This is a genomic window from Bradyrhizobium sp. AS23.2, from assembly GCF_001908185.1.
GTDB lineage: Bacteria > Pseudomonadota > Alphaproteobacteria > Rhizobiales > Xanthobacteraceae > Bradyrhizobium.
In genome coordinates this window covers 1-52,785 of record NZ_LGHM01000173.1, presented here as the reverse complement: position 1 = coordinate 52,785, position 52,785 = coordinate 1, and the positions used below count along the sequence as shown (strand labels likewise).

Sequence of the window (52,785 nt, the reverse complement as noted above, 5' to 3'; positions counted from 1 at the left end):
GCCGCCACCGCCGCCACCACAGGCGCCCGGCGTGCGCGGCTTCCGCGACATCACGGCCGATGCGAACGATCTCGGCGGCGCGGCCGCGCAGGCCAACCGCGCCGCGCGCCGAACCTATGCCAACGTGCCCTCGCCCTCGCCGGAATTCGACCGGCTGGAGCCGAGCCTGGAAAACCGCGCCGGCGAGCAGGACGCGCCCTATTCCTACGACGAGTCGATCGAGGAGGCCGAGCGCTACACGCCGCAGCCGCCATCGTCGCGTCCACGTATCGCGCCCGAGCGTGAGGCCAAGAAGCGCCGCCGCACCGGCTCGGCCTTCCCGTTCAAGAGCGCGATCGCCGTCGGCATCGTGCTGATCCTGGTCGGCGCCGGCATCCTCTGGGGCAAGTCGCTGGTCCAGACCGTGAGCGGCCTGCTCAAGTCCTCGCCCACCCAGGTGGTGGAGGCGCCGAAGGATACGGCCCAGCCGCAGAGCAAGCCCAAGATTCCGGATCGCGTCGGCCAGCCCTCGGCGAGCGACCAGCCGGTCGCGCCGGTGGCGCAGAAGGTCGTGCTCTATGACGAGGATCCGTCCGATCCGAAGGGCAGGCAATACGTCGGCTCGGTGGTGTGGCGGCTCGAGCCGATCAAGGCGTCGGGCAACCAGAAGGCCGACGTCGCCGTGCGCGCCGACATCGAGATCCCCGACCGCAAGTTCAAGATGACGATGTCGTTCCGCCGCAATACCGACTCGTCGCTGCCGGCGAGCCACACCGCGGAATTGACCTTCATCCTGCCGCCGGATTTTCCGGGCGGCAGCGTCTCCAACGTGCCGGGCATCCTGATGAAGTCGAACGAGCAGGCGCGCGGCACGCCGCTCGCAGGCCTCGCGGTCAAGGTCACCGACGGCTTCTTCCTGGTCGGCCTCTCCAATGTCGACGCCGACCGCGCCCGCAACGTCCAGCTCCTGAAGGAGCGTTCGTGGTTCGACGTGCCGCTGGTCTACGCCAACCAGCGCCGCGCCATCATCGCCATCGAGAAGGGCGCCCCCGGCGAGCGCGCCTTCAACGACGCCTTCGCGCAGTGGGGCGACTGAGCTAAGCGAGCACCATCTTCGTCATTCCGGGGCGCGCGAAGCGCGAACCCGGAATCCATTGTGCTGTACGTGACGTAGAAGAATGGATTCCGGGCTCGACGCTACGCGTCGCCCCGGTATGACATCCAGATGCGCCTTACTGCGCGGCGGCTTCCCGCTTGCGCGCTGCCGCAGCGGCGGCCGCCTCGCGGTCCATCACGGCGCGGCAGCCGGGGCTGACCTGCGCCTTGTTCCGCACCATGCAGGCCCTGATCCTGGGGATGTCGGGGATCTCACTGGAGCACAGCCGCATCGCATCGCCCGTGCACATCTGCTGCGCTTCGGACGAGAAGGCGAGGCCGGGTGATGTCTGGAGAGCGAAGGCGGTGGTGGCGAAGGCGAAGAGCGAAGCGAACGTCTGGTAGCGTGTCATGATGAATGCGTCCCCGAGTTCCGTAGGCTTGAGCCACTTGGTTTTGGGGCGCCGCACGCGGCTTGATCTGCCGCATGTCACAGCCTTCACGCCGGGAACTCAATCCCGCATGTGGTCGCTCGATTTCCTGATGTTCGAATCGAAAAGTGCTGCGCCGCCCGAACGAAGTATGCGCCATTGCCACGCGGCTGCAATGGTCAGCTCAAAGGAATTCGCAATTGTTGCGCGTACGTCACGTCGAAGCGGCGCGTTGCATCAGACGAGGCGATAGGATGGCGTGCTTGTGGCGTCGCTCTCGCCAGGGGTCTCGCTAAGTGCGGCGGCGTGCTCCTCGACGGCGCTGACGCCCTTCGCGGTAAGCTCGAACAGATCGCCGTCCTTCATCACGTAGCCGTCCGTGATCAGTTGTTCCATCTTGCCTTGCCGGTCGTCGGCGAAGGCAACGGATTGGCTGATGTCCCGCAGGATCGAGAGCTGTTCGTCGCGCAGCATGGCTTTACCCTCCGTTCGCCGGGGATGGTCCCGATCCTCACATGCCGTGGCTCTCGAACACCTTGCGGCAAGATCTCGACAGTCTGGTGCGGTTGGCTTGCAGGCATGCCTGCACTGCATTGTCGTTGCCGAGGTCCTTGCGGCAGAAGCGGGATGCATCCCGCGAGCAGGCGTTCTGCTCCTGCGGGGTGCCCATGTGGCCTTGCGCGAGAACCGGCGCGGTCGACACGCCGTTCAGGGCTGCCAAGACGAGCGTCGCGGCGAGAACGGATTTGCGGCACATCGAAACCACTCCAATCTGACCTGCGGTATGAATTTCGGTCCTGTCAGAACTCGTCGCCTTGCCACTTGTTCCCCGTCCGGGGCCGGGCGGTGGCCTGAACCCCGCTATCCAAGCTTCCCGCCACGCTGCTATAAATGTGGCGTAGTGTGAGGGTGTTTGATGAAACGCTATTTGGTGTTTGCGCTTGTCGGCCCGTTCGTCGGCGGGTTCCTGCTGCTGCTAACGACGACCTATCAGTCCGGCTATTGGGCCCACACCAACCTCGGCGAGGTCCGCAAGCTATTCGTGGTGTTCTTCAAGTCCCTGCAATACAGCTATTTGTTCGGCTTCCTGCCCTCGCTGATGATCGGCGCCGTCGACGACATCCTGCTCCACATCAGGCGGATCGGCCCGGTGTTGCGGATGCTCCTGGTCGGCCTGTTTGCCTTCGTGCTGGCCTCGCTGACCTACAGCTCGCGCGGGCAGGATTCGGGCGCGGTGCAGTTCATCCTGTACGGTCTGGTCGGGTTCGTGCCAGCGGTGCTTTCATCGTGGCTCGTGCATCGATATGTCGAGGAGCCGCAGCCCGCGGCGGCGCCAACCTGAGCGCGCGACCTTCGACCGCAGCGCAGCAACTCCGGCCGCGTTCGCGCGTTTCCTCTGGGCGATGACCATGTCCGACGATGACATTGTGACGAGACGCAGGCCCCGTTCCGGGCGAACCTCGCACGCGGCCTTTTCAGGCGCTGAAGCGCGCGGGCCGATCATCGACCAGGAAGGTCACGAGATCCGCCCCGAAACGCTGGAGCAGGGATTTCGCGAATTTCGCTTCGAGTTTGGTAAGGACAATCCGTTCGCCGGCAGTCCCTTCGGCAATCTGACGCGCGAGCAGCGGATCGCGCGGCTCGAGGCGATCGCAAAGCTGCTCGACGTCGCCTTCATCCTGCCCGGCACCAACATCCGCTACGGCATCGACGGGTTGATCGGCCTGATTCCGATCATCGGCGACATCATCACCACGGCGATCTCGCTGTGGCTGGTCCGCGAGGCGCGGGCGCTGGGCGCGCCCTGGTACATCACCGCGCGCATGCTCGGCAATGTCGCGATCGACGGCGTGGTCGGCATCGTCCCGTTCGCGGGCGACGCCTTCGACGTCATGTTCCGAGCCAACATGCGCAACGTGCGCCTCCTGCGCCGCTGGCTCGACAAGCAGCCGCGCCTGTAATGCACGGAGGCTTCTTTCTTCGCCTCTCCCCGCAAGCGGGGCGAGGGAGAAGAAAGTGCGGCCCAGAAACGCAAAAAGCGCGACAGCCTTTCGGCCATCGCGCTTTCAGCGCACATCGGAGGCTTGCGAAAACTTACGCCGCGTCGGCGTCGGTGTTGGTCTCCGCCGGCTTGGGGCGGCGGGGCAGCGGGAAGGCTTCGCTCTCATAGAGCGAGCGGATGCCATTCTGGTCGAAGCGCGCTTCCTCGACCTGGAGATAGGCGCCGTTCAGCGAATCCGTCGGCAACTGCTCCATCGCGAACTGCACGGCTTCGGCCGCGGTGCCGAACCGGCGATAGGTGAAGCCCGCACGCTTCTTCTTGCGGATCGCGGCGGGGAAGAGTTCGGCGGAAGTGTTGAAGTTGAACGGACGCAGTGGACGCATGGTCAAAGACCTCGTGATCTTCTCTGGGGCTTTAAGCGCGTTGGGGTTTGGGAGGGCAGGGGCCGCAATCGAGCGGGCCCGCCGCACATGTCATTTTCGTCCTCTAATATAGGCCGATTTGACAAAATTGCGACCCCTGCGAACGCAGATGATGAATCCGCGCATGGCAGCTCCGCAACTAGGGTTAACCTAGCGATTTCAATGGCTTGAATGGTTTACAACTTGCCAAGAAGCAGCAGGACGATCAGCACCACGAGCACGACGCCGCCGATCCCCATGCCGGAATGGCCCATGCCGTAGCCATAGCCGCCGATCCGGCCGGACATGCCGCCGAGCAGATAGATGATCACCAGGATGATCAGGATGGTCCCAAGCGACATGGCATCCTCCCTGACGGCCGCCGGACTGCGATCATCGGCCGCACCGCCAGAGAGAAAAGCACAACGCGCCGCCGGGTTCCATGACGGAACCGGCAGCGCGCAACTTTATTTCGGCTCGAGTTTCAGCGCCGCAGAGTTGATGCAGTAGCGCAGGCCGGTCGGTCCGGGGCCGTCGGGGAAGACGTGGCCGAGATGGCCGCTGCACTTGGAGCACAGCACCTCGGTGCGGATCATGCCGTGGCTCGCATCGTGCTCCTCGTCGATATGGCTCTCGACGGCCGGCTGGGTGAAGCTCGGCCAGCCGCAGCCGGAATCGAACTTGGCGTCGGACTCGAACAGCACGTTGCCGCAGCCGGCGCAGACATAGGTGCCGGCGCGGTGATCGTGCTCATACTCGCCGGAGAAGGGACGCTCGGTCGCCTTCTCGCGCAGCACGGCGTACTGCATCGGCGTCAATTCACGACGCCACTGCTCTTCGCTCTTGATGACCTTGTCGTCTGTGGTCTTCGCCTTGGTGTCGGGCATAGGTCTCCCGTTGTTTCCGTGAATCTCGCGATCAGTTGGTGGCCTTGCTGGCACTGACCAGCGTCGGCTTTTCAATGTAGTTATCCGCGAACAGCTTTTTCAGGTTCTCGACCTTCGGGATGTCGTTGTAGGCGATGTAAGGCTGGGTCGGGTGCAGCGTCAGATAGTCCTGGTGATAGGCTTCTGCCGGGTAGAACGCCTCGAGCGCGCCGACCTTGGTCACGATCGGCTTGCTGAACACCTTCGCGCCGTTGAGCTGGGCGATATAGGCCTCCGCCACCTTCTTCTGCTCGTCCGAGGTGGTGAAGATTGCCGAGCGATATTGCGTGCCGACGTCCGGGCCCTGGCGGTTGAGCTGGGTCGGGTCGTGCACCACCGAGAAGTAGATCTGGAGGATCTTGCCGTAGGAGATCTTCCTGGGGTCGTACTTGATCTCGACCGACTCGGCGTGGCCCGTCCGGCCGCTCGAGACGGTCTCGTAGTCCGCGGTCGCCTTGGTGCCGCCGGCATAGCCGGAGACCGCATTGACGACGCCCGCGGTGTGCTGGAATACGCCCTGGACGCCCCAGAAGCAGCCGCCGGCGACCACGGCGGTCTGGATCCCGCCTGCGGGCGCGGCATCCGTGGCGGGCGCGGGGATCACGACCGCATCCTCCGCGGCCCGGGTCGGCGCGGTAAGGGCCAGCGTCACGGCGGTGGTTGCGGCGAGCAGGGACAGCAGGACAGGTCGGCGCATGGCGGATCCTTTTTCGGAAGGCTGACAGTCTAGGGCGGCAGGGTCCGGGCGAACAGCCTGCCCGGCCGCGTTTCGCATCGTTTGAGATACGGGCGCGGGCGGCGATTGTTACGCCGGGGCGGACACGAGTCTGTGAAAAAAGCCGCCCACGATAGCTCGGCAGCAGCCCGTTGGCGCGGCCGCGAACTCCGCGCTAGATGAACCCGCGCGATCGATGATCGACTTAGAAATGTGGAGCTGATCTGACACATGCTGCGCGTCGTTCCCCTGACCCTCGTCGTCCTCCTCGCAGTCCTGGCCGCCTGCACCTCGATCGCCGCGGCCGATCCGCAAGCCGCCGACGACCTCGCGACCTGCCGCGACCGCCAGGCCGACGCGCAGGCTCGTGCGACGGCCTGCGACAACCTGCTCAGTGCCGACCGGCTCGCCGGCAAGGACAAGTCGGTCGCGCTCGGCGTACGCGGCAACACGCTGGTCAACAAGCGCGACTACGATCGCGCGATCGAGGTGCTGACATCCGCCATCGCCGCCGATCCGGACAATGTCGGGGTCCTCAACCTGCGCGGCGTCGCCTATGAGCGCAAGGGCCAGGACGATCTTGCGATGGCCGACTACAACCTCGCCATCCAGAAGCGGACCAATTACGGCGTCCCCTACAGCAATCGCGGCACCATTCAGCTGCGCCGGGGGGGCGCTGCAAAGCGCGCTCGACGATCTCAATCTGGCGGTCAAATACGCGCCGAAATTCCTGCTCGGCTGGACCAACCGCGCCCGAGTGCGCACGCTGATGAAGGATTTCAACGGCGCGATTGCCGACTTTGCGGAGGCCGAGAAGATCGACCCGGCCGCGCCGCAGATCGCCGGCAACCGCTGCATCACCTACGGCATGATGGGCAATTACGACCGGGCTTTCGCCGATTGCGACGGCCTGATCCAGAAGCAGCCGAAGAACACGTTCGCGATCAATAATCGCGGCGACGTCAACATGATGAAGGGCGATCTCGACGCCGCGCTGAAGGACTACAACACGGTCATCCAGATCAACCCGAACAACGTGCGCGCCCATTCCGGCCGCGGCCAGATCTACGAGCGCAGGCACGATCTCGCACAGGCGCGCGCCGATTACCGCTCGGCGGCCTATTCGTTGACGAGGTTCGACGAGCTCGACGTCGCGCGCGCCCGTGCCAAGGCGCAGGAGCGGCTCGCCGCGCTCACGCCGCAGATGCCGGCCGGGTCGAACGCGCGCCGCGTCGCGCTGGTGATCGGCAACGGCGCCTACAAGAACGTCCACGCATTGCCCAATCCTCCGCGCGATTCGAAGCTGATCGCGGGCGTGCTGCGGGATCTCGGATTCCAGACGGTGATGTCAGTCAGCGACCTCACCCGCGACAAGTTCTTCCAGACGCTGCAAGCCTTCGCCGATGAAGCGGAAAAGGCCGATTGGGCCGTGGTCTATTATGCCGGGCATGGTTTCGAGATCGGCGGCGTGAACTATCTCGTGCCGGTCGACGCAAAACTCACCGCCGACAAGGACGCCGAGACCGAGGCCGTCGCGCTGGAGCAGGTGATTGCCGCCGTCGGTGCCGCGCACAAGGTGCGTCTGGTGATGCTGGATGCGTGCCGCGACAATCCGTTCGCGCCGACCATGCAGCGCACGCTGTCGCTCAAGCTGGTCGACAAGGGCTTTTCCAACATCGAGCCCGGCGCCGGCTTCATGGTGGTCTACGCCGCCAAGCACGGCGAGACCGCAATGGACGGTGATGGCGGCGCCGACAGCCCCTTCGCCACCGCGCTCGCCCGCGAAATCAAGGTGCCGCGCGTCGAGATCCGAAAGCTTTTCGATATCGTCCGCGACGACGTCTGGTCCGCGACCAGGCACGAGCAGCAGCCGTTCACCTACGGCTCGCCGCCGGGACGCGAGGACTTTTATTTTGTCGCGGGGAAGTGACGGCTGCGCGCCGGCCGACCGGTGAGGTCAGATTCCGCACGGACGTGAACATTCACCGACCCAGAGAGCCACGATGTGCTATTTAAGGCTCAACAAAGGAGCTTGTCAGAACCCGCAGCGCACACTGAGATGGGTGTTCAGATGATCACAATTCCAGAACTGGTAGCGCAGACTTTAGCATCGTTTTTGACCTCGGATACACGAGATCGGTTTGGCTATTCGCATGCCCGCCTGGCTGAAATTCTTCCCTTTGCGGCCAGACTCACATTGGAATGCATTGGCAACAGCGACGCCCTATATCACAACATAGAGCACTCAATGCTCGTTACTCTCGCCGGGCACGATATCCTGATGGGGCGGATGCTGTTGCGGCCAACGACAGTCGCCGACTATGCGAATTTTACCCTGGCGTGCCTCACCCATGACATCGGGTACGTGCGCGGAGTCATTCAAGGGGATGGCGACGACTCCTATGTCGCAGATTTAACTGGTCGCATGGTTAGTCTCCCGCGGGGGGCCTCTGACGCCGCGCTCGCACCCTATCATGTGGACCGCTCAAAATTGTTCGTCCTGGAACGTCTCGACGACGTTGAAGAGATCGACGCAAGCCGCATTGCCCGAGCCATAGAATTTACGCGCTTTCCCTATTCGGAATCCTCAATCGACAATTTGATGGAAGAGGAGGGCATGTTGCTGCGCGCTGCCGACCTTATCGGTCAGCTTGGCGATCCCAACTACCTGAGAAAATCAAATGCTCTGTTTCACGAGTTCGAGGAAATCGGTTTGAACAAAAAGCTCGGCTATGAGACGCCTGCCGACGTCGTCTACAAGTACCCGCAGTTTTACTGGAACAACGTTGCTCCACAAATTCAGACCGCGATACGCTATCTCAATATCACCTCGAGCGGTCGGCAATGGATCGCAAATCTTTATAGTAATGTTTTCCGGGCCGAGCGCGAGCCGGGTCTATCGGGTCCGCAACCTTGAGGCGGCTGGAAGCTAGTCGATGTGGACGCATGCAAAAAATATCAAGGTGATTGACCGAGCCGACGGAAAGGCGAAGGTCTACATCTTTGCACGTCATGATGGGTTTTACGAATACAGAGGCGAGGCTGAGATTCAGGGGGACGAATACGAAGGCGTCCACTGGTCGCCAACCGAAAGGTCCGGCCTTTTCGCGTCCGCACATGAGGCCGAGCGGGCCGCGTTCGATGACGTGCCGTGGCTTCGTCAACAGATCAGGCCATTCCCGGCGCCGTAGGGTGGGCAAAGCGACTTGTCCGCCGTAGCTCGAAGAGCGAAGGCGGAAGCGTGCCCACCATCTTTAACTGCGTGTTTGGATAATGGTGGGCACGGCGCTTCGCACCTTTGCCCACCCTACGGCAGCCTCACACCACGATGCTCAGCCGCTTCGCCGCGCGCGTGATGCCCGTGTACAGCCACCGCGCCCTGGAGTCCTGGAACGCAAAGCTCTCGTCGAACAGCACGACGTCGTCCCATTGCGAACCCTGCGACTTGTGCACGGTCAGCACGTAGCCGTAATCGAACTCGTCATAGGGCTTGCGCTGCTCCCAGGCGATCTGCTCGATGCCGCCCTCGAAGCAATCGGCGCGCACCGAGACCTTCGTCACCTTGTGCCCAAAATCCTCGTCCGGCGACAGCCGCATGCTGAGGATGCGCGACTTCGAGCGCGAGGTGTTGCGCGACTTCACGCGCCAGAGGCCGCCGTTGAACAGGCCCTTCTTGCGGTTGTTGCGCAGGCACACCAGCTTGTCGCCGGCGACCGGAAACTGGTCCTCGATGTTCTGGCGCTGGCGCACGCGCATGTTGTAGGCGCGGCGGGTGTTGTTGCGGCCGACCAGGACCTGGTCGGCGCCCATGACGCGATCGGGGTCGAGCTCCCGACGGGAGACCACCTCGCTATCGCCGTAGCGGCCGATGTCGAGCTCGCGGCCCTCGCGGACGTCCATCGACATCCGCACGATGGGGTCGTCCTGCGCCTGGCGGTGCACCTCGGTCAGCATCGCGTCGGGCTCGGTATTGGTGAAGAAGCCGCCGCCCTGGATCGGCGGCAGCTGCGCGGGGTCGCCGAGCACGAGCAGGGGACAGTCGAACGACATCAGGTCGCGGCCCAATTCGGCGTCGACCATCGAGCATTCGTCGATCACGATCAGCTTGGCTTTCGAGGCTGGCGCGTCGTCCCACAGTTCGAAGCTCGGCTGCTCCTCGCCGGATTCGCGGGCGCGGTAGATCAGGGAGTGGATGGTGGAGGCGTCGTCGCAACCCTTGTTGCGCATGACCAGCGCCGCCTTGCCGGTAAAGGCGGCGAACTTCACCTCGCCGTCGACGCCGTCGGCGATATGCCGCGCCAGCGTGGTCTTGCCGGTGCCGGCAAAGCCGAACAGGCGGAAGATCGGCGGCGTTCCGTTACGGCCGGGTTTTGCCTTGAGCCAGTCGCCAACGGCCTTGAGCGCGGCGTCCTGATGCGGGGTGAATGTCGCCATGTCTGTCTTGAGGAAGGGCGAAATCGACCGATTCGCCATCCCCCAAAACTAACCATTCGCACCGCCGGTTCAAGCCGGGCCGACTACCCTATTGCCAGCCGGGAACGCCGCGCATGTCGGGCAGATGGTGGGCGATGCCCTTGTGGCAGTCGATACAGGTCTTTTCGCCCGTGAACAGGAAGCGCTGATGCGCCACCGAGGCCCGCGGCGACTGCTTGGTGATGTCCATGGAATCGGCGCTGTGGCAGTTGCGGCACTCCAGGGAGTCGTTGGCCTTGAAGCGCGCCCATTCATGCGCGGCGAGCTCGAGCCGGTGATCCTGGAACTTCTCGCGGGTGTCGATCGTGCCGAAGATCTTGCCCCAGACCTCCTTCGAGGCCTGCATCTTGCGCGCGATCTTGTCGGTCCAGTTGTGCGGCACGTGGCAGTCCGGGCAGGTGGCGCGCACGCCGGAGCGGTTGGTGAAGTGAATGGTCGACTTCAGCTCGGCGAAGACGTTGTCCTTCATCTCGTGGCAGCCGGTGCAGAACTTTTCGGTGTTGGTCAGTTCCAGCGCGGTGTTGAAACCGCCCCAGAAGATGACGCCTGCCGCAAAGCCCGCGAGCACGAGTGTGCCGAGCGCGAACACCGAGCTCGGACGACGCAGCACGCCCCAGAGCTCGAGCAAAAAAGTCCCAGCTTCGCGCGATGAAGCCGCGCTTGGCTTTTGGCTCGTCAGCATCCGTCGTCATCGGCGGCCACCGGGGCTTGCGCGCGAGAGCAGCGTGTCGATGTCGGTGAAGTCGTTGCTGACGGGCGGAGTGGCGGTGTTCTGCGGCACGTGGCACTCCGTGCAGAAGAAGCGGCGCGGCGAAATCGAGGCCAGGAACTGGCCGTCACGGTCCATGAAATGCGTGATGGAGACCATCGGCGCCTGCGATTCCGACGTGCGCGAGCGCGCATGGCAGGACAGGCATTTGTTGCTGTTGAGGTCGATCTGGTAGCCGTCGATCGAATGCGGGATCACCGGCGGCTGCTCCGGATAGTTCCGCGACTCCTTCTCGGAGGTGTTGCGATTCGGCAGCATCGGCGGCGCCGGGCCTTCGTCATTGAGCGGCGTCGGGCCGCGCAGGCCGGAGGTCACGGTCTGTGCGGTCAGCGAGCCTGTGCCCGCAGCAATCGCGAGCGCCAGCAGGACAATTCCACTTCGCTTCAGCATGGTCACACCCGCTCGATGCGCACGGCGCATTTCTTGTAGTCGGTTTGCAGCGAGATCGGATCGGTGGCGTCCAGCGTCACCTTGTTGATCAGCTTGGATTCGTCGAACCACGGCACGAACACCAGACCGCGCGGCGGCCGGTCGCGGCCACGCGTCTCGACGCGGGCGCGGATGAAGCCGCGGCGGGACACCACCTTCACCTCGTCGCCGCGCCGGATCTTCGCTTCCTGTGCGTCGTCGGGATGCATGAAGCAGACTGCCTCGGGGAACGCCTTGTAGAGCTCGGGCACGCGGCGCGTCATGGTGCCGGAATGCCAATGCTCCAGCACGCGGCCGGTCGAGAGCCAGTACGGATATTCGTTGTCAGGTGATTCCGCCGCCGGCTCGTAAGGCAGGGCGAAAATGCGCGCCTTGCCGTCGGGATAGCCGTAGAACTGCACGTCAGTGCCCTGCTTGACGTAGGGATCGCTGCCCTCGCGGAAACGCCATTTTGTTTCCTGGCCGTTGACCACCGGCCAGCGCAGGCCGCGCTCGCGGTGATAGGTGTCGAACGGTGCGAGGTCGTGGCCGTGGCCGCGGCCGAACGAGGCATATTCCTCGAACAATCCCTTCTGCACGTAGAAGCCGAACGCCTTGGATTCCTCGTTGGCGTAGCCTTCCTCGATCTCCGAGGTCGGGAACTTGTCGACCTGGCCATTCTTGAAGAGCACGTCGAACAGCGTCTTGCCGCGAACTTCCGGTTTCTTGGCGATCAGCTCCTCGGGCCAGACCTCCTCGATCTTGAAGCGCTTGGAGAATTCCATGAGCTGCCACAGATCGGACTTGGCCTCGCCCGGCGCGTTGACGAGCTGGTGCCAGAACTGCGTGCGCCGCTCGGCATTGCCATAGGCGCCTTCCTTCTCCACCCACATCGCGGTCGGCAGGATTAGGTCGGCGGCCAGTGCCGTCACCGACGGATAGGCGTCCGAGACCACGATGAAATTGTCGGGATTGCGGAAGCCCGGATAGGTCTCCTCGTTGGCGTTGGGACCGGCCTGCAGGTTGTTGTTGACCTGCACCCAATAGGCGTTGATCAGGCCGTCCTTCAGCATCCGGCTTTGCAGCACGGCGTGTGCGCCGTTCTTGTCGGGAATGGTGCCCTCGGGCAGCTGCCAGATATGCTCCGCCTTGTCGCGATGCTCCTTGTTGGTCACGACCATGTCGGCGGGCAGGCGGTGCGAGAATGTGCCGACCTCGCGCGCGGTGCCGCAGGCCGAGGGCTGGCCGGTGAGCGAGAACGGACTGTTGCCGGGCGAGGAGATTTTTCCGGTGAGCAGATGGATGTTGTAGACGAGGTTGTTGCACCAGACGCCGCGGGTGTGCTGGTTGAAGCCCATGGTCCAGAACGAGACCACCTTGGTCTTCGGATCGGCATAGAGCTCGGCGAGCGCCTCGAGGCGGTTGAGCGGCACGCCCGACATTTTCGCCGCCTTCTCCAGCGTGTAGTCCGAGACGAACTTGACGTATTCGTCGTAGCTCATGTCGGTGGAGTCATTGGCCTTCGCCGCGCCCGTCGCCTTCTTCTGGAGTGGATGCTCGGGCCGGAGGCCGTAGCCGATGTCGGTCTGTCCGCGCCTGAAGATGGTATGGGCGTTGACGAAGTCCTTGTTGACGCGGCCGGTCTTGATGATGTGGTTGGCGATGGCGTTGAGGATGTAGAGATCGGTCTGCGGCACAAACACCATGCCGATGTCGGCGAGATCGAACGAGCGGTGCTCGAAGGTCGAGAGCACGGCGACGCGGACATGGGGCGCGGACAGCCGGCGGTCGGCCACGCGCGTCCACAGAATGGGATGCATCTCCGCCATATTGGAGCCCCACAGCACGAAGGCATCGGTGGCTTCGATGTCGTCATAGCAGCCGGCCGGCTCGTCGATGCCGAAGGTGCGCATCATGCCGGCAACCGCGGACGCCATGCAGTGGCGCGCATTGGGGTCGATGTTGTTGGTGCGGAAGCCGGCCTTGAACAGCTTCGAGGCGGCGTAGCCTTCCCAGATCGTCCACTGGCCGGAGCCGAACATGGCGACGCCGTTCGGCCCGCGCTTCTTCATCGCCTCCTTCCACTTCGCCTCCATGATGTCGAAGGCCTCGGTCCAGGACACCGGCGTGAAGTCGCCGTTCTTGTCGTACTTGCCGTTCGTCTTGCGCAGCATCGGCTGCGTCAGGCGGTCATGGCCGTACATGATCTTGGAGAGGAAGTAGCCCTTGACGCAGTTGAGGCCGCGATTGACCTCGGCCTTGATGTCGCCGTGGGTGGCGACGACGCGGTTGTCCTTGGTCGCGACCATCACTGAGCAGCCGGTGCCGCAGAAGCGGCAGGCGGCCTTGTCCCATTTCAGTTCGCTGTTGTCGCGCTCGGAGACGAGATTGGCGGCGAGCGCCGGTGCCGGCATGCCCGCGGCAGCGGCCGCAATCGCGGCCGCTTCGAGCTTCAGCATCTGGCGGCGGTCGAGCTTTGGCGATGTCATAATGGCTCTTCCTGACTCAGGCGGTTTCGATGGCGTGGAAGACGAGCGCTGCGGAATAGACGTTCGGCAGCGACTGGATGGTGTTGAGAATGGTGCCGAGGCTGCCGGCGTCCGGCGCTTCGGTCACGACGATGAGCTTTCCGCGCGCGTCGCGGCCGTGAATTTCGCAGCCGGGAATCGCAATGATCTCGGCCTCCAGCTCGGCCAGGCGCTCGGGCCGCGCCTGCACGACGATGCTGGCGATCTCGCAGCCCGGAGGCGGCACGATACGGTCGGCGCTGAGCACCTGGCCGGTGATCAATGCGCGGCGGTTGAGTGTGGCTTGGGCCATGATGCCTGCCTTTCGCTTGTCGGGGATCAATGCGGGGAGGGTGGCGGGCCGGGAGGGCCCGCAAACATCTGATAGATCCAGACGCCGAGGCCGTAAGAGCCGACCGTTCCAACCGCGAGGACGGGCATCACGACCGCGGTCAGGAACAGGAAAGCGAAAATCTCCATGCGCTTACGGCGCACGCGCGTCGTCGTGTCGTCAGGGGCCGACATATTCGGTCTCTCTGAAATGGTACTGGAATCGGGACGGCATCCGGGCCGTTACCTTGCTGCAACTCTAGATGCAGACGAGTTACGAAGACCTTGATTTGGATCAACCGTTTAGGTCGTCGGAATGTCGCAGCACGGTTCCTGGACAGGGCCGCGTTGCCACGTATGCGCGAGAAATCGATCTCCCACGCGGCGGAATTGCGATTCCGTAGACAGCGCGGCCTCACGCATTAAGATGAGTCCAACAACAATAATGCGGGAGAGGCGTCATGAAGTTCGGCATCTTCTACGAGCTGCAGCTGCCACGGCCCTGGGTGGCCGGCGATGAGCTCAGGCTCTACCAGAATGCCCTCTCGCAGATGGAACTCGCCGACAAGCTCGGCTACGACCACGCCTGGGTCGTCGAGCATCACTTCCTTGAGGAATACTCGCACTCGCCCTCGCCGGAATCGTTCCTCGCGGCCGCGAGCCAGCGCACGAAGAACATCAGGCTCGGCCACGGCATCCTCCAGCTCACCACCAACCATCCGGCCCGCGTCGCCGAGCGCGTCGCGGTGCTGGACCTGCTCTCGAACGGCCGCTGCGAATTCGGCATGGGAGAGAGTGCCTCTATCACCGAGCTCACGCCGTTCGGCCGCGACATGGAGACCAAGAAGGAAGTGTTCGAGGAAGCCGTGCAGGCGATCTTCCCGATGTTCAGGGATGCCGGCAGTGAGCATCACGGCAAGTATTTCGACATTCCGTTGCGCAATGTCGTGCCGAAGCCGGTGCAGAAGCCGCATCCGCCGTTGTGGATGGCGTGCTCGCAGCTGCCGACCATCGAGCGCGCCGGGCGCCACGGCTTTGGCGCGCTCGGCTTCCAGTTCGTCAGCGCCGACGCTGCGCACGCCTGGGTGCACGCCTATTACAATGCTATGACCAAGCGGCTGCACAAGCTCGCCGACTACGAGATCAATCCGAACATGGCGCTGGTGTCGTTCTTCATGTGCGCCAGGACCGACGAGGAAGCGCGTGCGCGCGCCGACGGCGCCACCTTCTTCCAGTTCGCGCTGCGCTTCTACGGCGCTTCGCAGAACCGCCAGCGGCCCGCGCCCTACACCGTCAACATGTGGGACGAGTACAACAAGTGGAAGCGCGACAATCCGGAAGCGCAGGAGGCGGCGCTGCGCGGCGGCCTGATCGGCTCGCCCGAAACGATCCGCAAAAAGCTGAAGCGCTTCCAGAGCTCCCACATCGACCAGGTCATCCTGCTCAACCAGGCCGGCAAGAACAGCCACGAGCACATCTGCGAATCGCTCGAGCTATTCGGCCGCGAGGTGATGCCGGAGTTCCAGAACGACCCGGCGCAGGCGGCCTGGAAGCAGGGCGTGATGAGCGGCGAGATCGAGCTGGAAGAGATCGACACCGAGGCCTTCACCGACCGCTACGGCAAGCTCGCCATCAACGTCGCGCCGGCGAAGGCCGCTGCGGGGTAGGGGGGGGCGCAGCGCTCGTCATCCGGTGTGGGCCCCGGCTCAGCAGCGCACCGTTTCACGCTGCGCTGCGTCCGGGGCACGAGACTGCCTAACAACGCGCTAACTCTCGTGTCCCGGACGCGCTGCAGCGTGCAACGCTGCTGCGCAGAGCCGGGACCCAGAAGCGGCTTGGCTGCCTTCCGCCGCACTGCCCTTGCTGCTATCCTCGCGCAAAAGAACGTCTTGCGGAGGAAAACCATGCGGCCCCACGGGATGGCCTTTGATCCGGCGGCTGGCGATGTCACGCCCGCGGTGCTCGCCATCGGCCGGCCTGACTTCCCGAATGTCCTGATCGACACGTTGCGCCGGCAGGCCGGGGTCGGTCATTGCATGGTGTTTGCGCTGACGCGCGCGGGCACGGCGAGTTGCCTGCTGGATGCCGGCAATATCCCGACCGGCGGCGATCTCGGCGCCGCCTACGCCGAGCAATTCCACGAATCCGATCCAAACCGTGATGCGCTGTTCGAAGGCAAGATCAGCGCGCCGATCGTGCTGCCCTCGTTCGCGCCGCGGATGTACGGCGCGCGCTATCGCAAGATCTTCTTCAAGGACTCAAACATCGTCGACAATGCGCCACCGCGATCTGGGTCGACGATACCTGCTTCTATGTCAACTTCTACCGCATCACGTCTCAGGGCCGCTTCGGCGATGCCGAGCGTGCGCGGCTCCAGGCTGTTGCGCCCGCGATCGGCGCCAGCGTCGCACGTCATTTCCAGCAGGCCGCGACCGGAGCGCCCGACCAGAACCTCGCCGCGTTGTTTGCGACGCACGCGCCGCTCGCTGCGCTGACGCCGCGCGAGCAGGCGGTCTGCCGCCGTATCCTGCTTGGCTTCAGCTCCGAGGCGATCTCGCAGGCGCTGGGCATCAGCCTGCATTCGACCCTGACCTACCGCAAGCGCGCCTATGAGCGGCTCGGCATCTCCTCGCAGAACGAATTGTTCGGAATTGTGCTGCGGCTGCTCGCCGGCCCGCGCAGCCTGAATTGAAGGACTCAAAATCCGTGATTTCTGCTTCCGGGAGCAAAGCAGACGCGCGGCCGGTGCGGAGCCCAAGCTAACCCGACGAACGCCTCTCCAAAGCCGCCGCGATCTTCTCCAGCGCAGCGTTCCTATGCTGCATTCCGACGACCTCTTGCTCGCAAATCTCGATCAATGTCCGCCCGGCCCATCGTCCGCGCGCATGCATGCCTGTTCGGCAACAAAGCCAGACCCCCGCCGCCAGAAAGACAATGATGGCGAGCCATGATAGCGCCTGCCGCTGAGCGAGGTCTGCGATGAAGCGGCGGAAATCGCCCTTGGCCAGGTACGCAGTGGCGCGATTGCTGTAGGCGTCCCAATCTTTCGGATCGAGCGCGACCATCCGATCGTAGTCGGCTATAGCGCGGTCGAAGTCGCCCTTGGCTTGATAGGCGTAGCCTCGGTTGAAGTAGGCGTCCCTGTAGTTCGGATGCAGCGCGATCGCTCGACCACAGTCGGCGATGGCACCATCAAGATCGCCTTTGGCAAAGTAGGCGTTGCATCGGGCGGTGAGGGCGACATAGTTGTTCGCATTCAGCCGGATGCTGGCGGTATAGTCCGCGATGGCGCGGTCGTTGTCACCTTTCGCTTGATAGGCGTAGCCGCGCTCGCCAAATCCGACCTGCTTTCCATAGTCCGATAGATCGCCTTCGAACGCCCGGTTAACGTCCGCTATCGCCCGGTCGTAGTCGTGCCGTTGGTTGTAGATGTGCGACCGGTTAAGCAGTGAGCCGCCAGCTTTCGGGTTAGCTCGGATCGCCTCGGCAAAGTCTTTCAAGGCGCGGTCGTCGCGATCAGCGAAGCTTGTCCACGACCAGGAATAGCCGCGCGCATGATACAAGGCGGACAGGTCTTGATCTCCGTAGTCTCCGCTCTGGATCGCGCGCGTACAGGCGTCAATGGTCGCGGCAGCGGTGTCCTTCGATCCATTCAAACATGCCCGTCGATCGTCGGCTGCCGCCGGCTGGCTGACAGCCGTGGCTGTTGCGAATGCCAGGGCAACCAGCCAGACACGCGCGAAAATCCCTGAGCGCATACCGTCTCCTCGCGATGCGCTAGCCCGGAGACGGCTTTTCCAGAGTCGCAGCGATCCTCTCCAGCAATGCATTGGTGCGCCTGTTTTCGGCGACCTGCTGCTCGTAGAGGTCGACCCAACTCGTCCCGGACGATGAGCGTCGACTCGCGCGCGAGTACCAGATCCAGACGCCCACCAGCACCAGGAACGGCAACCAGGACACAATCACGCTAACCAGCCAGGGCAGCGAACCACCGCTTGGCGCGTTGATGAATGTAAACCAAACGAAGAGAGCACCGACGAGAGCGATCCATACAAGTATCGGAAGCCAAAAGCGAGGCTTGGTCATTCCAGTCACAGAAGTTCCCTTTGGTTGGTCTAGGGAAGCTCATGCTATCATTGGTTGATCTATCTTCCATGCCCGCGCGCATGTGGTCGTTGTAACGTGGTTAGCCCTTCCTTTGCGGCGAGCGTCCTACTTGTGATGACACGCCCTGATGCCGCTCGTCCCTATCGCTAGGGACAGACGCCGGCACCCGAATTCGCTAGCCTGGCCCCGAGGAAGCGTGACATCCCCGGGAGACCGCCTTGAGCACCGCGCCGCGCATCGACATCGACCCGGCCTCATTCTGGGCCGACCCCTATCCGATGCTAGCGAAGATGCGGAAGGAGGCACCGATCGCCTTCGTGCCGCAGCTCGGCTCGACGCTGCTGGTGAGCCGCGACGACATCTCGATCTCCGAGAAGCAGATCGACGTGTTCTCCTCGCACCAGCCCGCGGGCCTGATGAACAGGCTGATGGGCCACAACATGATGCGCAAGGACGGCGAGGCGCATCAGGTCGAGCGCCGCGCGATGTTTCCCACGGTGTCGCCGAAGACGGTGAAGGCGCACTGGACCGCGCGGTTCCAGGCCCATGCCGACCGCATCATCGACGCCATCACGCCGGGGGCGCGGATCGATTTCATGCGCGACTTCGCGCTGCCGTTTTCAGGGGAATGCCTGAAGTCGATCACCGGTCTCACCAATATCGGCTTTGCCGAGATGGACTCCTGGTCGCAAGGCATGATCGAGGGCATCGCCAACTACGCCGGCGATCCCGCGGTCGAGGCGCGCTGCCATGCCGCGACATCAGGCATCGACGCAGCGATCGACGACATGCTGCCGGTGATGCGCAAGCATCCCGACCAGAGCATCCTCGGCGTTCTCCTCGCCTCTGATATGCCGATGGAGAGCGTGCGCGCCAACGTCAAGCTCGCGATCTCCGGCGGCCAGAACGAGCCGCGCAAGGCCATCGCCGGCACGGTATGGGCGCTGCTCACCCATCCCGACCAGCTCGACCTCGTGCGCAAGGGCGAGGTGACCTGGCTGCAGGCCTTCGAGGAATACGCCCGCTGGATCTCGCCGATCGGCATGTCGCCGCGGCGCATCGCAAAGCCGTGGTCGATCCGCGACGTCGCCTTCGAAACCGACGAGCGCGTGTTCCTGATGTTCGGCTCGGCCAATCGCGACGAGAAGCATTTTGAGCGCGCCGACGAATTCGACGTGCGGCGTGACACGGCCAAGAGCGTCGCGTTCGGCGCCGGTCCGCATTTCTGCGCCGGCGCCTGGGCCTCGCGCGCCATGATCGCCGATGTCGCGCTGCCGACCGTGTTCGCGCGCGCGGCGCGAATCGAGATCGCCGATGACGAGCCGGTGCGGATCGGCGGCTGGGCGTTCCGCGGGCTGCAGAACTTGCCCGTGAGATGGCAGAGCTAGCTCGGCGGAGCGCTCTGCCCACCTGCGGCCATGATGAGATTATGCCGCTGTTTTGCCCGACGTGTCAAAGATTTCGGAAAATGCGCGTGCCTTGAAATGGTGGCACCGGCTACTTTGCATGGGGTTGTTTTCGCGTTTTTTGATCCGGTCGCCGGTCTCCGGCCGGATGCGCGCGCCGCTTTCACATCTGCGTGCAGAAAAATTCCATCTTCATTCGCTCCGCGGGTTGAAAGATTAATCATGCGCTTCGCGCCGGGCGCAGTGCTCGCGTCGCTATTTTTCTGAGTGTCTCGACACCTCCACTAAGGCGCACCATCATTCCTGCATCGCAAGGAATGACGGCCATCTGCGGCCGGGAGTTTTGAATGCAGCGTCGGGACTTTCTTAGACTATCCGTGGGAACTGCGGCAGCCGCTGCGTTCGCCTCGCGCGCAAATGCGCAAGGCGCCGTGAAGGAAATTCGCATCGGCTATCAGAAGAACGGCGTGCTGGTCATCACGCGGCAGCAGGCCGCCTTGGAAAAACATTTCTCCCCGCAAGGCATCGAGGTGAAATGGGTCGAGTTCTCCTCGGGTCCGCCGATGATGGAGGCGATGAATGTCGGCAGCGTCGATTACGGCGCCGTCGGCGATTCCCCGCCGGTGTTCGCGCAGGCCGCGGGTGCTGCGATCGTCTACGCCGCCGGCCAGCCCATCACCAACGGCCAGGGCATTCTGGTGCCGAAGGATTCGCCGATCCGCACGATCGCTGAACTGAACGGCAAACGCATCGGCTTCACCAAGGGCTCCAGCGCCCACAACATCGTGGTGCAGACGCTGGAGAAGGCCGGTCTCACCTATGCCGATATCACGCCGGTCTATCTCACGCCGCCGGACGCCGGCCCTGCTTTTGCCAATGGCAGCATCGAGGCCTGGGCGATCTGGGATCCTTACTTCGCCATCGGCGAGACGAAGCAGAGCGGCCGCATCCTGGTCAACGCCCACGAGATCACCGAGACCAACTCCTTCTACATCGCCAACCGCGATTTCGCGAAGAACCATGGCGAAGTCTTGCAGCAGATCATCGACGTCACCACGGCAACGGCCGCCTGGGCTGAGCAGCACCGCGACGAGGTCGCGAAGTCGCTCGCCGCGGTCACGGGCATTCCGCTCGATATCCAGACCATCGCGGCCAACCGCTCGTCCTACCGCGTCGGCCCCGTCACCGACGACATCGTCGCGACCCAGCAGGGCGTCGCCGATCGCTTTCACAAGCTCGGCCTGATCCCGAAGCCGATCGCCATCCGCGACATCGTCTGGCGCAACCCGGCAGCCTGATCGTGCCGACCAGCCTTCCCACGCACAGGGGTTTGAACATGAGGCGTATCATTCAGCGTCTGATCGCGGCCATCGTGCTGTCGATCGCCATCGTCGCGGCCGCCGTCGGCACGTCCTACGGCTAGTCATCAGAGCACATCCATGAGCCAATCCAAAAGCAACATCCTCTGGTTCCTGCCGACCCACGGCGACGGCCGCTATCTCGGCACGGGAACCGGTGGCCGCGAGGTCAACTTCAACTATCTGCGCCAGGTCGCGCAGGCCGCCGATCAGCTCGGCTATTTCGGCGTGCTCTTGCCGACCGGGCGGAGCTGCGAGGATTCCTGGATCGTCGCCTCTTCAGTGGCACCGTTCACCGAGCGGTTGCGCTACCTCGTGGCCGTGCGTCCCGGCCTGCAATCGCCGAGCGTGGCGGCGCGCATGACGGCAACGCTCGACCGCATCAGCGACGGCCGGCTCCTCGTTAATGTCGTCACCGGCGGCGATCCCGTCGAGAACAAGGGTGACGGAATCTTCCTTGGCCATGACGAGCGCTACGAGGTCACCCGCGAGTTCCTCAACGTCTATAGCGACCTGCTCGCCGGCAAGACCGTCAATGTCGAGGGCAAGCACATCCATGTCGAGGGCGGCAAGCTGCTGTTTCCTCCGGTGCAGTCACCGCGGCCGCCGCTTTACTTCGGAGGCTCGTCGGATGCCGGCATCGACGTCGCCGTCGACACCGTCGACAAATATCTCACCTGGGGCGAGCCGCCGGCTTTGGTCGCCGAGAAGATCGAGAAGGTGAGGGCGATCGCTGCTGCCCGCAGCCGCAAGCTCTCCTTCGGCATCCGTCTTCACGTGATTGTCCGCGAAACCAACGAAGAGGCGTGGAGTGCCGCTAACGACCTGATCAAGCATGTCAGCGACGACACCATCGCGCGGGCGCAGAAAAACTTTGCCCGCATGGACTCCGTCGGCCAGCAGCGCATGGCGCAGCTCCATGGCGGCAAGCGCGACAAGCTCGAGATCGCCCCGAACCTCTGGGCCGGCGTCGGCCTCGTGCGCGGCGGGGCCGGGACGGCGCTGGTCGGCGATGCCCAGACCGTCGCGGCCCGGATCAAGGAGTACCAGGATATCGGCATCGATACCTTCATCATGTCGGGCTATCCGCATCTGGAAGAAGCCTATCGTTTCGCCGAGCTGGTCTTCCCGCTGCTCTCGCTGGAGCAGCCCAGCAACGTGACGAAGCTGCACTTCAATGGCGGTCCCTTTGGCGAAACGGTCGGCAGCGATTTCCGTCCGCAGCAGAGGGTGTCGCAGTCATGAGCCTGATCGACAGCGTTTCGCTTCCACGCAGCTTCCGCCTGCCGCGGGTCGACGGCCTGATCCAGTGGATCGTGCCGCTCGCCATCATCGCGATCTGGCAGGTGGCCAGCGTCACCGGCTTCGTGCCGACGCGCGTGCTGCCGGCGCCGAGCGACGTCGTGCTCGCAGGCTGGAAGCTGCTGCTCTCCGGCGAGCTCGTCCGCAACATCTGGGTCTCGTTCTGGCGCGCCTCGATCGGCTTTCTGATCGGCGGGGGCATCGGCTTCGCCTTCGGTCTCGCCAACGGCCTGTCGCAGCTCTCGGCCAAGCTCACCGACACCACGCTCCAGATGGTACGCAACGTGCCGCATCTGGCGCTGATCCCGCTCGTCATCCTCTGGTTCGGCATCGACGAGAGCGCCAAGCTGTTCCTGGTGGCGCTCGGCGTATTCTTCCCGATCTATCTCAACACGCTGCACGGCATCCGTACCGTCGATCCGCAGCTGATCGAGATGGGCCGCATCTACGGCATGAGCGACGGAGAATTGTTCCGCCGCGTGATCTTCCCCGGCGCGCTGCCCTCGATCTTCGTCGGTATCCGCTTCGCGCTCGGCATCATGTGGCTGACCCTGATTGTCGCCGAGACCATCGCGGCGTCCTCGGGCCTCGGCTACATGGCGATGCAGGCGCGCGAGTTCATGCTGATCGACGTCGTCGTGCTCTCGATCCTGATCTACGCCCTGCTCGGCAAGCTCGCCGACAGCGCCTCCCGCGTGCTGGAGCGCCTGACGCTCTCCTGGCACCCCGCCTTCCAGAAACGTTGAGAGTGACATGCAGACAGCCCTTCGTACGTCTCTCCCCGAAACCGAGCTCGCCGACCGCGCCAATTTCGCACCGCAGGCCCGAATCGTGCGCGAGGAGCGGCCGGTGCAGACCAGCGGCCTGCCACTCAGCATCCGCGGCCTGCGCAAATCCTTCGGCGACAACGAGGTGCTGCGTGGCATCGACCTGCACATCCCCGTTGGCCAGTTCGTTGCTATCGTCGGAAAGAGTGGCTGCGGCAAGAGCACGCTGCTGCGCCTGGTCGCGGGCCTGGAGACAATCGACGCCGGCAGCATCGGCTTCGGCCAGGACGTCCAGCCCGAAGACATCCGCGTGATGTTTCAGGAGCCTCGGTTGCTGCCCTGGGCGCGCGTTCTCGACAATGTCGAGGTCGGTCTCGGCCGCGATCGCGCATCCAGCGATGCGCATGCGCGCGCCGAGAAGGCCTTGACGGAGGTCGGACTGGTCGACAAACGCGACCAGTGGCCCTCGGTGCTGTCAGGGGGGCAGAAGCAGCGCGTTGCCCTTGCCCGCGCGCTGGTCTCCCGTCCGCGCGTGCTCGCTTTGGACGAACCGCTCGGTGCGCTCGACGCGCTGACCCGCATCTCGATGCAGCGGCTGCTGGAGCGCGTCTGGCGCGACCAGGGTTTTACCGCGATCCTGGTGACCCACGATGTCTCCGAAGCGGTCGCGCTGGCGGACCGGGTTTTGGTGATCGAGGAGGGCCGGATTGCCCACGATGTCACGGTCAACGCGGCGCGGCCACGCGAACGCGGCTCGGTTGAGCTCGCGGGCCTCGAAGGCTCGATCCTGAGCCATCTTTTGTCGGCGGATGATCGTACCTAGATAAAGAGGGACCCCGCTTCGGGGAACATGCCATGAATGTAGTTCCTCGCGATCTCATGACTGAAATTCCTGTCTCGTCTGCCGATTTCCGCGTCGCCATGCGCCACCTCACCGGCGGCGTCAGCGTCATCACCGCCGGACGGGGCAGGGACATCACCGGCATGACGGTCACGTCGGTGACCTCGCTGTCGGTCGAGCCGCCGACGCTGCTGGTCAGCATCAACCGCGATGCCTCGTCCTTTCCGCTGATCAAGCGCCACGGCGCTTTCGGCGTGAATATCCTCAACGCCGACCAACTCGATGTCGCCGAACGCTTTGCCGGCAAGGGCGGGCTGAAGGGGGCGGATCGCTTTGCCGGCGCGCAGTGGGTGACATCGGTCTCGGGCGTGCCACTGCTGGTCGGCGCATTGTCGGCCTTCGATTGCGAGGTCGAGGAGATCGTCGAGCGGCATTCGCACGGCATCGTCATCGGCCGTGTCAGTGACGTCAAGAACTCGACCCGCAACGCCGCGCTGGCCTATTGGCACGGCCAGTATGTGGCGGTCGACCAGGACGAAGACGCGGCACGGCTCGCGGACGTCAGCGTTCCCTCGCGCGGCCGGCGCGGCATTTGATCGCCACCGGCGATTTCCACGCAGGCTGGCCTTTTCCCTGTCATCGCTCTAGAAGCGCTGCCTGAGCCGCCCCGTATCAGGGGCGGCAATGGAGCGGAACGATGAAGCGCGTCGCGACCCTGGCCTTCTACGCTGTCGGCGCGCTGGCGATCGCCTATCTCGCGCTCTACGCCTATGCGATGTTCAGCGGCCAGCCCGTGATTATCCCCGGCGACCCCATCCACATCTTCCGCAAGCCGGACGCGCCGAATTATTCGTGAGGACTTCGTAGGGTGGGTTAGCGAAGCGTAACCCACCTCTTTACTTTCCACGCGGACAGAGAAGTGGTGGGTTACGCCTTCGGCTAACCCACCCTACGCAGTCACGAATTCAACCCCGCAAAATCGCCAGCGCCAATGCCTGCGCGCGCGGCACGATGCTCTCGATCTCGAGATACTCCTCCGGTGTGTGCGCGAGCCCGCCGACGGGCCCGACGCCGCAGATGGTCGGCGTGCCGACCGCGGCGGTGAAACCGGAATCGGCGCAGCCGCCGGAAAACTCGCCCTGGAGCGTAGTGAGGCCGACCTGCTTTGCGGCGACCTGATAGCCTTCGAACAGCGCCTTCGAGTCGGGGCTCTGCACCACCGGCACGAACTCGCCCTTGATCGTCAGGGTTGCGCTCGTGCCGGGCACGTAGGACGTTGCGATGATCTTCTCGATGGCGGCCATCACCACCGCACGGTCCGCCGGATCGACATAGCGCAGGTCGATCTGACCTTCGGCGGAAGGCGCCGTCGTGTTGACGGACTGGCCGCCGGACACCAGGCCGACATTGAGCGTAATGCCCTTGTCGAGATTGGTCAGCGCATGGATCTGCACGACCTTGTGCGCAAGCTCGCCGATGGCGCTGACGCCGGCGGCGAAATTGGCGCCGGAATGCGCGGCTTTGCCGGTGATGGCGAATTGCATGAAGATGCCGCCCTTGCGGCTCGTCACGACATTGCCGGTCGGCCGGCCGGGCTCGGAATTGAACACGGCGCGGGCGGCGCGTCCCTCACGCTCGATCACGGGCCGGGAGGAGGGCGATGCGATCTCTTCGTCCGAGGTGATCAGCACCTTGATCGGATGCGGATTGCCGCCGAATTTCTGGAAGGCGGTCGCCACGAACACGTTCATGACGAGGCCGGCCTTCATGTCGGCGACGCCAGGCCCATAGGCGCGCGTGCCCTGGATCGTGAATGGACGGCGCCCGGCCTCGCCCTTGCCGAACACGGTGTCGCGATGCCCCATCAACAGCACCGGTCGCTCGTTGCTGCCGGGCTTTGCCACCTCGGCGTGGATCGCGTCGCCGAACGTGCCGTGGCTTTCGCGCCTGACGGGGATGCCATGCTCGGCAAAATGCCGCTCGAACCGCGCACCGACCGCATCGACGCCTTCCTTGTCATAAGACCCGGAATCGATGTTCACGACATCGCGCAGCAGATCGATCATCGCCTGCCGCTGCGAGGCCAGCCAGTCCGTGATTTGAGCTTCAGACATGTTTACCCTCGCATGGTTCTTACCCGCGGTTATATGGCTTGACGTGCGGTTGGCCTAGTCGCATGGCGCGGTCCCGTTATGCGAAGGATGCTCTCGAGGCTCGTCATCTTCGCTGCGCTCGCAATGATCGAGTGTTGGCGATAGGCACGCCCCACTCTCGTGTCCCGGACGCGCTGCAACGCCCTTCAGCGTTGCTGCGCAGAGCTGGGACCCATGCCACACGGTTCGCGCCCTCGGAAACATGGGCCCCGGCGCTGCGGCGCACCGCTAAGGGCGCTGCGCTGCGTCCGGGGCACGAGAGGAGCGCGACGCGGCCGACCGAGCCCGGGCATCTGCATTTCTCAACCAGCGTGCGTGTCGCCTACGCTCCCACCATCGGCATGCGCGGATATTCGCCCGGAGTGCCGGCGGGCGGGATCGGGATGCCGCCGTCGGCATATTCGTTGAGCTTGTTGCGCAGCGTGCGGATCGAGATGCCTAAGATGTTGGCGGCGTGGGTCCGGTTGCCGAGGCAGTGCTTCAGTGTTTCCAGGATCAGGTCGCGCTCGACGTCGGCCACGGTGCGGCCGACCAGCGCCCGCGTCACCTGCTCGGCAGCCATCGTCGCATGCGCCACGGCCGGCGCCGTCTTGGCGAGGTCGAGGCGGTCGCCGTCCGGGGTGATGATCGCGTCGGACCCGATCTCGTCGCCCTGCGCCATCAGCACCGCGCGGTGCATGGTGTTTTCGAGCTCGCGGACGTTGCCCTGCCAGCGGTTGGTGGAGAGCACGCGGCGCGCTTCCGCCGAGATCGGCCGCATCGGCACGCCGTTGGCCTCGGCATATTTCTTCACGAAATGCTGGGCGAGCTCCAGAATGTCGGCGGGGCGCTCGCGCAGCGGCGGGATCTTCAGGTTCACGACATTGAGGCGGAACAGGAGGTCCTCGCGGAACGTGCCTTCGCGCACGGCCTCGGCGAGGTTGCGGTTCGAGGTCGCGATGATGCGGATGTCGACCGGCACCGGCTTGGTGCCGCCGACGCGATCGATCACGCGTTCCTGGATGGCGCGGAGCAGCTTCGATTGCAGGCGGACGTCCATCTCGGAGATTTCGTCGAGCAGCAGCGTGCCGCCGGTGGCCTCCTCGAACTTGCCGATACGGCGGGCGACCGCGCCGGTGAAGGCGCCCTTTTCATGGCCGAACAGCTCGGACTCCAGGAGATGCTCGGGGATCGCGGCGCAGTTGATGGAGATGAAGGGGCGCTTGCCGCGGGCAGAGCGGGTGTGGACGTAGCGGGCCAGCACTTCCTTGCCCGTACCGGACTCGCCGGTGATCATCACCGAGGCATCCGAGCCTGCGATCTGCTGGGCAAGCTTGATCACCCTGGCCATCGCCTCGTCGCGATAGACCAGCTCGCGGGAATCGTTGGCGACCGCGGCGAGCACGGCTGCGATCAGCTCCGGCTCCGGCGGCAGCGGGATGTATTCCTTGGCGCCGGCGTGGATGGCGGCGACCGCGGCGCGGGCATCGTTGGTAATGCCGCAGGCGACGATCGGAGCGTGGATGTGCTCGGCCTCCAGCCGCATCACGAGGTCGCGGATGTCGAGGGCGACATCGACCAGCAGGAGGTCGGCGCCCTTGCCGCCGCGCAGCACGCGCATCGCCTGCTCGTGATCCTCCGCATGGGTCACGGTGGCGCCGTTCTCCATCGCGATCTTGGTGGCGGTGGTGAGCTGGCCCTTCAATGTACCAACGATGAGAAGCCGCATGTCAGTCTCCTGTCCGTCCGGTCGCGCTATCGCGCGTCATTCCCTGCGATTGCATCAGCATGATCCGGAAAAGTGCGAAGCGGTTTTCCGACAAGATCATGCTCAAAAAAATCACGTGCGTTCAGTCTTGATGATTTCGGTCATGGTCACGCCGAGCTTGTCCTCGACCAGGACGACCTCGCCGCGGGCGACCAGCTTGTTGTTGACGTAGATGTCGATGGCCTCGCCGACGCGCCGGTCGAGCTCGAGCACGGTGCCGGGTCCGAGCTTCAGGAGCTCGCCGACGTCCATCTTGGAGCGGCCGAGCACGGCCGAGACCTGCACCGGAACGTCGAACACGGCTTCGAGGTCGGCGGCGACGCGTGCCGCATATTCGTCCTCGTTGTAGCTGACGTCAGCGCTCGCCGGCGGCAGCGGGCCGTTGAGATCGGGCAGCGGGACCTGTCCGTCGGTGTCGCTCATGGCTTAGCTCCCCCTCCGGGACGCGATATAGCGTCCGACCATTTCGTCGATCTTGGCTGCGATGGCGCCGCGCTCCAGCACGACGCCGCCATCGGCCCATTCGATCCGGCAGTCGCCGGTGGCAATTTCAGGCTCGGCCAGGATCACCAGCCGGCCCTCGAAGCCGCTCTGCCTGGCAAGCCGTTCGATCTTCTCCCGCGCGGCGTCGTAGAGCGCGTCGTTGATCCGGACGACGAGATGCGGCGTCGCAACCAGATGCGAAAAGCAGTCGCGCACCAGCGCCATGATCTCGCCGAGCGGCTCGGCGGCGACCAGGTCGGCGCACAGCTTGCGCGCCACCGCGACCGCGACGTCGACCGCTTCTGTCTCCATCTTGGACTCGATACTGCCGATGCCGGACGCGATGCCACGCATCGAGATGTTGATCTCTTCCACGGCGAGCGCGACGCGGCGGTCGCTCTCGGCCTTGGCTTCGCGCAGGCCGGCGGCAAAGCCGTCCTGGTAGGCGCGCGCCTCGGCTTCCGCGACCTTCTGGGCGATCTCGGCCGCGGTTGCGGCCTTCTCACGCGTCGTCCGCTCGGGCGCTGCGAAGTCGGTATCGAACAGGAATTTTGCCGGAGCGGCCATTAGTACACCAGCTCGTCGTCGGCGCGGTTCTTGGTCAGCATGATCTCGCCCTTGGCGGCGAGGTCCTTGGCGAGATTGACCAGCAGCGCCTGGGCCTCGTCGACGTCGCGCAGACGCACCGGGCCCATCGCCGCCATGTCGTCCTGGAGCATCTTGGCCGCGCGCGAGGACATGTTGCCGAAGAAGAAGTTGCGGACGTCCTCGTTGGCGCTCTTGAGCGCGACGCCGAGCTTGTCCTTGTCGACGTTGCGCATCAGGGTCTGGGCCGAACCGGAATCCAGCTTCACGAGGTCGTCGAAGGTGAACATCAGCGCCTTGATTCGCTCGGCCGATTCCCGGTTGTCCTCTTCCAGCGAGGTGATGAAGCGGGTTTCGGTCTGGCGGTCGAAATTGTTGAAGATCTCCGCCATCACCTCGTGGGCGTCGCGGCGGCGGGTCTGCGACAGGTTGGACATGAATTCGGTGCGCAGCGTCTTCTCTACGCTCTCGATCACCTCCTTCTGCACCGCTTCCATCTTCAGCATGCGGTTGACGACGTCGAGCGCGAGCTCCTCGGGCAGGATGCCGAGCACGCGGGCGGCGTGCTCCGACTTCAGCTTCGAAAGCACCACGGCGATGGTCTGCGGGTATTCGTTCTTGAGATAGTTGGCGAGAACCTCTTCCTGCACGTTGGAGAGCTTCTCCCACATGTTGCGCCCCGCGGGGCCGCGGATCTCGTCCATGATGCCGTTGACGCGCTCCGGCGGCAGGTATTGCTGCAGCAGGCGTTCGGTGGCGTCGAAATTGCCCATCAGCGCGCCGGAGGCCGACATGCGCGAGACGAATTCAAGCAGCATGTCCTCGACGGTATCGACCTCGACGGTGCCGAGCGTCGACATTTCCAGCGAGAGCTGGCGCACCTCATCGTCGTCGAGCAGGCCCCAGATCTTGCCACCATACTGCTCGCCCAGCGCCAGCATCAGGATCGCGGCGCGCTTCGAGCCGGACAGTGCCTCGACCTTGCCCGCGCGATTGCCGGCGCGCTGACCGAGCGTGGAGATCACGCTGGTGATGTCGTTCGAGTTGGCGTTTTGCAAGCTGGCCATGTCAGATCACTTCTTGATTCACTCGGCTTGGGTCATTTGGCGGGCTCGGCGAGCCACTGGCGGATGATAGCGACGGTTTCGTTGGGGTTGCGCTCGGCGAGCTCGCCGACGCGATGAACGGACTGGGCGTGGACCTGGCCCTGGATGGTGGCGACGTCGATCGCGCTCGCGGCGCCGCCCGCCAGAAGCTGCTGGCCGCCGGTCGCCGGAGCTGCCTCTTCTGTGGCGCCCGGGCCGGCGAGAACGCCGCTGATGGCGGCGGCGACTTCGTCGGAAGCCAGGATGCGTTTGACCAGCGGGCGGATCACCAGGAACAGCACGACGAGGCCGAGCAGCATCATCACGCCGAGCTCGACGAAGTACATGACGTCGTCCTTCGTGAACTGGAGCATGCCGAGGAAGCCAGAGGGCTCGCCGATCGGGGCGGTGGAGGGCGCATCGGCAAAGCGCAGATTGACGACCTCGACCTGGTCGCCGCGCTTCTGGTCGAAGCCGATCGCCGAACGCACCAGGGCGGCGATGCGGTCGAGCTGCTCCTTGGTGCGGTCCTGATAGGCGAGCTCGCCTTTGTCGTTCTTGGAATAGATGCCGTCGACCAGCACCGCGACCGAGATGCGATTGACCCGGCCGGCCTCGGTCACCTCGGTCTTGGTGGTGCGGGAGATCTCGTAATTGTTGGTCTCTTCGGTCTTCTTGCTCTGGTCCTTCGCCGTCTGACCACTGTTCTGCTGGTTGCCGGGCAGCTCGTTGTTGACGGTGACCTGGCCGTTGTTGTCGGCGGTCATGCTCTGCTCTTCGCGGGTCTGGCTCGAGCGCAGCACGCGGCCTTCGGGGTCGAACTTGTCCGAGGTCTGGGTGACCTTGTTGAAGTCGAAATCGGCGGAGAGCTGCACGCGGGCGCGGCCGGTGCCGACCACTGAGGAGACGATGTCCTCGACCTGCTTGCGCATCCGCTTCTCGAAGGCGATTCGGCGTTCGTCGCCGACCGCCTGCTCCGGATCGGTCGCGGCGCCATCGGCGAGCAGCTGGCCGGCCTCGTCGACGATCGAGACCCGCTGCGGCTTCAGCCCGTTCACGGCCGAGGCGACGAGGTGACGGATGGCGCGGATCTGCTGCGCTTCGAGCGAGCCGCGGACCCGCACCACGATCGAGGCCGACGGCTCCGGCGCCTCGCGTGAGAACAGCGGGCGCTCCGGCAGCACGAGGTGAACGCGGGCCGCCTGGATGCGGTCGATGGCGCGGATGGTGCGGGCGAGCTCGCCTTCCAGCGCGCGGAGGTGGTTGATGTTCTGGACGAAGCTGGTGGTGCCAAGCGCGTCCGACTTGTCGAACACCTCGTAGCCGACGCCGCCGCCCTTGGGCAGGCCGCCCTCGGCGAGCTTCATCCGCAGCCGGGTGACCTTGTCCTTGGGCACCATGATGATGGTGCCTTCGTTGCGCAGCTCGAACTGGATGCCCTGGCGTTCCAGATCTTTGATAATGCTGGAAGAATCTTCGACGCTGAGGTCGGTGAACAGCGTCGTCATCTGCGGCGTGGTGACGCGCATGATGACGAACGCGAAGAAGCCGATGAGCGCGGCAGTGACCGCGATCATTGCCCCGAACCGGGCGGCGCCGATACCTTTCAGGAAGTCAACCAGACCTTGCAAGCAACCGCCCCAACAGCTTCGGCCGCTTTCACTGGAAAGGCCGACTGGGCAATTATTGCCTAGGTGATGGTTTCGATATGGTTAACGAAGGTTAAGAGGTCGGACAAAAGTGGCACCATGAAAAAAAATCGGCCTCGCGGGGCGAGGCCGATTTTCGTTAGAAGTCGCAGATTTCCGGATCGCTTACTGGCGATATTGCTGGATGCGGGTGGTGCGAAGACCCGCCAGACCGTGCTGGTCGATGGAAAACTGCCAGGAGAGGAATTCGTCGACCGTCAGGGTATATCGGCTGCAGGCCTCCTCGAGGGAGAGAAGTCCGCCACGGACAGCGGCAACGACTTCGGCCTTACGGCGGATGACCCAGCGTTTGGTGCCGGGCGCAGGTAGATCCGCAATCGTCAGCGGACTGCCGTCCGGCCCGATGACGTATTTTACCCTCGGGCGATGGGGTTCTGTCATGGCGTACTCACAAACTCTCAACCACTGAACTCACGCCGTAACCGTAACCCCGGCGACTTAAAAATCCGCTAAGCCTAAGGCTTCAATACAATTCTCGTTGAAAATGGCCGCAACACAGCCGGCCCGGCAGGCTGGACACCATGGTCCGAGCCGGCCAAGCGGTCAGGAGGTAAATACTTTACTAACAAACGAGGCCCGCGGTGACGTCGCAAAGCCCCTCAATTGTCGTCCCGGGGCGCGCGCAGCGCGAGCCCGGGACCCATGGAGTAGTTCTTACGAAGACTCGGGATTACCGTCTTATGCTCGAACTACTTCCTCGGGTTATACGACACCGTATGTGCCGCGCCGCCTTAGCTGCCGGAGCTGCTGGTGGCGACGATGGTCTTCACCTGGCTCAGCGTGTAGCTGTTGCCGTCAATCGTGAGCAGCGGCGGCGACTGGGTCAGGTCGACCGACGACACCACGCCCTGCACCTGCGCGGCGACGCCGACATTGTTGCCCGCGATATCCTTGCCCGTCGCCGAGATCGTGTACTTGCCGTCGGGCCACTGCGTGCCGTCATTGCCCTGGCCGTTCCAGGTGAAGGGAATGTCGCTGCCGGCGCCGGCCGTATATTTGCCGGTGAACACGGTCTGGCCGGCACTGTTGGCGATCGAGATCTCGACGGTGGCACTCGAGGGCACGTTGAGATGCCAGGTTGCCGACGATTGCTTCATCGTCGCGGTGGTGCCGTCGACCACCGCGGTCTTGCCGACGAAGCCGAGCGCCTGGGTCGCCTGCGTGGTCTGCTGCAGGCTGACGAGCTGGGAGAGCGAGTCGTTGGTCTTGAGCTGCTGCTCGACGCCGGCGAACTGCACCAGCTGCTGGGTGAACTGGTTGGTGTCGAGCGGATCGAGCGGGTTCTGGTTCTGCAGCTGCGTGGTCAGCAGCGTCAGGAAGGTCTGGAAATTGCCGGCGAGCGTCGATCCCGTGGTCGAGCTCAGGGAGCCCGACGATGAGGATTTCGGGATGTCGGTCGTCCCGGAGACGGGTTTCGGGGCGGCGGCGGCATTCGTGGTGGTCATTTGCGAATACTCCTCACACTCTGATGTCGACGCCGCTGCTCGATCCGAGCATGCGGCCGTAGCCGCGCCCGGGCGCAGCAGCAACGGTGTCGTCCTCGCTGATGATCAGCCGGCGGGCATTGCCGCCATTGTCGTTGCTCTGGTCAGAATTCCGGCCCGATGAATTCTGGTCGCGCAGGCTGAAGGACAGCCCGTTGCTGCCGGTCTTGAAGCCGGCATCGTCGAGCGCGCGCTGCAATTGTGGCGCGTCCTGCTTCAGCATCGACAGCGTCTCCGGCTTCTCGACCGTCAGATGCGAGGTGACCTGGCCGTTGCGATCAACATTGATGCGGACGTCGATGCGGCCAAGATCGACCGGATCGAGGCTGATGTCGAAGCGCGTCTTGCCGGCGCGCGCGGCCGCCGCGATCTCGATCGGCACACCGCTGATCGGCACGGCCGTGGTGTTTGCCGCGGTCGCGGTGAGCGTTGCGGTCGATGCGGTCGCAGTCGACGTCGTCGTGGTCAGCGGCGCAGGAATCGCGGAGGCGGCCTGCGCACTGGTGTCGGTCGGCGTGGCAGCGGTCTGCGTGCCCGCGTGAGCGTGCGTGGTCGGCGTAGCCGTTGTCGCATCACCGGTGTGGTCGGAGGCGCCGGCCTTCGCATCAGTCGCGTTCGCCTCGGCTTGAGGCTTTGCGGCTTGCGCATGCGTGGCACTGGCGGTCGCCGGAGCCTGCGTGGCGTTGGCGTTCGCCTTGCCCGCGTCCTGGCCGATATTGGAGACGTCGGTCTGTGCTTGCGCGGTGGCGGCCGCCTTGAACGAGGTTTTTGGCGTGCCCTGGTCGACCGCGGCAATCAGCCCGCCATTGGTCTTGGCATCGGTCGCGGTCGGATCAGTCGTGCCGGTCGCTGCATCCCCCAACGTTCCCGCTGTGTCGGCATCGACCTTGGCGCCGGCCGTCTTGGCGCTCTTGTCGCCCGCCGTGGCGGTATCGGTCTTGGTGCCCGCGATCTGCGCCGCGGTGGAGGCGCTGGCGGCAATGCCGGCGGCGGCGATCGTCAGCGGCGAAGAGGCGTTGCTGGCGGTCTGGTTCGCGGCCGCATTCGGATCGACCGGCACCACGGGCGCGGCCACGACGATTGCGTTCGGATCGGGCGCCGCGGCTTGCGCCGCGTCGGTCTGCGCGGTCGCCGAAGCATCAACGGTGGCGGCAAGCCCATTGGTGTCGTCGGACTTGTCCGCCGACTTGGTGCCGGAGGATTCGGACTTGTCCTTGGTCTTGCCGGAAGCCTTGGCCGGATCGGTCGTCGTGTCGCTCTTGGTAGGCGCGGACGTGACGGTGTCGTCGCTGGCCTTGCTCTGCGAGGACTGGTCGGTGGCCGAATTGTCGCGCGGGCTCTTGTCCGAGGCGGACGACGACGCGGTGTCGGTCCGGCGCGGTGCGGTATCCTGCGCCTGGGACGACGCATTGTTGCTGATCGCCTGCGTGTTGCTGTCGACCAGCGAGCCGAAGGAGTCGTTCGCGGACGTGTCTTTCGTGCCCTGCGACCGCGCAGGCTTTTGCTGCGCGCCCTGGACGGGCACGTTTGCCGCTACATCTGACGTCACACCGACCACAGGCGACCCCTAGGAAACATCTTCGGGATGGGGGTAGCAAGGAGCGGGCCAGTCATGAAAACTTAATTTTATAATGTAAAATCAATAGCTTGAACGGTTGGCGTCGCCGTCACCAAGCCCGCCGCTACCCCGCCATTTCTGCCTCCCCGGCAAGAATTGCCCCAAGCTGGCTGCTGGCGTGATTGCTTCACCGGAATGGCGCCTATATTAAAGAGGTGCTCTCAGCCGCTTTCGACCGGGCAAGTCGTGCCCTTCGGGAACCAAAGTTCCGGGGGATCGCCGATGGCCCCGCCGGAAGCCGAAGAAAAGTTCAAGCAAACGCGGATCCGCCGCACGCCGCTGTCACAACCTTAAGGCCCATGCTCAACAGTCTGGATCTCGAAGGCCGTCCGCAGGACACCAGGGTCGTCGTCGCCATGTCGGGCGGCGTCGATTCCTCGACGACGGCTGCGCTGCTGAAGGCGGAAGGCTATGACGTCGTCGGCATCACGCTCCAGCTCTACGACCATGGCGCGGCGACTCATCGCAAGGGCGCATGTTGCGCCGGCCAGGACATCCACGACGCTCGCGACGTCGCCGCGAAACTCGGCATTCCCCATTACGTGCTCGACTACGAGGACCGTTTCCGCGAGTCCGTCATCGACAATTTCGCCGACTCTTACGCGCTCGGCGAGACGCCGGTGCCGTGCATCGAGTGCAACCGTTCGGTCAAGTTCCGGGATCTCTTGAAGACCGCGCGCGAGCTCGGCGCGCATGCGCTCGCCACCGGCCATTACGTTGCCTCGCGCCGCCTCGATAACGGCTCGCGCGCGCTGGTGTGCGCGGCCGACAGTGATCGCGACCAGAGCTATTTCCTGTTCGCGACCACGCGCGAGCAGCTCGACTTCCTGCGCTTCCCCCTCGGCGACATGACCAAGCCCGAGACGCGCGAGCTCGCGCGCCGCTTCGGCCTTGCGGTCGCCGACAAGCACGACAGCCAGGACATCTGCTTCGTGCCCACGGGGCGTTACACCGACATCATCACTCGCCTGCGGCCGAACGCGATGGACCCCGGCGAGATCGTCGATCTCGACGGCCGCGTGCTCGGCCAGCACAACGGCATCGCCAATTTCACCGTCGGCCAGCGCCGCGGCCTCGGCATCGCCTCCGGCTCGCCGCTGTACGTGGTGCGGCTGGATGCCGCTGGCCGACGCGTCGTCGTCGGCCCGCGCGATGCCTTGAAGATGCACCGCATCGTGCTGCGCGACGTCAACTGGATCGGCGACGGCGATATCGATTGCGCCATCGGCAGCGGCCTCGAGATGTTCGTGCGCGTGCGCTCGACCCGCAGCCCCCAGCCGGCGTGGCTGCGCGGTGGCAACGGCCATTACGAGGTCGAGCTCGTCGCGGGCGAGGAGGGCGTCTCGCCCGGGCAGGCCTGCGTGTTCTATGACGCGCCTACCGGGCAGGCGCGCGTGCTCGGTGGCGGCTTCATCCAGAGCGCCGCCGCGAAGGTCGCGACGAGCACGACGAGGCCGCTGGTGGAAGCGGTGCGCGGCTAGCGCATGATCCGGAAAAGTGTGAAGCGGTTTTCCGACAACATCATGCGCAGCATCAGAATCTAATTTCCGGGGCAGGGGGTATGGCAGCAGACATCTCGCGGGCCGGGGTCGAGAAGGCCTATGGCCGCTGGGCGCCGGTCTACGATCTCGTGTTCGGCAAGGTGTTCGATGCCGGAAGGCAGTCGACCATCGCGGAGGCCGACCGGATCGGCGGCCGCATCCTCGACGTCGGCGTCGGCACCGGCCTGTCGCTCTCCGATTATTCGCGCACCACAAGGATCTGCGGCGTCGACATCTCCGAGCCGATGCTGCGCAAGGCACAGGCGCGCGTGCGCGCGCTCGGGCTGTCCAATGTCGAAGTGCTTTCGGTGATGGACGCGAAGAACCTCGCCTTCCCCGAAAACTTCTTCGACGCGGTGGTCGCGCAATATGTCATCACCGCCGTGCCTGATCCCGAAGGCACGCTCGACGAATTCGTGCGCGTGCTCAAGCCCGGCGGCGAGTTGATCCTCGTCAACCACATCGGCGCGGAGAGCGGCCCGCGCAAGCTTTTCGAGCTCGCCTTCGCACCCGTAGCCCGCCGCCTCGGCTGGCGCCCGGAATTCCCCTGGGACCGCCTCGTCAACTGGGCCGCAAGGCACGGCGGTGTCACGCTCGCCGAGCGCCGCCCGATGCCGCCGATGGGGCATTTTTCGCTGATCCGCTACCACAAATCGTAATCGTGAATAGCGTAGCGCGCAGTTGGGCCTGCATGGTTCTCGCGGCGATGCGAAGCATCGTCCGCTACGCCCGCTTGGGCGGGCTCCTCACCATGAGGGTTTGATATCTTGCCGCAAAACCCGACCTCATCCTGAGGGCCCGCCGTAGGCGGGCATCTCGAAGGATGGCCGCGGGCTAGCTATTTGCCACGCTTCATGTGCGATTGCTGGGGTTTGCGATCCAAAGCCCGATCACATCGCACTTCGGCCAGGAACATCGAGCCCAACCCGCGCGTTTCCGTCCCATGCGCACGACATCAAACATCATTCTGGCTGGCCTCCTGATCGCCGCCTCAGGCGCCGCGATCGCGCAGGCCCCGCCCGCCCCGGCGACGCCGCCGCAACAGACCGCGCCGCCGTCCCCGCAACACACGGCAGACTGCACGCCCCAGGACCGCCCCAACCGCGCCACCGCGCCCGACGGCATCACCACCGGCCAGGCCCGGGAACCGCTCGCCGACAAGCTGGCCAAATCCGACGGCGTGATCTGCCCGCCCGCAGGCGTCGACCCCGAAATGCACGCCCCGGCGCCCTCTACCGACGGCGCCATGCCCGTCATCCCGCCCCCCGGCAGCCCCGGCGGCGACCCGACAGTCAAGCCGAAATAGGGTCGTTTCTTCCTTCGCCTCTCCCCGCCCGCGGGGAGAGGCCGAAATCCGCGCAAAAGCGCGGATTTCGGGTGAGGGGGACTCTCCGTGAGTCTGGTGCGGAAAAGTGGCCGATTCCGGCGCCGAAACCGGCCACTTTTCCGCCCTTCCGCGCCTTGTCTCGCCAAAGCTTTAGCGAAGGCGGATTGACAGCCCGCCGCCCCCTTCCTTATATGCCGCGCGTTCGCGAGATCAGCCGTTTCGGCATCGCGAGCCCTGTGGCGGGGTAGCTCAGCTGGTTAGAGCACGGGAATCATAATCCTGGGGTCGGGGGTTCGAGTCCCTCCCCCGCTACCAAAAAAGCCGCATTGGAATCAATTGGTTACTGTCATTCGGGCTGGACCGTGCTGTTCGGCGCAGACCTCCGTAGCACATTGGTACCACCGTGTGAGTTGGGGCAGCAGTCGAATCCTTGAAGTTCACTCGTATTCGAATCCTTCGACACGGCGATCGAGCTGGGTGCCGATCCCTGCGCCATGCGCGTGCCGCCCTAGTCGAACACCAGTTGGCTTTTCATTGACGGTCTCAGGTTCGCGTTTCGGCGCGCGCCTGCCAAATCCCTCAAGCTTGCGAATGGCTCAGTGCGTCCCCCAACAAGGCGAAAGGCCTCAAGGAGTCGATTGCGAAATTCGGAAATACGGAGGACAAGGTCTTGCGGTTGGAGCCATGGGGACGCGCGACAACAGTCTTCCAAGATGGGTACGTCCTGCTGATGCACTGGCTTGAGATCGAGGAGTCCGAAGAGGTGGACGACGACCGGACTTCGGCGCAGCGCTTCAGGGATCAACAGGCGCGCTCGCGTTAGCGGCAAAAGCGCATTTATGATTTTGCGATTCCGCGAAGCGAGTCGGCTGGGTCGGGGCTTCGGAAAGCGGGGGATTCCCAAAGCAAAAGGCGCAAAACCGCCGCTTGCGGCTTGACCCTCTAAACGGGCGCGTTCTAATTTTGTTCTCATGATGGGCGGAGACGGTTCTCGCGCGCCAGAAGCTTCTCTGAATGACAACAGCAGCTGCCACAAACCTTCGGACAGGAAACATGCACGAGATCATCTGTCCTCACTGTGACAAGGCCGTCAAAGTCGACGAGTCCGGCTACGCGGAAATCCTGAAGCAGGTCCGCGACAGCGACTTCGAAAGACAGAAGCAGAACGCTGTGGAATTGGCCAAGGCCAAGTTCAGCAACGATCTGGAGAAGACCGCGGCTGGCAAGGATGCCGAAATCCGAGAGCTAAAGTCCAAGCTTGAGGCGAGCCAGGTTGCTCAGAAGCTCGCTGTCACCGAAGCCCTCAGTCCTGTAGAAAAAGAGCGTGACGCGCTCGCGCAAGCTGAACACGAGAGGAAAGCTGCCTCTGAGCTTGCTGAAGCGCTTTTGGCCAGCGAGCTGCACAAAGTCTCTGCTGCCAAGGAAGATGAAATCCGAGAGCTAAAGGCCAAGCTCCAAGGTGTCGAGCTTGAAAAGAGGCTCGCCGTTACCGAAGCGGTCAGTGCCATTGAAAAAGAGCGCGATGAGCTCAAAAATGGCATTAAGCAGGCAGAGCTTGAAAAACAGCTGGCTGAAAAGGCTCTCAAGGACAAGTACGAAACGCAGATCAAGGATCGCGATGACGCGATCGAACGCCTGAAGGATATGAAGGCTCGCCTCTCGACCAAGATGGTTGGCGAGACCCTCGAACAGCACTGTGAGACCGAGTTCAACCGGGTACGGTCGATGGCTTTTCCGCGGGCGTATTTCGAGAAAGACAACGACGCGCGAACCGGCAGCAAGGGCGATTACATCTTTCGCGACTCGGACGAGGCCGGCACCGAGATCATTTCGATCATGTTCGAGATGAAAAACGAGAGCGATAAAACCGCAACGAAGAGTAAGAACGAGGACTTCCTCAAGGAACTCGACCGGGATCGCACTGAGAAGGGGTGCGAGTATGCCGTCCTGGTTTCACTGCTCGAACCTGACAGCGAACTCTACAACGCGGGCATCGTCGACGTCTTCCACCGTTATCCGAAGATGTATGTCGTCCGGCCGCAATTCTTTCTGCCCATGATTACGCTTCTGCGGAATGCATCTCTCAACTCCCTGAAGTACAAGACCGAGCTGGCGCTCGTTAAAGCGCAAAATATCGACATCACGCAATTTGAAAGCCAGCTTGAGACGTTCAAGAACGGGTTTGCAAAGAACTGCGATCTGGCCTCCAGGCATTTCCAGACGGCGATCAATGAGATCGATAAGTCCATTGACCATCTCCAGAAGACAAAGGACGCCTGATAGGTGCAGACCGCAATCTGCGCCTTGCCAACGACAAGGCGCAGGACGTGACAATCAAGAAGCTCACACGGGCCAACCCGACAATGGCGGCAAAATTTGCGGAGCTTAAAAACCAAGCCGCTGAAGCCGCCGAATAAAAATAGCCGCATGCTCGAGGCGGACTGCGATTACCCGATGTGCGATAGTCTTTATTAATGCGCTATCGCGGTGGCGCCCAGCGCCGGCCGGGTTACCGGCGGCGCTACTGGCTTAGGTGGCGATGAGAGTTGCCGCGGTAATAGTGATATGGGCGCAGGAGATGCCGGAGGACGTGGCTTCACCGGAGTGACTGCCGCACGGGGCGGAACAGCTGGTATGCGAGCGGGGGCGGGCGGCGCAATGCTCGCTGTAGCTTCGTGGGCGCTCGACGTCCGAAGCCTAATTTCAATCCGGCGTCGCTCCGGAATATTCGCTGGTATCCCCTCGATCGCGAGCGTTTCGTCGGTATTCACGAGCTGCGCGCCCGAAAGTGGAATGATCTCGTAGTTCGCAAGCTGGGTGTTCTGCTTGAGAACGCTTACGACCGACGCTGCTCGAGCCAGTCCTAGGCCGGCGTTGTCGGCCGGAACGAGCTTTCCGACCTCCGTCTTTCCCTTCAGAACCGGGCGCAGATCCCGGTCCAGGTTGGACTGGTGCACGCCAAGGGGCTGCTCGTCTGTGTGGCCGACCACCTCGACGACATCCACATCATTGATGTACCCCAGAAGCTTTGCGGGGATTTTCGTCAGAAGGCTTTCACGGAACGGTGCGGAAAGCTCGGCGCTGCCGCTCTTGAAGAAATTGCCGTCGGCCTCGCTGAGGCTGATGATCGGCGGCCACAAATGGCCGGGCGAGCCTCCGGCCGGGGCGGTACGGTTAAGCGCATCGATGATCGACTGTGTCGATACGGGTGGCTCGCTCGGTTTGGCCAGCGCACGGTTGATCGCCGCCATGGCGTTCGCGTCCCTAACTGCCTTGTCGACGTCGATGCCGTTGGCTTCCAACGTCTTCACCTGCGCAATCCGGTCGCGGAGTTCCGTTAACGTCATGCCGGACTTTTGGAGTTCGTCGGCGGTTGCGCGGCCTTCCACCAGTTCCCGCCAGTATTGATCGATTGCCTGCGGATCGCTGCTTCCCGCGATAGCCTTGAGCTTCTCGACGAGGGCCTCCAAGGCCTCGGACGAACTGATCGCGATTTCGCGGCTCAGAAGTGGCAAGGCGGCGACCATTGGGCGCTGCATGCGCCTCGTCCTTATGGTAGGCTGAGCCTCCGACGTCCAGCCAAGAACAAAGCCGAAAGTGCCCCCGGATAGCAAAACCAACTATGCCACGGCATTTTTTCGACAGCATCGGCCCCGAGGCGAAGTCCGGCTTGGCTTTGAAATGGTCTGCTTATCGGGGGTGACCAGAAGTGATTTGCCGCCGTTGAAACTGGCGCTCTTGACCCTGGCTGTGTAAAAACGCGAACTCCGGCGGATGGCGGAGAATCTACTTCTCAGATCACGCGGCACCGAAGCTCTGTATCCTCTTCGCGGTCTCAGAAGCGGTGTTTGAAGGAATTCTTTTCTCCGAAATTTGAGCGCCGTTGCGTTTTCACACAGCCAAGACCACCAGCGGACATTCCATTCATTCTTCTTACCTGATCGCGGTAGTTTATGAACTCCGCCTCGTCGCATTGGCCGCAATCGCGGCGGCGGCGGTCCGATTTTCGACTCCCAGTTTCGCGTAGATTTGTTCTAGATGCTTGTCGACAGTGCGCGGGCTTAATCCCAGAATCTGCGCGATGTCGCGATTGGTCTTGCCCTTGCTGAGCCAGGCCAGCACCTCTCCCTCTCGGGTGGTAAGACCGAGTTCACTGGTGAATTCGGGCGGCTGCGCAGTGCCCGACTCCTTGGAGAGCCGCAGCAGGAACTCGTTCTGCGCGGTTTCGCCCATGTAGTAGAGCCGGAGTTGCGGATTGTCGGGCAAGGAGGCGGCCTGGGACTTCGCGCTGCCCTTGCCCTTCGCCTGTTCCAGCCATTGCAGCAGTGATGGCTGCAGGACGAAATCGTCGTCGGCCTGCGCGCCGTGATGATCGGCCAGCAGTTTTTGCGCCTGCGGCGTCGCCCAGAGGACGTGGCCCTGACGGTTGACGGCGAACAGGAAGCGGCCGGAGACGTCGAGCGCGGCGCGCGCGCTCTGGGTCAGCCGCGCATTGCCGAGATGGACGCGGATGCGCGCCAGCATCTCCTCGACCACGATCGGCTTGGTTACATAGTCGACCCCGCCGGCCTCCAGCCCGCGCACGATGTGCTCGGTCTCGGCCAATCCCGTCATGAAGATCACGGGGACATTGGCGAGGCCCGCATCGCGTTTAAGCCGGCGGCAAGTCTCAAATCCGTCGATGCCAGGCATCACGGCATCGAGCAGCACGATGTCGGGCGTGATCTGGTCGACAATGCGCATTGCGGCTGCGCCATCGAGCGCCACCATGACAGTCATTCCGGCGCCGTCGAGCGCGTCGGTGAGCAGCCGCAGCGTCTCCGGGGAATCGTCGACAACGAGCGCGACGTCGCGTTTCTTCGGCTCAGTGTTCATACGCATGCAACGTCTTCAATGTAGCCATGTACTGATCGAGGTCGAAGCGGTCGATCAGCGATCGCATCTGCGCGACGAAGTCGGCATGTTCCGGATGCTCGCTGCCGATCTCGTCCAGTTTCAACTGGATGCCCTTGACGTAGCCGATCTGACCGAGCCCGAGTAGTGCCTCGATGTGCCGCACCGGTGGTCGCGAGCCGCTCTCCGGTCGCCACGGCGGCACGACGATTTCGTCAGACCCGTATTGCCACTCGATCTTGAGGAGCTGGCGGATGGTCTCCAGCAGCCGCGGGATGTCGATCGGCTTCATCAGATAGCCGTCGTGGAAGGGTTGCGCCAGCGGTGTGCCGTGGGCCTCCAACGCACTCGCCGACACCATCAGGATGCGGGCCTGATGATGACCGCTCGCGCGTAGCGACTCCGCCACGGTCCAGCCGTCCATGCCCGGCATCGAGATGTCGAGCAGAAACAGGTCGGGCCGGCAATGCTGGGCCAGCGCGAGGCATCCGGGACCGTCGGTGGCGCTGAGCAGGATGAAGCCGAGCGGCGTCAGCACCTCGCGCAGGAGGTCGCGATGAACAGGGTCATCGTCGGTGATGAGGATGGTCTTGCGGGCGCCGAGATAGCCGGAGACCGGCGCTTCCACCGGGGCGATGCGCTGCGGATTGGTGACCTCCGACAGCAATATCTTGACCTTGAACGTGCTGCCCGTGCCGACCGTGCTCATGACCCTGATGTCGCCGCCCATCACCCCGGCCAGCAGCCGGCTGATCGTCAGGCCGAGCCCGGTGCCGGTCTGCGGCTGCGAGACGCCGAGCGCGCCGCGCTCGAAAGGGGCGAAGATGCGTTCGAGATCGTCGCCCTGGATGCCGGGGCCGGTGTCAATCACCTCGAACTCGGCAACAGGGCTGCGGTAATGCACGACGAACTGTACGCTGCCGGTCTGGGTGAATTTGATCGCATTGGAGAGCAAATTGATCAGCACCTGGCGCAGCCGCTTCTCGTCCGCATACACCACCACCGGCAAATGCGCCGGCCGCCTGAACACGAAGTCGATGCTCTTGGCGGCGGCCTGAAGACGGAACATGCCGACGAGCTGATCCAGGAACTCGCTGAGCCGCACCTCGTCGCGTGAGAGATAAAGCCGCCCCGCCTCGATCTTGGAGATGTCCAGGATACCGTCAATCAGGCCGGAGAGGTGGTCGGCGCTGCGGCGGACCACACGGACCTGATCGCGCGGCTTGGTGTTGAGCGTCGTATCCTGCTCGAGGAGCTGGGCATAGCCGCTGATCGCATTCAGCGGCGAGCGCAGCTCGTGGCTGAGGCCCACGACATAGCGGCTCTTGGCAAGGTTGGCGGATTCCGCGACCTCCTTGGCCCGCTGCAATTCGGCGTCGGTGCGCTTGTGTGCGTCGATCTCCTGGATCAACAGCGCGGTCTGCCGCCGCGTTTCTGCCTCCGCCGCGCGGCGGCTCTGCTGCGCCAGCACGAACAGCCAGGCGACGACGCCGATGATGATGCTGAGCGAGAAGAACACCTTCCACAGCACGTTCGAGACGAGCATGTTCTCGCCATGCGCGCTCGCCGAGGTCTGGAGATAGATCAGTCCCAGCACCAGCGCGACGAGGCCGGCGGAGACCGCGAACACGCCGACATAATGGCCGAACTGCGAATTGATCCGCTCATAGATCGGCTGCGGCAAAATCCTGCCGAGTGCGTCGGAAAACTGCACCTGCGCGCGTGCATGGGGCTTGCAGAGATCGTGGCAGCGCGCATCGAGCGAACAGCACAGCGAGCAGATCGGACCGGCGTAGGCCGGGCACGAGGTCGTGTCCTCCGGCTCGAAGCTGTGCTCGCAGATACAGCACTGGATCGCCTCGATACTGGCCCAGCTCTTCTTCGGCTTGCGTGCGATGTAGAATTTGCCGTCGGTCAGCCAGGCGATGGCCGGCGCGGTGACGAAGGCGACCGTCAGCGCAACGAAGGCGGCCAGCGCCTTCATTGTCGGACCGAACAGGCCGTAGAACGCCGCGATCGAGATGATGGTTGCGATCGTCATGGCGCCGACGCCGACCGGGTTGATGTCGTAGAGATGGGCGCGCTTGAACTCCATCTGCGGCGGACGCAGGCCGAGCGGCTTGTTGACGACGAGATCGGACACCAGCGCGCCGACCCAGGCGATCGCGACGTTGGAGTAGAGCGCGAGCGTCTGCTCCAGCGCCTTGTAGACGCCGATCTCCATGAGCAGCAGCGCCACCATCACGTTGAACACCAGCCAGACGACGCGGCCCGGATGGCTGTGGGTCAATCGCGAGAAGAAGTTCGACCAGGCGATCGAGCCGGCATAGGCGTTGGTGACGTTGATCTTGAGCTGCGACAGGATCACGAAGGTGCCGGTCAGGGCGAGCGAGAGGTCCGGCTGCGACAATACGTATCGGAACGCTTCGAGATACATGTGCGCGGGCTCGGCGGCTTCTTCAGGCGGCACGCCGTGGCTGAGCGCGAAGAAGGCGAGGAACGAGCCGGCCAGCAGTTTCATTGCGCCGAGCACGATCCAGCCGGGCCCTGCGCTCATCAGCGCAATCCACCACGACACCCTGGAGGCGCGGCGATCGCGCGGCAGGAAGCGCAGGAAGTCGACCTGCTCGCCGATCTGCGCCACCAGCGAGAACACCACGGACGAGGCAACACCGAACAGCAACAGATCGAAATGACCACTGAGATCGCCATGCTCGCCGGAAAACTTGCGCCATTCCGTGAACGAATGGGGATTGGCCCAGGCGATTGCGGCAAAGGGCAAGAGGTGCAGGATGATCCAGATCGGCTGTGTCCAGAGCTGGAAACGGCTGATCAACGTGATGCCGTAGGTGACGAGCGGAATGATCGCGACCGCGCTGATGAGATAACCGATCGGGCGCGGAATGCCGAAGCACATCTCGAGTGCCGTCGCCAGGATAACGGCCTCGATCGCGAAGAAGATGAAGGTGAAGGAGGCGTAGATCAGCGAGGTGACAGTGGAGCCGATATAGCCGAAGCCGGCGCCGCGGGTGAGCAGATCAATATCGATGCCGCATTTGGCTGCGTAATAGGCAATCGGCACGCCGCAGCAGAAGATGATGGTGGAGACGACGAGGATCGCCGCGCTGGCGTTGGTGACGCCGTAGTTCAGGGTGATGGTGCCGCCGATCGCCTCCAGCGCCAGGAAGGAAATCGCGCCAAGCGCAGTGTTGGCGACGCGCGCGGCGGACCAGCGGCGAGCGCTCTTGGCCGTGAAGCGCAGCGCGTAGTCTTCCAGCGTCTGGTTGGCGACCCATTGGTTGTACTGGCGCCTGACGCGGTCTATTCGCTGCCGCCCTGCCACTTGACCCCACTCCCGATACCGACCCGAAGCCCTCGCAAATTCCGTACCAAAAGCCTACGCCGGTATTTTGCGGTGCAGTATACGCGATCTTGCGTATGCTTGCGGTGCACAAATCCGAGCCATCCTCACGGGACCAATCGCGTGTCCTCGAACAAAAAGTGGGGTGCTCATGTCAGACGAAGCCAACAAGGGCCTGAATTCGCCGCTCCGGCGTAAACTGCTGATGGGAATGGCAGCGCTGCCGGCCATCACGATGCTGCCGCGGACGTCGTTCGCGCAGGCGCCGGCGACCTCGGTGGTCAACACCACGGGTCTTGCGGTCACCGACACCGAGGTGACGGTCGGCATCCTCCACTCCGTCACCGGCACCATGGCGATCTCCGAAACCGGCTCGGTCGAGGCCGAAAAGCTCGCCATCGAGCAGATCAATGCCTCGGGCGGCGTGCTCGGCCGCAAGATCAAGTTCATCCAGGAAGACGGCGCCTCGGACTGGCCGACCTTCGCGGAAAAAGCCAAGAAGCTGCTGGTCAACGACAAGTGCGCGGCCGTCATGGGTTGCTGGACCTCGGCCTCGCGCAAGGCCGTGCTGCCGGTGTTCGAGCAGTACAACGGCATGCTGTACTACCCGACCTTCTACGAAGGCCTCGAACAGTCCAAGAACGTCATCTACACCGGCCAGGAGGCCACCCAGCAGATCATCGCGGGGCTCGACTGGGTCAACAAGACCAAGGGCGCGAAGACCTTCTACCTGCTCGGCTCGGACTACATCTGGCCTCGCACCTCGAACAAGATCGCGCGCAAGCATATCGAAGGCCATCTGCAGGGCGCCAAGGTCGTCGGCGAGGAATACTTCCCGCTCGGCCACACCCAGTTCAACTCGGTCATCAACAAGATCAAGCTGACCAAGCCCGACGTGATCTACGCCATCATCGTCGGCGGCTCCAACGTCGCGTTCTACAAGCAGCTCAAGGCAGCGGGCATCGATCTCTCCAAGCAGACCCTGCTGACGATCTCGGTAACCGAAGACGAGATCGACGGCATCGGCGGTGAGAACATCGCGGGCGCGTTCGCCTGCATGAAGTACTTCCAGTCGCTCGACAATCCCAACAACAAGGCTTTCGTCTCCGCCTTCAAGAAGATGTGGGGCGAGAAGACGGTGATCGGAGACGTCACCCAGGCTGCCTATCTCGGCCCGTGGCTGTGGAAGTTGACGGTGGAGAAGGCCGGCTCCTTCGATATCGACAAGGTCGCGGCCGCATCGCCCGGCGTCGAGTTCAAGGGCGCGCCGGAAGGCTATGTGCGCATCCACGAGAACCATCACCTCTGGTCGAAGACGCGCGTCGGCAAGGCCAAGGCAGATGGCCAGTACGAGCTGGTCTACGAGACCGCCGATCTGGTCGAGCCCGATCCGTTCCCGAAGGGCTACCAGTGAGCCCGGCGCTCGCCTGAGTTCTCCTCATTCTCCGACATCAGGCGTGGACCTCATTGGCCCACGCCCACCATTCCCGCGCGCTGTCTGCTGGTGCGCGGCCTGACCTGGAATTCCGGAGGGCGGTTCATGTTCGGTGACTATTCGCTCGGTGATCTCGGCGCCATCTTCGCGATGCAGGGTTTTGCCGGGTTGATCCTGTTCTCCGTCTACGTGCTGATGGCGCTCGGGCTCGCCATCATCTTCGGCCAGATGGGCGTCATCAACATGGCCCATGGCGAGTTCATGATCCTGGGCGCCTACGTCACCTGGATGACCTCGAACGCCGTCCAGCAATTCGCGCCCTGGCTGTTCCCCGGCTACTTCTTCATCGCCATGACACTGGCATTCATCGCCTCGGGCGCGCTCGGTATGCTGGTCGAGTGGGCGATGATACGGCATCTCTACAAGCGCCCGCTCGATACGCTGCTTGCAACCTGGGGCCTCAGCCTCATCCTCCAGCAGGCCTATAGGTCGGTATTCGGCGCACGCGAGGTTGGCGTCGAGTTGCCGGAGTGGATGATGGGCTCCTGGCAGGCGACCGACTCCATCCAGATCCCGATCAACGGCATGTTCGTCATGGCGCTGACCATCCTGATCACCATCGCTGTGGCCTACGTGCTATTCTGGTCGAGCTGGGGCAAGCAGGTCCGCGCGGTCGTGCAGAACCGCGTGATGGCCGGCGCTGTCGGCATCAACACCGAGAAGGTCGACCGCTACACCTTCGGTCTCGGTTGCGGCATCGCCGGTGTGGCGGGCTCCGCCTTCACCATGATCGGCTCGACCGGGCCGACCGCGGGCCAGCTCTACATCGTCGATACCTTCCTGGTCGTCGTGTTCGGCGGCGCCGCCAGCCTGTTCGGCACCATCGCCTCGGCCTTTTCGATCTCCCAGACCCAGTCGACGCTGGAGTTCTTCCTGTCGGGATCGATGGCCAAGGTCATCACGCTGCTGACCATCGTCGCGATCCTGATGGTGCGGCCGCAGGGGCTCTTCGCGCTCAAGGTCCGCAAGTAGGAAGCAAGTAGGAACAGGCAGGCACCCCAGTCATGATCAACGCGCGCTTCTTCAATCGCTCAGAGCTGATCGGCTTCCTTGCGCTCGCCGTGCTGCTCTTCGTCATCCTGCCGCTGTCGCTGGATATCTTCCGCCTCAACCTGGTCGCCAAATATCTGACCTACGCCTTCGTCGGCATCGGGCTGGTGATCTGCTGGGGCTATGGCGGCATCTTGAGCCTCGGCCAGGGCGTGTTCTTCGGCCTCGGGGGCTACTGCATGGCGATGTATCTGAAGCTGGAGGCGTCCAGCGTCGAGAACACCAAGATCCAGTCGACGCCGGGCATTCCCGATTTCATGGACTGGAATCAGCTCACCGCGCTGCCGTTCTTCTGGAAGCCGTTCCACAGCTTTCCCTTGACGCTGGTCGCGATCCTGCTGGTGCCCGGGATCTTCGCCCTGATCATCGGCGCCGCCATGTTCAAGCGCCGGGTGGGCGGCGTCTACTTCGCCATCATCACCCAAGCGATCGCGGCGATCCTCACCATCCTGATCATTGGTCAGCAGGGCTACACCGGCGGTGTCAACGGCATCACCGACCTGCGGACGCTGCACGGCTGGGATATCCGCACCGACCACGCCAAGTTCATCCTGTACTTCGTCGAGGTGGTGCTGTTGTTCGCCTGCATCATCGCCGCCCAGTTCATCCGCCTGACCAAGCTCGGCCGCATCCTGGTGGCGATGCGCGAGCAGGAGGACCGCGTCCGCTTCTCCGGCTACAGCGTCGCGAATTTCAAGATCTTCGCCTTCTGCGCGGCGGCGATCTTCGCCGCCATCGGCGGTGCCATGTTCACGCTCGAGGTCGGTTTCATGTCGCCGTCCTTCGTCGGCATCGTGCCGTCGATCGAGATGGTGATCTACACCGCGGTTGGCGGCCGCATGTCGATCTTCGGCGCGGTCTGGGGCTCGCTGCTGGTGAACTTCGCAAAAACCTCGCTGTCGGAATCCTTCCCGCAGCTCTGGCTGTTCGGCCTGGGTGCGCTGTTCATCGCAGTCGTGCTGGCCTTCCCGAATGGCCTGTCCGGCATCTGGGCCGACTACGTCCAGCCGCGCGTCGATCGCCTGTTCGGGTCACGCAAGTCGGGCTGGAACGACAATTCGGTCGCCGACGGCGCGCCGGCAGAGTGAGGAGATCGTCATGCTCGTTGGACATCAGCCCAAGGATTTTCTGCTCGCGGTCAGCGGCCTCACCGTCTCCTTCGACGGCTTCAAGGCGGTGAACGATCTTTCCTTCTACGTCGAAGAGAACGAAATCCGCGTGATCATCGGGCCGAACGGCGCCGGCAAGACCACGGTGCTCGACCTGATCTGCGGCAAGACCAAGGCGACCTCGGGCTCGATCCAGTTTCGTGGCCAGGAGCTCACGAAGATGAAGGAGAACGAGATCGTCCAGACCGGCGTCGGCCGCAAGTTCCAGACGCCGTCGGTGTTCGAGGACCTCACCGTGTTCGAGAATCTTGAGATCTCGTTTCCGCGCGGCCGCACCGTGTTTGGCTCCCTGACCTTCCAGCGCGACCAGCCGGTGAAGGAGCGGGTCGGGGAGGTCGCCGAGATGATCTTCCTCAAGGACAGGCTCGACACCTACGGATCCGAGCTCAGCCATGGCCAGAAGCAGTGGCTCGAGATCGGCATGCTGCTGATCCAGGACCCGGACCTGTTGATGCTCGATGAGCCAGTCGCGGGCATGAGCGTGTCCGAGCGCGCCAAGACCGCCGAGCTGCTCAACCGCATCATCAAGAACCGCTCGGTGTTGGTGATCGAGCACGACATGAAGTTCGTCGAGGACATCGCCCACAAGGTCACCGTGCTGCACCAGGGCCAGATCCTCTCGGAAGGGACCATGGAGAAGGTGAAGAACGACCCCAAGGTCATCGAAGTTTACCTCGGTCATTAGGAGCGCGACGATGCTGGCAATCTCCGATCTTCACGTCGCCTACGGTCAGAGCGAGGTACTGCACGGCCTCAACGTCAAGGTCGCGCCCAACGAGATCGTCGCGATCATGGGCCGCAACGGCATGGGCAAGACCACGCTGATGAAGTCGCTGATGGGCATTCTACCGGCAAAGAGCGGCTCGATGACCATGGACGGCGCCGAGCTCGGCGGGCTCAAGAGCTGCGAGCGCGTCGCCAAGGGCCTCGCCTATGTGCCGCAGGGCCGCATGATCTTCTCCACCATGACGGTGAAGGAGAACATCGAGACCGGCCTCGTGGTCACCGGCGAGTCCGAGGTGCCCGGCGACATCTACGAATTGTTCCCGGTTCTGCTCGAGATGAAGGGCCGTCGTGGCGGCAATCTCTCGGGCGGCCAGCAGCAGCAGCTCGCGATTGCGCGTGCGCTCGCGACCAAGCCGAAGGTGCTGCTGCTGGACGAGCCGACCGAGGGCATTCAGCCCTCCATCATCAAGGACATGGCGCGGACACTGAAGCGCATCCGCGACGAACGCGGCCTGTCGATCGTCGTGTCCGAGCAGGTCCTGAGCTTCGCGCTCGATATCGCCGACCGCGTGCTGGTCATCGAGAATGGCGAGATCGTCCGCGACGATCCGCGTGACAGCGTCGATGCCGCGCAAGTCTCGAAATATCTGTCCGTCTAACCAACCGTGTAAAAGGGGAGCATCTCGATGCCAGAGACACTGATCAAGGTCGACCTCACCAAGTCGGCTTATGAAAATGACATGGTGCACAATCGCTGGCACCCGGACATTCCGATCGTGGCGTGGGTCAATCCCGGCGACGACTTCATTATCGAGACCTATGACTGGACCGGCGGCTTCATCAAGAACAACGATTCCGCCGACGACGTGCGCGACATCGACCTGTCGATCGTGCACTTCTTGTCCGGCCCGATCGGTGTCAAGGGCGCCGAGCCCGGCGACCTCCTGGTCGTGGATCTGCTCGACGTCGGTCCGCTCAAGGAGAGCCTGTGGGGCTTCAACGGCTTCTTCTCCAAGCAGAATGGCGGCGGCTTCCTGACCGATCATTTCCCGCTGGCGCAGAAGTCGATCTGGGACATCAAGGGGCTCTACACCTCGTCCCGCCACGTGCCGGGTGTCAACTTTGCCGGATTGATCCATCCCGGCCTGATCGGCTGTCTGCCCGATCCGAAGATGCTGGACATGTGGAACAAGCGCGAGGCCGAGCTGATCTCGACCAACCCTGCCCGCGTGCCCGGCCTTGCCAACCCGCCGTTCGCGCCGACCGCTCATGGCGGCCGCGCCAAGGGCGACGTCAAGGACAAGATCGGCGCGGAAGGCGCGCGCACCGTGCCGCCGCGCGAGCATGGCGGCAATTGCGACATCAAGGACCTTTCGCGCGGCTCGAAGATCTACTTCCCGGTCTATGTGCCCGGTGCAGGTCTCTCGATGGGCGATCTGCACTTCAGCCAGGGCGATGGCGAGGTCACTTTCTGCGGCGCGATCGAGATGGCCGGCTGGCTGCATCTGAAGGTCGAGGTGATCAAGGACGGCATGGCGAAATACGGCATCAAGAATCCGATCTTCAAGCCGTCGCCGATCACGCCGAACTACAAGGACTATCTGATTTTCGAAGGCATCTCGGTCGATGAAGCCGGCAAGCAGCACTATCTCGACGTCCACATCGCCTATCGACAGGCCTGCCTCAACGCCATCGAGTATCTGAAGAAGTTCGGCTACTCCGGCGCGCAGGCCTATTCGATCCTCGGCACAGCGCCGTGCCAGGGTCACATCTCCGGCGTGGTCGACGTCCCCAATGCCTGCGCCACGTTGTGGCTGCCGACGGAGATCTTCGACTTCGACGTGATGCCGTCGGCGGCGGGGCCCATCAAGCACATCAAGGGCGATATCCAGATGCCGATATCGCCGGACAAGTAATCCCTGCGCGAGAAGGATGCGGGACGGCGCCTCTTTGCCGCCCCGCATCCGCTGCGGGATCATTTTGAACAGGCAAGAGCGTGGGGATGATGCGATGCCGGTCTATGAATATCTCTGTGACGACTGCGGACCTTTCAAGGATCTGCGCCCGATGGCGGAATGCGACGACCCGCAAAGCTGCCCGCACTGCGAGACTCTCGCGCCGCGCGTGCTCCTGACCGCGCCGAATTTCTTCTGCATGCCGGCGGAGAAGCGCAAGGCGCACGCCGTCAACGAGCGCAGCACGCACGCGCCGCAGACGCTCGCGCAATACAAGGCGTCGCATGGGCCCGGCTGCGGTTGCTGCTCCACGGGCAAGAAGAAGCCGGCGCGGCACATGGCGAGGACTAAGAGCGGTGCCAAGAGTTTCCCGACGGCTCGTCCTTGGATGATCAGCCACTAGAGCATGTTGTCTTTTAGCGGAATCTGGATTCCCAGATGGGGCAATTTCTGATTCAAACTCCATGCTGGCGAACGGACGCCAGCATGGATGACGCGACCGTTTTCGGAAGACATTCGCGAGCGCGCTCTGGCACGGGCTGATGCCGGCGAAACTGTCCGTTCGATTGCCGAAGCGCTGCAGATTA

49 protein-coding genes, 1 tRNA gene and 4 pseudogenes are annotated in these 52,785 nt (G+C 63.7%); 27 read left to right on the top strand and 27 right to left on the bottom strand.

Annotated elements, in window-relative coordinates:
• Nucleotides 1-1,075 (top strand): hypothetical protein (locus AC630_RS33230; RefSeq protein WP_074122660.1); only part of this gene is annotated, 1,075 nt, incomplete at its 5' end.
• A gap of 136 nt (nt 1,076-1,211) precedes the next feature.
• Here the strand turns inward: AC630_RS33230 and AC630_RS33225 are convergent.
• The 3 genes from AC630_RS33225 to AC630_RS33215 form a co-directional block, all read right to left on the bottom strand.
• Nucleotides 1,212-1,487 carry a hypothetical protein gene (locus tag AC630_RS33225; protein WP_502691560.1) on the bottom strand — a complete coding sequence of 92 codons (276 nt, stop codon included), beginning with the start codon at nt 1,485-1,487 and terminating at the stop codon, nt 1,212-1,214.
• A 255-nt stretch (nt 1,488-1,742) separates the two neighbouring features.
• Nucleotides 1,743-1,979, bottom strand: a complete 237-nt coding sequence (locus tag AC630_RS33220) for a hypothetical protein (protein WP_074122652.1) — start codon at nt 1,977-1,979, stop codon at nt 1,743-1,745.
• A 37-nt stretch (nt 1,980-2,016) separates the two neighbouring features.
• Nucleotides 2,017-2,262, bottom strand: a complete 246-nt coding sequence (locus AC630_RS33215) for a hypothetical protein (protein WP_074122651.1) — start codon at nt 2,260-2,262, stop codon at nt 2,017-2,019.
• A 159-nt stretch (nt 2,263-2,421) separates the two neighbouring features.
• On the opposite strand from AC630_RS33215, the gene AC630_RS33210 reads away from it, so the two are divergent.
• Nucleotides 2,422-2,847, top strand: a complete 426-nt coding sequence (locus tag AC630_RS33210; protein ID WP_074122650.1) for a DUF5413 family protein — start codon at nt 2,422-2,424, stop codon at nt 2,845-2,847.
• A gap of 61 nt (nt 2,848-2,908) precedes the next feature.
• Nucleotides 2,909-3,466, top strand: coding sequence for a DUF4112 domain-containing protein (locus AC630_RS33205; RefSeq protein ID WP_074122659.1), 558 nt, complete (start codon nt 2,909-2,911; stop codon nt 3,464-3,466).
• A 133-nt stretch (nt 3,467-3,599) separates the two neighbouring features.
• Here the strand turns inward: AC630_RS33205 and AC630_RS33200 are convergent, their stop codons facing one another.
• The 4 genes from AC630_RS33200 to msrA form a co-directional block, all read right to left on the bottom strand.
• Nucleotides 3,600-3,890 (bottom strand): hypothetical protein, encoded by a 291-nt coding sequence (locus AC630_RS33200; protein ID WP_074122649.1) that lies wholly within the window; start codon nt 3,888-3,890, stop codon nt 3,600-3,602.
• A gap of 215 nt (nt 3,891-4,105) precedes the next feature.
• Nucleotides 4,106-4,270, bottom strand: a complete 165-nt coding sequence (locus AC630_RS45830) for a DUF3309 family protein (RefSeq protein ID WP_074122648.1) — start codon at nt 4,268-4,270, stop codon at nt 4,106-4,108.
• 105 nt (nt 4,271-4,375) lie between these two features.
• Nucleotides 4,376-4,795 (bottom strand): peptide-methionine (R)-S-oxide reductase MsrB, encoded by a 420-nt coding sequence (msrB, locus tag AC630_RS33190; protein WP_074122647.1) that lies wholly within the window; start codon nt 4,793-4,795, stop codon nt 4,376-4,378.
• A 31-nt stretch (nt 4,796-4,826) separates the two neighbouring features.
• Complete coding sequence (gene msrA, locus AC630_RS33185) at nt 4,827-5,531, bottom strand: peptide-methionine (S)-S-oxide reductase MsrA (protein ID WP_074122646.1); 705 nt, start codon at nt 5,529-5,531, stop codon at nt 4,827-4,829.
• A gap of 249 nt (nt 5,532-5,780) precedes the next feature.
• Between msrA and AC630_RS33180 the strand changes: the two are divergent.
• From AC630_RS33180 to AC630_RS33170, 3 genes and pseudogenes are all read left to right on the top strand, one after another.
• Nucleotides 5,781-7,479 (top strand): annotated as a pseudogene (locus tag AC630_RS33180) (caspase family protein).
• Between the two features lie 141 nt (nt 7,480-7,620).
• Entirely contained in the window at nt 7,621-8,466 is an 846-nt protein-coding gene (locus tag AC630_RS33175; RefSeq protein ID WP_074122658.1) for a metal-dependent phosphohydrolase, read from the top strand.
• Between the two features lie 19 nt (nt 8,467-8,485).
• Nucleotides 8,486-8,740 carry a hypothetical protein gene (locus tag AC630_RS33170; protein WP_074122645.1) on the top strand — a complete coding sequence of 85 codons (255 nt, stop codon included), beginning with the start codon at nt 8,486-8,488 and terminating at the stop codon, nt 8,738-8,740.
• Between the two features lie 127 nt (nt 8,741-8,867).
• Here AC630_RS33170 and AC630_RS33165 read toward each other — a convergent pair whose 3' ends face one another.
• From AC630_RS33165 to napE, 6 genes and pseudogenes are all read right to left on the bottom strand, one after another.
• On the bottom strand, nt 8,868-9,983 hold the full coding sequence (locus tag AC630_RS33165; protein ID WP_074122657.1) for an ATP-dependent DNA helicase: 1,116 nt from the start codon (nt 9,981-9,983) through the stop codon (nt 8,868-8,870).
• A gap of 88 nt (nt 9,984-10,071) precedes the next feature.
• A pseudogene (locus tag AC630_RS33160) lies at nt 10,072-10,714 on the bottom strand (NapC/NirT family cytochrome c).
• Nucleotides 10,711-11,181, bottom strand: a complete 471-nt coding sequence (locus tag AC630_RS33155) for a nitrate reductase cytochrome c-type subunit (RefSeq protein ID WP_074122643.1) — start codon at nt 11,179-11,181, stop codon at nt 10,711-10,713. The pseudogene AC630_RS33160 and the gene AC630_RS33155 overlap by 4 nt, the downstream one beginning before the upstream one ends.
• 2 nt (nt 11,182-11,183) lie before the next feature.
• On the bottom strand, nt 11,184-13,688 hold the full coding sequence (napA, locus tag AC630_RS33150) for a nitrate reductase catalytic subunit NapA (RefSeq protein ID WP_074122642.1): 2,505 nt from the start codon (nt 13,686-13,688) through the stop codon (nt 11,184-11,186).
• A 16-nt stretch (nt 13,689-13,704) separates the two neighbouring features.
• Complete coding sequence (locus AC630_RS33145) at nt 13,705-14,019, bottom strand: chaperone NapD (protein ID WP_074122656.1); 315 nt, start codon at nt 14,017-14,019, stop codon at nt 13,705-13,707.
• A 26-nt stretch (nt 14,020-14,045) separates the two neighbouring features.
• Complete coding sequence (napE, locus tag AC630_RS33140) at nt 14,046-14,231, bottom strand: periplasmic nitrate reductase, NapE protein (RefSeq protein WP_074122641.1); 186 nt, start codon at nt 14,229-14,231, stop codon at nt 14,046-14,048.
• Between the two features lie 266 nt (nt 14,232-14,497).
• Here napE and AC630_RS33135 point away from each other — a divergent pair, with 266 nt between their 5' ends.
• Nucleotides 14,498-15,703: an LLM class flavin-dependent oxidoreductase gene (locus AC630_RS33135; RefSeq protein WP_074122640.1), complete on the top strand. Its 1,206-nt coding sequence runs from the start codon at nt 14,498-14,500 to the stop codon at nt 15,701-15,703.
• 237 nt (nt 15,704-15,940) lie between these two features.
• A pseudogene (locus AC630_RS33130) lies at nt 15,941-16,728 on the top strand (helix-turn-helix transcriptional regulator).
• Between the two features lie 67 nt (nt 16,729-16,795).
• Here AC630_RS33130 and AC630_RS33125 read toward each other — a convergent pair.
• A complete protein-coding gene (locus tag AC630_RS33125) occupies nt 16,796-17,692 on the bottom strand; it encodes a tetratricopeptide repeat protein (RefSeq protein WP_167561327.1) in 897 nt (298 codons plus the stop codon).
• Between the two features lie 121 nt (nt 17,693-17,813).
• Nucleotides 17,814-18,122, bottom strand: coding sequence for a hypothetical protein (locus AC630_RS33120; protein WP_245330591.1), 309 nt, complete (start codon nt 18,120-18,122; stop codon nt 17,814-17,816).
• A 239-nt stretch (nt 18,123-18,361) separates the two neighbouring features.
• Here AC630_RS33120 and AC630_RS33115 point away from each other — a divergent pair, with 239 nt between their 5' ends.
• The 7 genes from AC630_RS33115 to AC630_RS45825 all read left to right on the top strand — a co-directional run bounded on the left by AC630_RS33115 (nt 18,362) and on the right by AC630_RS45825 (nt 24,673).
• Entirely contained in the window at nt 18,362-19,531 is a 1,170-nt protein-coding gene (locus tag AC630_RS33115; RefSeq protein WP_074122638.1) for a cytochrome P450, read from the top strand.
• A 365-nt stretch (nt 19,532-19,896) separates the two neighbouring features.
• Nucleotides 19,897-20,847 (top strand): sulfonate ABC transporter substrate-binding protein, encoded by a 951-nt coding sequence (locus tag AC630_RS33110; RefSeq protein WP_074122637.1) that lies wholly within the window; start codon nt 19,897-19,899, stop codon nt 20,845-20,847.
• 141 nt (nt 20,848-20,988) lie between these two features.
• Nucleotides 20,989-22,152 carry an FMNH2-dependent alkanesulfonate monooxygenase gene (gene ssuD / locus AC630_RS33105; protein ID WP_074122636.1) on the top strand — a complete coding sequence of 388 codons (1,164 nt, stop codon included), beginning with the start codon at nt 20,989-20,991 and terminating at the stop codon, nt 22,150-22,152.
• Entirely contained in the window at nt 22,149-22,955 is an 807-nt protein-coding gene (ssuC, locus tag AC630_RS33100) for an aliphatic sulfonate ABC transporter permease SsuC (protein WP_074122635.1), read from the top strand. Before ssuD ends, ssuC begins: the two co-directional genes overlap by 4 nt.
• 7 nt (nt 22,956-22,962) lie before the next feature.
• Entirely contained in the window at nt 22,963-23,799 is an 837-nt protein-coding gene (locus AC630_RS33095; protein ID WP_074122634.1) for an ATP-binding cassette domain-containing protein, read from the top strand.
• Between the two features lie 32 nt (nt 23,800-23,831).
• Nucleotides 23,832-24,413: a flavin reductase family protein gene (locus tag AC630_RS33090; protein ID WP_074122633.1), complete on the top strand. Its 582-nt coding sequence runs from the start codon at nt 23,832-23,834 to the stop codon at nt 24,411-24,413.
• A 101-nt stretch (nt 24,414-24,514) separates the two neighbouring features.
• Entirely contained in the window at nt 24,515-24,673 is a 159-nt protein-coding gene (locus tag AC630_RS45825) for a hypothetical protein (protein ID WP_167561326.1), read from the top strand.
• Nucleotides 24,674-24,782: 109 nt separating this feature from the next.
• On the opposite strand, the gene AC630_RS33085 is transcribed toward AC630_RS45825, so the two are convergent.
• The 9 genes from AC630_RS33085 to AC630_RS33045 form a co-directional block, all read right to left on the bottom strand.
• Nucleotides 24,783-25,931, bottom strand: a complete 1,149-nt coding sequence (locus AC630_RS33085; RefSeq protein WP_074122632.1) for a M20 family metallopeptidase — start codon at nt 25,929-25,931, stop codon at nt 24,783-24,785.
• A gap of 361 nt (nt 25,932-26,292) precedes the next feature.
• Nucleotides 26,293-27,678, bottom strand: coding sequence for a sigma-54-dependent transcriptional regulator FlbD (gene flbD, locus AC630_RS33080; RefSeq protein ID WP_074122631.1), 1,386 nt, complete (start codon nt 27,676-27,678; stop codon nt 26,293-26,295).
• A 111-nt stretch (nt 27,679-27,789) separates the two neighbouring features.
• Nucleotides 27,790-28,140: a flagellar motor switch protein FliN gene (gene fliN, locus AC630_RS33075; protein WP_074122630.1), complete on the bottom strand. Its 351-nt coding sequence runs from the start codon at nt 28,138-28,140 to the stop codon at nt 27,790-27,792.
• Between the two features lie 3 nt (nt 28,141-28,143).
• Nucleotides 28,144-28,767: a FliH/SctL family protein gene (locus AC630_RS33070; protein WP_074122629.1), complete on the bottom strand. Its 624-nt coding sequence runs from the start codon at nt 28,765-28,767 to the stop codon at nt 28,144-28,146.
• Nucleotides 28,767-29,852, bottom strand: a complete 1,086-nt coding sequence (gene fliG / locus AC630_RS33065) for a flagellar motor switch protein FliG (RefSeq protein WP_074122628.1) — start codon at nt 29,850-29,852, stop codon at nt 28,767-28,769. The genes AC630_RS33070 and fliG overlap by 1 nt, the downstream gene beginning before the upstream one ends.
• 32 nt (nt 29,853-29,884) lie before the next feature.
• Nucleotides 29,885-31,501: a flagellar basal-body MS-ring/collar protein FliF gene (gene fliF, locus AC630_RS33060; protein WP_074122627.1), complete on the bottom strand. Its 1,617-nt coding sequence runs from the start codon at nt 31,499-31,501 to the stop codon at nt 29,885-29,887.
• A 183-nt stretch (nt 31,502-31,684) separates the two neighbouring features.
• Nucleotides 31,685-31,960, bottom strand: coding sequence for a CtrA inhibitor SciP (gene sciP, locus AC630_RS33055; RefSeq protein WP_002714638.1), 276 nt, complete (start codon nt 31,958-31,960; stop codon nt 31,685-31,687).
• A gap of 350 nt (nt 31,961-32,310) precedes the next feature.
• Nucleotides 32,311-33,024: a flagellar hook assembly protein FlgD gene (locus AC630_RS33050; RefSeq protein ID WP_074122626.1), complete on the bottom strand. Its 714-nt coding sequence runs from the start codon at nt 33,022-33,024 to the stop codon at nt 32,311-32,313.
• A gap of 13 nt (nt 33,025-33,037) precedes the next feature.
• Nucleotides 33,038-34,621 carry a flagellar hook-length control protein FliK gene (locus tag AC630_RS33045; RefSeq protein WP_074122625.1) on the bottom strand — a complete coding sequence of 528 codons (1,584 nt, stop codon included), beginning with the start codon at nt 34,619-34,621 and terminating at the stop codon, nt 33,038-33,040.
• A gap of 359 nt (nt 34,622-34,980) precedes the next feature.
• Between AC630_RS33045 and mnmA the strand changes: the two genes are divergently transcribed.
• The 5 genes and pseudogenes from mnmA to AC630_RS33020 all read left to right on the top strand — a co-directional run bounded on the left by mnmA (nt 34,981) and on the right by AC630_RS33020 (nt 39,966).
• A complete protein-coding gene (gene mnmA, locus AC630_RS33040; protein WP_074122624.1) occupies nt 34,981-36,162 on the top strand; it encodes a tRNA 2-thiouridine(34) synthase MnmA in 1,182 nt (393 codons plus the stop codon).
• 80 nt (nt 36,163-36,242) lie between these two features.
• Nucleotides 36,243-36,881 (top strand): class I SAM-dependent methyltransferase, encoded by a 639-nt coding sequence (locus AC630_RS33035; protein ID WP_074122623.1) that lies wholly within the window; start codon nt 36,243-36,245, stop codon nt 36,879-36,881.
• 284 nt (nt 36,882-37,165) lie between these two features.
• Complete coding sequence (locus AC630_RS33030) at nt 37,166-37,528, top strand: hypothetical protein (protein ID WP_074122622.1); 363 nt, start codon at nt 37,166-37,168, stop codon at nt 37,526-37,528.
• A gap of 259 nt (nt 37,529-37,787) precedes the next feature.
• Nucleotides 37,788-37,864 (top strand) — tRNA-Met (locus tag AC630_RS33025).
• A 738-nt stretch (nt 37,865-38,602) separates the two neighbouring features.
• A pseudogene (locus AC630_RS33020) lies at nt 38,603-39,966 on the top strand (DUF2130 domain-containing protein).
• A 54-nt stretch (nt 39,967-40,020) separates the two neighbouring features.
• Here AC630_RS33020 and AC630_RS33015 read toward each other — a convergent pair.
• From AC630_RS33015 to AC630_RS33005, 3 genes are all read right to left on the bottom strand, one after another.
• Nucleotides 40,021-41,088 (bottom strand): OmpA family protein, encoded by a 1,068-nt coding sequence (locus tag AC630_RS33015; protein WP_143198502.1) that lies wholly within the window; start codon nt 41,086-41,088, stop codon nt 40,021-40,023.
• Nucleotides 41,089-41,500: 412 nt separating this feature from the next.
• Nucleotides 41,501-42,430, bottom strand: a complete 930-nt coding sequence (locus tag AC630_RS33010) for a response regulator (protein WP_074122654.1) — start codon at nt 42,428-42,430, stop codon at nt 41,501-41,503.
• Complete coding sequence (locus AC630_RS33005) at nt 42,414-45,785, bottom strand: hybrid sensor histidine kinase/response regulator (protein ID WP_074122620.1); 3,372 nt, start codon at nt 45,783-45,785, stop codon at nt 42,414-42,416. The genes AC630_RS33010 and AC630_RS33005 overlap by 17 nt, the downstream gene beginning before the upstream one ends.
• 169 nt (nt 45,786-45,954) lie before the next feature.
• On the opposite strand from AC630_RS33005, the gene urtA reads away from it, so the two are divergent.
• The 7 genes from urtA (at nt 45,955) to AC630_RS32970 (ending at nt 52,601) form a co-directional block, all read left to right on the top strand.
• Nucleotides 45,955-47,217 (top strand): urea ABC transporter substrate-binding protein, encoded by a 1,263-nt coding sequence (urtA, locus tag AC630_RS33000; protein WP_074122619.1) that lies wholly within the window; start codon nt 45,955-45,957, stop codon nt 47,215-47,217.
• 126 nt (nt 47,218-47,343) lie between these two features.
• A complete protein-coding gene (urtB, locus tag AC630_RS32995) occupies nt 47,344-48,270 on the top strand; it encodes an urea ABC transporter permease subunit UrtB (protein WP_074122618.1) in 927 nt (308 codons plus the stop codon).
• 32 nt (nt 48,271-48,302) lie between these two features.
• Nucleotides 48,303-49,436, top strand: coding sequence for an urea ABC transporter permease subunit UrtC (gene urtC, locus AC630_RS32990; RefSeq protein ID WP_074122617.1), 1,134 nt, complete (start codon nt 48,303-48,305; stop codon nt 49,434-49,436).
• Nucleotides 49,437-49,446: 10 nt separating this feature from the next.
• The gene (gene urtD / locus AC630_RS32985; protein ID WP_074122616.1) at nt 49,447-50,202 is read left to right on the top strand and encodes an urea ABC transporter ATP-binding protein UrtD; all 756 of its coding nucleotides are present in this window, start codon (nt 49,447-49,449) and stop codon (nt 50,200-50,202) included.
• Nucleotides 50,203-50,212: 10 nt separating this feature from the next.
• On the top strand, nt 50,213-50,902 hold the full coding sequence (urtE, locus tag AC630_RS32980; protein WP_074122615.1) for an urea ABC transporter ATP-binding subunit UrtE: 690 nt from the start codon (nt 50,213-50,215) through the stop codon (nt 50,900-50,902).
• 27 nt (nt 50,903-50,929) lie between these two features.
• Complete coding sequence (gene fmdA, locus AC630_RS32975) at nt 50,930-52,159, top strand: formamidase (protein WP_074122614.1); 1,230 nt, start codon at nt 50,930-50,932, stop codon at nt 52,157-52,159.
• A 94-nt stretch (nt 52,160-52,253) separates the two neighbouring features.
• Complete coding sequence (locus AC630_RS32970; RefSeq protein WP_074122613.1) at nt 52,254-52,601, top strand: FmdB family zinc ribbon protein; 348 nt, start codon at nt 52,254-52,256, stop codon at nt 52,599-52,601.
• Nucleotides 52,602-52,785: the final 184 nt, after the last annotated feature.

Bases quoted from the DNA above. Each gene is read 5' to 3' on its own strand.
- msrB (WP_074122647.1), bottom strand. From the start codon at position 4,795: ATGCCCGACACCAAGGCGAAGACCACAGACGACAAGGTCATCAAGAGC.
- AC630_RS33070 (WP_074122629.1), bottom strand. From the start codon at position 28,767: ATGGCCGCTCCGGCAAAATTCCTGTTCGATACCGACTTCGCAGCGCCC.
- AC630_RS33090 (WP_074122633.1), top strand. From the start codon at position 23,832: ATGAATGTAGTTCCTCGCGATCTCATGACTGAAATTCCTGTCTCGTCT.
- fliG (WP_074122628.1), bottom strand. From the start codon at position 29,852: ATGGCCAGCTTGCAAAACGCCAACTCGAACGACATCACCAGCGTGATC.
- urtC (WP_074122617.1), top strand. From the start codon at position 48,303: ATGATCAACGCGCGCTTCTTCAATCGCTCAGAGCTGATCGGCTTCCTT.
- sciP (WP_002714638.1), bottom strand. From the start codon at position 31,960: ATGACAGAACCCCATCGCCCGAGGGTAAAATACGTCATCGGGCCGGAC.
- AC630_RS33165 (WP_074122657.1), bottom strand. From the start codon at position 9,983: ATGGCGACATTCACCCCGCATCAGGACGCCGCGCTCAAGGCCGTTGGC.
- AC630_RS33145 (WP_074122656.1), bottom strand. From the start codon at position 14,019: ATGGCCCAAGCCACACTCAACCGCCGCGCATTGATCACCGGCCAGGTG.
- AC630_RS33220 (WP_074122652.1), bottom strand. From the start codon at position 1,979: ATGCTGCGCGACGAACAGCTCTCGATCCTGCGGGACATCAGCCAATCC.
- AC630_RS33170 (WP_074122645.1), top strand. From the start codon at position 8,486: ATGTGGACGCATGCAAAAAATATCAAGGTGATTGACCGAGCCGACGGA.
- AC630_RS33030 (WP_074122622.1), top strand. From the start codon at position 37,166: ATGCGCACGACATCAAACATCATTCTGGCTGGCCTCCTGATCGCCGCC.
- ssuD (WP_074122636.1), top strand. From the start codon at position 20,989: ATGAGCCAATCCAAAAGCAACATCCTCTGGTTCCTGCCGACCCACGGC.
- AC630_RS33120 (WP_245330591.1), bottom strand. From the start codon at position 18,122: ATGACCAAGCCTCGCTTTTGGCTTCCGATACTTGTATGGATCGCTCTC.
- fmdA (WP_074122614.1), top strand. From the start codon at position 50,930: ATGCCAGAGACACTGATCAAGGTCGACCTCACCAAGTCGGCTTATGAA.
- AC630_RS33095 (WP_074122634.1), top strand. From the start codon at position 22,963: ATGCAGACAGCCCTTCGTACGTCTCTCCCCGAAACCGAGCTCGCCGAC.
- AC630_RS33225 (WP_502691560.1), bottom strand. From the start codon at position 1,487: ATGACACGCTACCAGACGTTCGCTTCGCTCTTCGCCTTCGCCACCACC.
- AC630_RS33015 (WP_143198502.1), bottom strand. From the start codon at position 41,088: ATGCAGCGCCCAATGGTCGCCGCCTTGCCACTTCTGAGCCGCGAAATC.
- AC630_RS33210 (WP_074122650.1), top strand. From the start codon at position 2,422: ATGAAACGCTATTTGGTGTTTGCGCTTGTCGGCCCGTTCGTCGGCGGG.
- fliN (WP_074122630.1), bottom strand. From the start codon at position 28,140: ATGAGCGACACCGACGGACAGGTCCCGCTGCCCGATCTCAACGGCCCG.
- AC630_RS33175 (WP_074122658.1), top strand. From the start codon at position 7,621: ATGATCACAATTCCAGAACTGGTAGCGCAGACTTTAGCATCGTTTTTG.
- napA (WP_074122642.1), bottom strand. From the start codon at position 13,688: ATGACATCGCCAAAGCTCGACCGCCGCCAGATGCTGAAGCTCGAAGCG.
- AC630_RS33215 (WP_074122651.1), bottom strand. From the start codon at position 2,262: ATGTGCCGCAAATCCGTTCTCGCCGCGACGCTCGTCTTGGCAGCCCTG.
- AC630_RS32970 (WP_074122613.1), top strand. From the start codon at position 52,254: ATGCCGGTCTATGAATATCTCTGTGACGACTGCGGACCTTTCAAGGAT.
- mnmA (WP_074122624.1), top strand. From the start codon at position 34,981: ATGCTCAACAGTCTGGATCTCGAAGGCCGTCCGCAGGACACCAGGGTC.
- AC630_RS33205 (WP_074122659.1), top strand. From the start codon at position 2,909: ATGACCATGTCCGACGATGACATTGTGACGAGACGCAGGCCCCGTTCC.
- napE (WP_074122641.1), bottom strand. From the start codon at position 14,231: ATGTCGGCCCCTGACGACACGACGACGCGCGTGCGCCGTAAGCGCATG.
- AC630_RS45830 (WP_074122648.1), bottom strand. From the start codon at position 4,270: ATGTCGCTTGGGACCATCCTGATCATCCTGGTGATCATCTATCTGCTC.
- urtE (WP_074122615.1), top strand. From the start codon at position 50,213: ATGCTGGCAATCTCCGATCTTCACGTCGCCTACGGTCAGAGCGAGGTA.
- urtA (WP_074122619.1), top strand. From the start codon at position 45,955: ATGTCAGACGAAGCCAACAAGGGCCTGAATTCGCCGCTCCGGCGTAAA.
- AC630_RS33085 (WP_074122632.1), bottom strand. From the start codon at position 25,931: ATGTCTGAAGCTCAAATCACGGACTGGCTGGCCTCGCAGCGGCAGGCG.
- AC630_RS33135 (WP_074122640.1), top strand. From the start codon at position 14,498: ATGAAGTTCGGCATCTTCTACGAGCTGCAGCTGCCACGGCCCTGGGTG.
- AC630_RS33050 (WP_074122626.1), bottom strand. From the start codon at position 33,024: ATGACCACCACGAATGCCGCCGCCGCCCCGAAACCCGTCTCCGGGACG.
- AC630_RS45825 (WP_167561326.1), top strand. From the start codon at position 24,515: ATGAAGCGCGTCGCGACCCTGGCCTTCTACGCTGTCGGCGCGCTGGCG.
- ssuC (WP_074122635.1), top strand. From the start codon at position 22,149: ATGAGCCTGATCGACAGCGTTTCGCTTCCACGCAGCTTCCGCCTGCCG.
- AC630_RS33010 (WP_074122654.1), bottom strand. From the start codon at position 42,430: ATGCGTATGAACACTGAGCCGAAGAAACGCGACGTCGCGCTCGTTGTC.
- AC630_RS33035 (WP_074122623.1), top strand. From the start codon at position 36,243: ATGGCAGCAGACATCTCGCGGGCCGGGGTCGAGAAGGCCTATGGCCGC.
- urtB (WP_074122618.1), top strand. From the start codon at position 47,344: ATGTTCGGTGACTATTCGCTCGGTGATCTCGGCGCCATCTTCGCGATG.
- urtD (WP_074122616.1), top strand. From the start codon at position 49,447: ATGCTCGTTGGACATCAGCCCAAGGATTTTCTGCTCGCGGTCAGCGGC.
- AC630_RS33110 (WP_074122637.1), top strand. From the start codon at position 19,897: ATGCAGCGTCGGGACTTTCTTAGACTATCCGTGGGAACTGCGGCAGCC.
- msrA (WP_074122646.1), bottom strand. From the start codon at position 5,531: ATGCGCCGACCTGTCCTGCTGTCCCTGCTCGCCGCAACCACCGCCGTG.
- flbD (WP_074122631.1), bottom strand. From the start codon at position 27,678: ATGCGGCTTCTCATCGTTGGTACATTGAAGGGCCAGCTCACCACCGCC.
- AC630_RS33155 (WP_074122643.1), bottom strand. From the start codon at position 11,181: ATGCTGAAGCGAAGTGGAATTGTCCTGCTGGCGCTCGCGATTGCTGCG.
- AC630_RS33200 (WP_074122649.1), bottom strand. From the start codon at position 3,890: ATGCGTCCACTGCGTCCGTTCAACTTCAACACTTCCGCCGAACTCTTC.